Below are 57671 nucleotides of genomic sequence, written 5' to 3' on the forward strand. Positions count from 1 at the left end.
GTTTCAGGTGCAGGAGCAGGGTATGGGCGACAACTACCCGAATGCCATGCACTACGTGGTGGAAAAACTCGGCACGGCCATCGGCGCGCTGAGTACCGATTTCGGCGCCAACGAGATTCGCGTGCTGTATCTGGCCTTTATCCCGCAGGCGCGCGGCCAGGGTTTTGGCCGCGCCGTGCTGCAAGGTGTGCAGAAAGCCGCGCAACAGCTTCGCTGCCCGGTGGCGACGGTGGTCTGGACCAACAATCCCCACGCGCGCCGACATTATCTGGCGTTGGGTTTTGCCATAGAAGAAAGCAATCCCGCCGCCGAACGTCTGGTCTGGTATCCCCAGTAACCCGTACGCAAACGAGTCAGTTAAAGGTGACGTGAAAGTAAGCCAGCGCCGGGTCCCGGCCCATCGGTGGCACCCGTGAGACGAAGATACCTTCGACCCGCCCCAGTTCCGGTAGCTCCAGGGCACACAAGCCGTCGACAAATTCAGTCGGTTCCAGACTGTTCAATTGGACGCAGAACGGCATGCGCTCGCTGTAGCGCATTTTCGCCAGCGGGTTTTCTTCGAGTTCCCCGATGTGGATTTGCAGCGCACTGCCATCGGGCAATTGCAGGGTGCCGACACGGCCCAGCAGCGCCTCGAAATGTTCGCTTTTAACCGTTTGCAGCATGGTCTCGCTCCAGCAGTTGGGAGGCCGGGGGAGAAGGCTCCCCCGGCGATCGGTCAGTTGCGCGAAGGAAAAATGCCCTGCAGGGCGATGCTGAAGTTGAGCACCAGATACGGGTTCATGATCGCCATCGGCAAGCCATTGCCGGTGGGGCTGATCGTGCCGCTGATGGTAGTCGATGCGCCTTTGAGGGGAATGGCGGAGGCGCCTTGCGCGTCGGAGTAGATATTGGCCAGCCCCGGGCCGGTGCCCGAAGCGCCCATGTATGAATTGGTCGCCGTCGGCGTGCCCACCGGGTTGCTCGCCGGATTGGCCAGTTGCACGGTGGTATTGGCGGTGAGGCCCGCCAGTGTGTGGGTGTGGTTCGGCAGATTGTTGAGGGTCGCGGTGACTTGTTCGGCGCCGGAGATTTCACCCATCACCCGCGGCGTCAGGCCCGGGCCGTTGCCCTGGCAGATCGGCATTCGGCTTTGCAGGTTGGGGAGTCCGAAGGTCTGGACACCATTACCGCCATAGGTGGTGCCCAGCAGTGCAAACAACGCCTGGTATTGCGAAAGGTTCATCAACTGTCCGTTGCACTGCGCCCATCCACTGGGCGCGTAGTTGAAGGCAAACGTCAGAACAGTGCCCATGTAAACGTCCATAAGATCCTCATCCTTTTGATTGGTGGTCGGCGGGCCAATCGTGGATTCGGGCAGTGCCGATGCCTTCACCTGCCATGGCCAGGTCTCGCCACGCCAGAGCGTAGACGCGGATTGGCAAGGTTGCCGGATGTCGTGAAAGCGCAAACCGGCATCGACGGTGGTCCCGTGGCTGACCTACAGTGACGGGCAGGTTTCGACTCATGGGTGCGTGGTCTTGCGGCGCGGCGAAGAGGCAACGATGGTGGTAAACAGAGTCACACCGGTAGGCGACACACAGGACCCGCACGCGACACCGGGGTCAGGGTTTGGCAGCTTGCCTTTGATCCGCTGGGGCAGGGAACTCTGGTTGCTGCCGATCATGCTGCTGGCGGCGGCGGTGCGTTTTTACGACCTGACGGCGGCGGCGATCTGGGGCGACGAGGGCTCCAGCCTGCTGCTGGCGCGTTACTCGCTGGCCGGGATCTGGCAGCACGCGGCGTTCGATGTGCATCCGCCGCTGTATTTCATGTTGCTGCATGGTTGGATCGAACTGTTCGGCGACGGCATTTTTGCGCTGCGCTGTCTCAGCGCGTTGGCCGGTATTGCAGCGGTCGGCCTCGGCGTGTGGCTGGTGGATCGACTGGCCACGCGCCGCGCGGCAATCATCGCCGGCGTGCTGCTGGCGTTGTTGCCGACGGCGGTGCGCTACAGCCAGGAAGTGCGCATGTATTCGCTGCTCGGGTTGCTGTTGATCGCGGCTACGCTGGCGCTGGTCTACTGGATCCGCCGCCCGCAGCGCCACCGCTATCTGGTGTTTTATGCGCTGTTGATGAGCGCCGCGTTCTACACCCACTACTTCGCCGTGCTGGCGGCGCTGTGCCACTGGCTTTATCTGGGGGTGATCCGTGTACAGCACGGTTATCGGTTCCGGCATATCCAGCGTGCCAGTTGGTGGCTGGCGAATCTGGCGATCGTCGCGTTGTACCTGCCGTGGCTGCCCAATCTGCTCGATCTGATGCAGCACATGGAGCAACTGAAAGTCGGTGGTGATGTCGGCTGGGAAGACCCGGTCACGCTGTCGTCACTGCCATCGATGGTCTGGTCATGGCTGATTCAGGACGACGGCGAGCAGCTGCCGTTGCCGGTTTTTCTGGCACTGCCATTGGCGCTTCTGGTGCTGGCGGCGGTGGCGGTGGTGCGTGATCGCAGCGTGTCCCGTGGCAGTGTGCTGCTGGCGCTCTACACCGGACTGCCGCTGGTGCTGGTGTTTGCCGTGTCGTGGATCACGCCAGTGTTCATCGAGCGCTATCTGACCGCTTATGCGCTGGGCCTGCCGCTGCTGGCGGCGCTGGCCATTGACCGTTTGTACAGCCGCGTGCGGGTGCTCGCGCTGGCGGTGCTGGTGTCGTTGATCGCGGTGGAAATGGTGGGCGTGAACAACAACGCCACGGTCGACAGCAATGATCAGCTCGACCATGTGGTGAATTACGTCAATCAGCATTTCCAGCCCGGTGACCGCATTGTCACCAGTGACATGCTCTGGTACCTGAGTTACGTCTATTACGACCGCACCGGCGCTCAAGTGCGCCTCTACACGCCACCCACGGCGGACGGCCATTCGACGCGGCCGAACGAGTACGGATTTGGCACGCTGGTGACCGCCGACGTCTACCTCGACAGCCTTGCCGAGTTGCCCGGCAAGGACCGGGTCTGGCTGGTCGGAACCTTCGGTGATCCGGGCGAGTTCCCATCGCTGCCCAAGGCTTGGCAAGCCAGTGGCGAGGTGCACGCCGGCGGGGTTCAAGCGCGACTGTTCGTGACGAAATCGGCGGCCGAATAAGCCTTGGGCGAAGTAAATCGTTTCACCTTTTTATTCGCGATTAAAAACTGGCTGCTTAGTCATTCTTGCTCTGAATTGATATCAAAACACTACTAGTCGAAGGGTTTTTGTTGAACTACGCTTTGTCGGACAAAAGGACTTTTGATTACGGTGAAGGGATTGCAGCAGTTCCACTTTATCTCCGGCTTGCCGCGCTCAGGCTCGACCCTGCTTTCTGCGATTCTTTTGCAGAACCCGCGCTTTCACGCCGGCATGACCAGCCCGGTCGGCTCCCTCTTCTCCAGCGTCCTCGAACAATGCAGCGCCGGCAGCGAATTCGGCGCGGTCATCGACACTCAGATGCGCCGCCGTTTACTGCGCGGACTGTTTGAGTCCTTCTACGCCGACAAGGCTGACAAACCGGTGGTGTTCGACACCAACCGGCAATGGAGCTCCCGGCTGCCGGCGCTGAACGACCTGTTTCCCAAGGCCAAAGTGATCGCTTGCGTGCGCAACGTCGCCTGGGTCATGGACAGTCTCGAGCGGTTGTACCGCGCCAATCCCTATGAAAACACCAAGCTGTTCGGCGATGCCGTCGAGCGCAACACCGTCTACAGCCGCTGTGAAACCCTGGCCCAGCGCAATCGCCTGGTCGGTTTCGCCTGGGCGGCGCTCAAGGAAGCCTATTACGGCGAACAGGCCGATTCGCTGTTGATCATCGACTATGACTTGCTGACCCAGGCCCCGGAACGGGTGTTGCGGCTGGTCTACGAGTTCATCGGCGAGCCATGGTTCGAACACGATTTCGAGCACCTGGCCTATGACGCCCCGGAATTCGATCAGGCCCTCGGCGTGGCTGGCCTGCACAAGGTCAAACCCAAGGTGGCCCTGCAGTCGCGGCGCACCATCCTGCCACCGGATCTGTTCAAGCAATACGCCGATTTGTCCTTCTGGCTCGATGGCTCAGCCAGCGCCGCCAATGTCATTCGTATGAAGTCCGACGCCGCGATCAGTTGATCGCGGCGTTTTTCATTGATGCATCAACAACTGTGTTCGAGTCCGGGTGAGCAACATGTGGTGGAGCAAGAAGCAAGCGCAGGGAACCGCAGGCCAACGCACGCTGGCGGCGCCGATGATCATGCCGCTGGAACCGCGCATGCTGTTCGACGGCGCTGTCGCCGCCACCGTGGCCGACACCGCAGCCCAAGCCGATAGCCACCCCGCGGCGGACGCGGCCAAGACGCCCACCGCCGATCACCCGACGATCAGCAAGGACACCCACGGTCAGGCTGACGCCACCCCGGCCGTCAGCCCTGTCGCAGTGCCAGGCCAGAGCGTGGTGTTCGTCGATTCGCGGGTCAAGGATGCCGACAGCCTGCTCAAAGGTGTCGCGCCCGGCGCGCAAGTGGTCAAGCTCGATGCGAGCAAGGACGGTTTGCAGCAGATCGCCGATTACCTCAGTCAGCATCAGGGCGTCAGTTCGGTGCAGATCATTGCTCACGGCAATGCCGGCGACCTGTGGCTGGGCAACAGCTATCTGTCTGCCGACAACGTCGCGCAACGCAGCGCGATCCTCGGTGAAATCGGCAAGGACATGAATGCCGGCGGCGACATCCTGATCTACGGCTGCTACACCGCTGAAGGCGATCGCGGCTTGAGCTTCGTCGATTCTCTGGCACAGCTGACCGGCCGTGATGTGGCGGCTTCGAACAACCGTACCGGTGTGGGCGGCGATTGGGATCTGGAAATCGCCACCGGCACCATCGAAAGCGCCAACGTGCTGTCGACCAAGGCCATGAGTGAATATCAGTGGGGCCTGGCCACGTGGACCGCCACCAACAATGCGAACACCGGCGTCGGCTCGCTGCGGGCAGCCCTGGCGTCGGCGCAGAACGGCGATATCGTCACGTTCAGCTCCGGCATGACCGTGCAACTCACCTCTGAACTGCTGATCAACAAGAGCATCACTGTCGATGGCGACCTGAACAACGACGGCGTGGCGGACGTGACCCTCGATGGGCAGTACAAAACCCGCGTCGTGGAAGTCACCTCGGCCAGCACTGTGACCCTCGATGGTCTGGTGATCACCCGGGGACTGGTCTCCGGCAACGGTGGCAATGGTGGCTACGGCGCGACCGGCGCCATGGGTGGCGGGATTTTCAACGCCGGAGTCCTCACGCTGAAAAATGTTTCGGTCACCGGTAACGCGGCAGCGGGTGGCGGCGGCGGTGGTGGCGTCACGGGCGCCAACTATGGCGGCGGTGGTGGCGGTGGCGGCGGCCTCGGCGGTCAGGGCGGCGGTCATGGCGGCATCGCCGGGCCGGGCACCGGTACGTTGGGCGGCCAGGCTGGCAGCGGTGGCGTCGGCGGTTACGGTGGCGGTTACGACGCGACGCATATGGGCGGTCGCGGTGGCTCCACGACGGGCGGCGCCGGCGGGGTGGGCACGGCCGATTACAGCAACGGCGGCAATGGCGGCACGGCCAGTAACGGCACCATTTCCATTGGCGGCGGCGGTGGCGGTTCCGGCTGGGACAAGGTCGGCGGTGTCGGCGGTAATGCGGCCGGCGGCATTTACAACGCCTCCACCGGTACCCTGAAAATCGTCGGTACTTCGGTCATCAGCAACAACATCGGCGCGGGCGGCGGCGGTGGTGGTGGCAGCGGCCTGGGCAGCAACAATCTGAACGGCGGCGATGGCGGGCGAGGGGTCGGCGCGATCTGGAACCAGGGCGGCACGGTGCTGATCACCGCCGCCAACTTCAGCGCCATCAGCGGCAACGCTGCCGGCAGCGGCGCCGGCGGTACAGAACTCGGCGGCGGCGTCACCGGTTCTGTGCCGTTGGCCTTCGCGGCGATCTACAACAACGGTGGCACGCTCAACACAGCCTATGTGGAGCCGCCGACCGCAACCATCGTGATGGCCGACACGGCGCTGAAAATCGGCGAAACCTCGCTGGTGACCATCACCTTCAGCCGCGCAGTGAGCGGTTTCACCAACGCCGACCTGACGATTGCCAATGGCACGCTGACGGCGGTGAGCAGCAGCGATGGCGGCCTCACCTGGACCGCGACCTTCACCCCAACCAACAACATCACCGACAGCACCAACCTGATCACCCTCGACAACACTGGGGTAAATGCGATCAGCGACGGCGTGGCGGGCGTCGGTACGACCAGCTCCGTCAATTACGCGATCGATACCTCCCGGCCGACCGTGACCATTGTGATGGCCGATACGGCAATAAAGATCGGTGATACCTCGCTGGTGACTTTCACCTTCAGTGAAGCCGTGACCGGTTTCACCAACGCCGACCTGACCATCGCCAATGGCACGCTGACGGCAGTCAGCAGCAGCGACGGCGGCATTACCTGGACGGGGACGTTCACCCCGACCGCCAGCATCACCGACACCACCAACCTCATCACCCTGGACAACACCGGCATCGCTGACCTGGCGGGCAACGCCGGCAGCGGCACCACCGACTCGAACAATTACGCGATCGATACCGTACGGCCGACGGCGACCATTGTTGTTGCCGACACCAATCTGGCGGCAGGCGAAACCTCGGTGGTGACCATCACTTTCAGCGAAGCGGTGAGTGGTTTCACTATCGCCGATCTGACCGTGGCCAACGGCATCCTTAGCGGACTGAGCAGCAGCGATGGCGGCATTACCTGGACGGCCACGCTGACGCCAACCACAAGCGTCACCGACACCACCAACCTGATCACGCTGGACAACACCGGGGTCAATGATCTGGCCGGCAACGTCGGCAGCGGCACCACCAATTCCAACAACTACGCGATCGACACCGTGCGGCCGACGGCGACCATCGTCGTCGCCGACAACGCGCTGAAAATCGGCGAAACCTCGCTGGTGACCATTACCTTCAGCGAAGCGGTGAGCGGGTTCACCAACGCCGACCTGAGCATCGCCAACGGCACGTTGACGGCGGTCAGCAGCGGCGATGGCGGTATCACCTGGACGGCGACTTTCACGCCAACTGCGAGCATCACCGATGCGACCAACCTCATCACCCTGAACAACACCGGTATCAGCGATCTGAATGGTAATACCGGCAGCGGCACTACTGATTCCAACAACTACGCCATCGATACCGTGCGCCCGACCGCGACCATCGTTTTCGCTGACAACAGCCTGAAAATCGCTGAGACCTCGCTGGTGACCATCACCTTCAGCGAAGCGGTGAGCGGGTTCACCAACGCCGACCTGACCATTGCCAACGGCACGTTGACGGCGGTGAGCAGTAGCGACGGCGGTGTGACCTGGACCGCGACGTTCACGCCGAGCGCGAACATCACCGATGCCACCAACGTCATCACCCTCGACCAGACCGGCGTCGCCGACCTGGCGGGCAACGCCGGCACTGGCACCGTCGATTCCGGCAACTACGCCATCGACACCCAGCGTCCGACCGCCACCATCGTGGTGGCGGATGCCAGCCTGAGCGCCGGTGAAACGTCGTTGGTAACCATCACTTTCTCGGAAGCGGTGAGCGGTTTTACCAACGCCGATCTGACGATTCCCAACGGCACATTGACCGCCGTCAGCAGCAGCGACGGCGGGATTACCTGGACCGCGACGTACACGCCGACGGTGGGGATCAACGACGCAACCAACGTCATTACCCTGGCCAATACCGGCATTGCCGACCTGGCCGGCAACGCCGGCAGCGGCACGACCAATTCCAACAACTACAGCATCGACACGGTGCTGCCGACAGCCACCGTGATCATTGCCGACACCTCACTGAAAATCGGCGAGACCTCGCTGGTGACTATCACTTTCTCTGAGGCGGTGACCGGTTTCACCAATGCCGACCTGACGATTGCCAACGGCACCCTGACGGCGGTGAGCAGCAGCGATGGCGGCATCACCTGGACAGCGACTTTCACGCCAACCAGCAACATCACTGACGCCACCAACCTGATCACCCTCGACAACAGCGGCGTGCAAAACCTGTCAGGCAACGCCGGTAGCGGCACCACCGTTTCCAACAACTATGCCGTCGATACCGTACGGCCGACCGCGACCATCGTGGTCGCCGACACGGCGCTCGGCGTCGGCCAGACTTCGCTGGTGACCATCACCTTCAGCGAGGCGGTGAGCGGTTTCACCAACGCCGATCTGACCATCGCCAACGGTACGTTGAGCGCGGTCAGCAGCAGTGACGGCGGCATCACCTGGACGGCCACCTTCACGCCGTCTGCGGGAGTCACCGACACCAGCAACCTCATCACCCTGGACAACACCGGCATCGCCGACCTCGCTGGCAATGCTGGCAGCGGCACCACCGATTCCAACAACTACGCGGTCGACAGTCAGCGCCCGACCGCCACCATCCTGGTGGCGGATGCCAGCCTGAGCGCCGGTGAAACGTCGTTGGTAACCATCACTTTCTCGGAAGCGGTGAGCGGCTTTACCAACGCTGACCTGACGATTCCCAACGGCACATTGACCGCCGTCAGCAGCAGCGATGGCGGTATTACCTGGACCGCGACTTACACGCCGGCGGCCGGAATCAATGACGCAACCAACGTCATTACCCTGGCCAATGCCGGCATCGCCGACCTGGCCGGTAACGCCGGCACCGGCGCCACCAATTCCGGCAACTTCACCATCGACACCGTAGTGCCGACGGCGACCGTGATCATTGCCGACCCCTCGCTGAAAATCGGCGAGACCTCGCTGGTGACCATCACCTTCAGCGAAGCGGTGACCGGTTTCACCAATGCCGACCTGACGATTGCCAACGGCACCCTGACGGCGGTGAGCAGCAGCGATGGCGGCATCACCTGGACGGCGACTTTCACGCCAACCAGCAACATCACTGACGCCACCAACCTGATCACCCTCGACAATTCCGGCGTGCAAAATCTGTCCGGCAACGCCGGCAGCGGCACCACCGATTCGAACAACTACGCCGTCGACACCGTGCGTCCGACCGCGACCATCGTGGTCGCCGACACGGCACTGGGTGTCGGTGAGACCTCGCTGGTGACCATCACCTTCAGCGAGGCGGTGAGCGGCTTCACCAACGCCGACCTGACCATCGCCAACGGTACGTTGAGCGCGGTCAGCAGCAGTGACGGCGGCATCACCTGGACGGCAACGTTCACGCCGTCTGCGGGAGTCACCGACACCAGCAACCTCATCACCCTGGACAACACCGGCATCGCCGATCTGGCGGGCAATACCGGCAGCGGCACCACCGATTCGAACAACTACGCGGTCGACAGTCAGCGTCCGACCGCCACGATCGTCATGAGTGATAGTGATGTGCGTCCCGGCGAATCCGCGCTCGTCACGATCACCTTCAGCGAAGCGGTCAGCGGCTTCGACAATAGCGACCTGAGCGTCGCCAACGGCACGCTGAGTAACGTCTCGTCGAGCGACGGCGGCATCACCTGGACGGCGACGTTTACCCCAACCATCGGCGTCAGCGATGCCACCAACCTGATCGTCCTGAACAACAGCGGCGTCAGTGATCTGGCGGGCAATACCGGCACCGGTACCACCAACTCGGCCAACTACGCGGTGCAGACCGAAGTGCCGACCGCGACCATTGTCGTCGCGGATACCGCGCTCAAGGCCGGTGAAACTTCCACGGTGACCATCACTTTCAGTGAGGCCGTCAGCGGTTTCGACAATGCCGATCTGAGCATTGCCAATGGCACCCTGAGCAACGTCAGCAGCAGCGACGGCGGCGTGACCTGGACGGCGACGTTCACGCCAACCAGCAACATTACCGACACCAGCAATCTGATCACCCTCAACAATGCCGGCGTGACCAACGCCTCGGGCAACAGCGGTGTCGGCTCCACCGATTCGAACAACTTCGCCATCGACACGGCGCTGCCGACCGCCACTATCGTGGTCGCCGACAATCGCCTGGGCATCGGTGAAACCACCACGGTGACCATCACCTTCAGCGAAGCGGTCAGCGGTTTTGACCTGTCGGACATCAGCGTTGCCAATGGTCTGCTGTCGAACCTGACCAGCAGCGACGGCGGCGTTACCTGGACCGCTACGCTGACGCCGACCGCCAACGTCAATGACGCGACCAACCTGATCATCCTCGACACCGCCGGCGTGCAGGACCTGGCCGGCAACATTGGCGCGAGCGTTGCGATTTCCAATAACTACGCGCTCGACGCTACGCGGCCAACCGTCAACATCGTGGTCGCCAATCCAAACCTGGGTATCGGCCAGACCACCACGGTGACCTTCACCTTCAGCGAGGCGGTGAGCAATTTCGACCTGTCCGACCTGAGCGTGACCAACGGCGATTTGAGCAACCTGAGCAGCAGCGACGGCGGCAAGACCTGGACCGCGACGTTCACCCCGACGGCCAGCGTGACCGATCCAAGCAATTTCATCGCGCTGGACACCAGCAATGTCACCGATCTGGCCGGCAACGTCGGCAGTACCGTCGCGGTGTCGAACAACTACGCGCTGGACAGCGAACGGCCGACCGCCACGGTCGTCATCGCCAACCCGAACATGGGCATCGGTCAGACCTCGCAGGTGACCATTACCTTCAACGAGGCAGTCAGCGGTTTCGATCTGTCAGACCTCGTGGTGGCGAACGGCACCTTGTCCAACCTGAGCAGCAGCGATGGCGGCAAAACCTGGACCGCAACCCTGACGCCGAACGCCAACGTCAACAGCGCCAGCAACGCGATCAGCGTCAACAGTGCCGGGGTCAGCGATGCGTCCGGGAACAGCGGCAGCGGAGTCAGCAGCTCCAATAACTACGCCATCAACACCGTGCCGGTGATCATTCCTCCAACCGTGCCGACCACGCCGACCAGCGTCGTCATTCCGGATCCGCTCATTCGCAGCAGCGACCCGGTGGTGCCACCACCGCCGCCGAACGTGCCGCTGCAACCGGTCATCTTCACTGCGCCAACCGGCGATCTCGGTTCACCGCTGACCTTCGCGCCGTTGTTCGAACAACGGGTGATCGGCAACGGCATTCGTCCGATTGGCGATATTTTCATCAATCACGGGGCCCTCAGCCGCAGCTTCATCGCGCAGGTGTTCAGCAGCAGTGACAGCGGCGGCGACGGTTCCGGCCACGGCTTCCTCGGCTTTGGTGGTGGCGATGGCGGCGTATTCGCCAGCAGCACGCTGGCGAGCCTGTTCAACCAGAACAGCGGTACCGAGCGTGATTCCTTGAACGCCTTCGGCAGCCAGTCGCTCAAGGCAGGCGATGTTTCCCAGGGCCTGCGCGGCGTATTTGGCGCACCGACGCTGGGGCAGCAACTGCAACAACTCAAAGACACCGAGCAGCAGCGGGTCGACAGCCTGGCGGCAGCTCTGCAACAGATCGGCATCAGCGAAATGTCGGCTTGAACAAACAACTACTCAACACTGTGCGGGACCTAGGGGCGATCCAGGGATGAAGACAAGTCAGAAGTTGTTCGGCGCCAGCCTGCTGGCGCTGGCGATCAGCGGATGTGCAGTGACCAGTGAGCCGATTGAGCGCAGCGTCAGCGCACAACGAGCCAGAACCGATCTGCAAAGCATGTACAAGGATCAGGAACCGCTGCGCGGCCCGTTGACCCTGCACCAGGCCATGGCCCGCGCGGTGAAATACAACCTCGAAGGTCGTTTGAAAATCATGGAGGAAGCGCTGGCCAAGCGGCAGCTCGACCTCGCCAGTTTCGACATGCTGCCGCGCATGGCACTGGATGCCGGGTACGTCGGGCGCAACAACGTCAACGCCTCCAGCAGCCAGAGCGTGCGTACCGGCACTCAGTCTCTGGAACCGTCGACCTCGCAGGATCGTGACCGCGAGGTTGCCGACCTGACCATGGTATGGAACGTCCTCGACTTCGGCGTCAGCTACATCAGCGCCAAACAGCAGGGCGACCAGCGCCTGATCGTGCAGGAACGGCGGCGCAAAGTGATCAACACCATCGTCCAGGACGTGCGCTCGGCCTATTGGCGAGCAATGGCCGCCGAACGTCTGCTCAAGCAGATCGACAGCCTGATGGCGCGGGTGCAGACCGCCCGCGACAACAGCCAGACCCTGAGCGATCAACGCATTGGTGATCCGGTGCAATCGCTGAGTTATCAGCGTTCGCTGATCGAAGCCACCCGACAGCTGGAAGAACAGCGCCGCGCCTTGTCGCTGGCGAAAACCGAGCTGGCGACGCTGATCAATTTGCCGCTGGGCACCAACCTGACACTGGCTACTGATGACGGCTACCAGATTCCCGAGCTCAATGTTGATCTGGCCAAGCTTGAGCAAGAAGCCCTGACCAGCCGCCCGGAACTGCGCGAGCAGGATTACCAGACGCGCATCAGCGCCGCCGAAACCCGCAAAGCCATGTTGCGTCTGTTGCCGGGCCTGGAGTTTTCGGCGGGCGGGCATTACGACAGCAACTCCTTTCTGGTCGAGCAGGGCTGGGCCGACTACGGCGTCAAAGTCACCTGGAACCTGTTCAACGTGATCTCCGCGCCGGCGGCGATCAACGTCGCCAAGGCTGGGGAAGAAGTCGCCAATGCGCGGCGTCAGGCGATGTCGATTGCGGTGCTGGCGCAGCTCTATGTGGCCAACGCCAACTATCAAGAAGCCTTGCGCCAGTTCAAGACCAACCAACAACTGTCCGACATTGACGGGCAAATCGTCGGCCAATTGCGCAATCGTCATCAGGCTGCCGGTATTGGTGAACTGGAGCTGATTCAGGGTGAGTTGAACAACTTGCAGGCGGATTTGCGTCGCGACCTGTCGTACGCCGATCTGCGCAATGCCTACGGCCAGATCTTCGCCAGCGCCGGCCTCGATCCGTTGCCGGATCAGGTGCAATCCACCGAAGTGCAGTCGATCGCCACCGCGCTGGCCAATCGCGAGTCGGCGTGGGCGGCGGGGGATATCTCGGTGCCGGCAGTCGCCCATGCCTCGGCGCAGTGATGTGCTGGCGCCGAGCGCCAGCATCAGCCGCACACAACTCGAAGCCCGCAACGGCCATCGAGGTGCGGCGATTCTCTTGACTGGGCTTCCGGCGGCGGGCAAATCGACGCTGGCGCAAGCGCTGCACGCTGAGTTGTTCGAGCGAGGTGTGCAGAGCGTGGTGCTCGACGGCGATGGTTTGCGCGTCGGCCTCAACCGCGATCTGGGCTTCACCGATGGGGATCGCCGGGAAAACATTCGCCGCGCCAGTGAACTGGCCGCTTTGCTGGTCGAAAATGGCCAGATCGTGATTCTGGCGATGATTGCGCCATTGGCAGAGTTACGCGAAGTGTTCGCTGAACGCTTGGGTGAGGATTATTGCGAGGTCTGGTGCAACGCCGCGTTGGCGGTGTGCGAGCAGCGTGATCCGAAAGGGCATTACGCCCGTGCGCGACGCGGTGAATTGCCGGGGTTTACCGGGGTGTCGGCACCGTACGAGCCGCCGTTGCAGGCGTCTTTGGTGGTCGACACCGGGGTGCAATCGGTCGAGGCCTGCCTTGATCGCCTGCTGACCTGGCTCGGCGAGTGCTCGGTGTTGCCACACGCATGAGCCGTCCGGCGTTTTCACGTCTGCCGGTGACAGTGGATTTGCCGCTGTTGTTGCAAGCACTGGCGGCGATTGCCGATCACGCCTGGCACGGTCACTTCAATACAGATTACTTTTCGGGAGACTGGAGCGGCGTAGCGCTGATTTCGGCGGCTGATGCGCTGACCGAGTTGTCCCCCGGAAGCGGCGAGCCGCTGCGTCGCGCACCGTGGTTGCAGGATGATCGGTGGCGACAGGGGCTGCGCGATCTGCCGTTGAAAATCGTCAGTGCACGCTTGTTGCGCCTGGGGCCGGGTGGCCGGATTCACGAACACCGCGATTACGATCTCGATGGCCCGGATGCCGATCGGCGTCTGCACATTCCCTTGCTCAGCCCGCCCGACGTGGACTTCTGGCTCGACGGCCAGCGCATCCCTATGAGGACGGGCGAGTGTTGGTTTCTCGATCTGGCGCGACCGCATCGGGTGGACAACCGTGATAGGTCGGCGCGGGTGCATCTGGTCCTCGACTGTCGGCCCGATGCGTGGCTGGAAGAGCGGATTGCTGAAGGCCTGGCGAGCACGCCTGAACCGCAGTTGGCAGAGACGACGTTGCAGTGTTTTCAACGGCTGGTCGCCAACGATGCCTCGCTGGCGCTAGCCTTGCGGGAGCTGCACGATCCTGAACAGTTCATCAGCCGAACTCTGGAACTGGCTGCCGCACGAGGCTTGCCGTTCTCGCGTGAAGAACTTCGTGCGGCGATGCGCAACGGTCGTCGGCAATGGAATCAACAATGGAACGGCTGAACCTCGACGGCTGGTTGCCGATTGGTATCTGGCCGATTGCCGGGCAGTGGCAGGTGGATTGGTGCTGGTTCGGCGACAGGCCGCTGCATCAGCCGTTTTTCCGCGACGCGGTCGACGATGCACTGCGCCTGCCGTTCAATCAGGCTTTCCGTCGGCAGACGCCGCTGGCGGCGCTCAGCGACTGGCATGCGCAGAGTCCGGGTCTGGCGCCAAGCGCTTTCATTCTGCACGCCTCGCGCTGTGGCTCGACGCTGATCAGCCAGATGCTCGCCCGGCTCGACGATCACATCGTGATCTCCGAACCGCCGCCGCTCGATGCGTTGTTGCGCAGTGATCTGCCTGCGCCTGAGCGCCAGGCCGCAATCAATGGGTTGCTTTCGGCATACGGGCAGCGCCGCCGAGGCGAAGAACAGCGACTGGTGATCAAACTGGATGCCTGGAACATCGGCGAATGGTCGTTGTTGCAGAAATGTTTTCCGCATACGCCGTGGCTGTTTGTGTATCGCGATCCATTGGAAATCGCCGTCTCTCATTTGCGTCGCCCGGGCATGCACATGGTGCCGGGCATGCTCGGTGACTGCGTGCTGGAGGATGGTTTGCCGTTCGCAGGTCGCGAGGATTTCATCGCCCGACGTTTGGGGCGGTTGCTTGAGGCCGGGTTGATCCACTGCCGCGACTCGGGTGGATTGCCGGTGAATTACAGCGAATTGCCAGAGGCAATGGCGGGGCGGTTGGCACGGTTTTTCCGCCTGGATGATGTACAGCGCCTGCAGGTGTTTGCGGCGGTGGATTTACACGCGAAACAGCCGTCGCAACCCTTCGTTGCCGATGGTGAAGACAAGCGTCGGGAGGCCTCGGCGCTGTTGGAGGAGCGGGTGCGTTACTTTGCCCAGCGTTCTTTTCTGGATCTTGAGTTGCTGCGCAACGCTTGAAAGCGTTCTTTCGCTTTTCAGGATTTTCCGGACAAATCCGCCATGCCCTTGAGCAATTCAATCGGCAGTGGAAAGACAATCGTCGAACTCTTGTCCCCGGCAATCGAGCTCAGGGTCTGCATGTAGCGCAGTTGCATGGCGCCGGGCTGACGACCGAGCATTTCCGCGGCTTGCATGAGTTTTTCCGACGCTTGCAACTCGCCTTCGGCGTGGATCACTTTCGCTCGCCGTTCCCGTTCGGCTTCGGCCTGTTTGGCGATCGCCCGGACCATCGACTCGTTTAGGTCGACGTGTTTGATCTCGACATTGGCGACCTTGATGCCCCAGGCGTCAGTCTGCGCATCGAGCACTTGCTGGATGTCGATGTTCAGTTGCTCGCGCTCGGCCAGCAATTCGTCCAGTTCATGTTTGCCGAGCACCGCGCGCAATGTGGTCTGGGCCAGTTGGCTGGTGGCGGAAAGAAAATCCTCGACCTGAATGATCGCCTTCTGTGGGTCGAGCACGCGGAAGTACAGCACCGCGTTGACCTTCACCGAAACGTTGTCGCGGGTGATCACGTCTTGCGGCGGCACATCCAGGACCACGGTGCGCAGGTCGACCCGGACCATTTGCTGCACCACCGGAATCAGCAGGATCAGCCCCGGGCCTTTGACCTGCCAGAAACGTCCGAGCTGGAACACCACGCCGCGTTCGTATTCGCGCAGGATGCGGAACGTCGACCCGGCGAGGGCGATCACCAATAACAGCAGCGCAACAAAACCGATTTGCAGACCCATGATCACTCTCCGTGTTGAGCCGCGTCAGTCGCGGTGACTTTCAGCAATAAGCCTTTGCGCCCGACTACGCGCACTGATTGCCCGGTGTGCAATGGCGTCCTGCTGAGCACCTGCCAATGTTCGCCCTGCAACTGCACCCAGCCGTTATGGGCATTCTCCGGCTGCACGCCTGTCACCGCTGTGACACTGCCAACCAGGCCTGCATCGCCACTGACGGCGTGGCGCGGTCGGGTTTTCAAGGCACGGATGATCAACGCAAGTAACAGCAGGGCGCTGATCAGGCCGAGGCCGATCATCATCGGCACCGGCAGTTCGGCATTGCCGAGGATCAGCGCGCCGATGACGAACATGATGATTCCGCCCAAACCGATCACGCCGTAATTGGGCAGCGCGGCTTCGGCGATCAGGAAAACGATGCCCAGCGTGATCAGCCAGAGGCCAACCGGGCTCATGGGCGGCAACGATGTCTCGGCAGCGAAGGCTGAGCCGCTTACCAGCAGAAACAGAAACAACGTCCAACATCGGTTGTTCACGTGACCCTCCGGGAGAGTCATGGGGTGGTTCTTTGAGTCTAGTTGAGCGTTGCGCTGACTGAATCCTGATCAATGTGCGGATGTGTCCGGTGAGCGGATTTCCCTTCGCCCGCGGCCTGTCGAACTAGACTCAAGGACACAGGAACACACGTTCAGCGCAACACCGAGGTGCATCATGCGTATGGCCAAAAAGGTGCAAAGCAGCCTGACCCGGGCGCATTGCGAATTCGACATCGTCGCCCACCGACACTCGTCCAGCAGTCTGGAAACAGCGCGGGTTTCCGGGGTTCCGGCCGAACGGGTGGCGAAATCGGTGATCCTCGACGACCACCACGGGCATTACCTGATGGCCGTGCTGCCGGCCAGTCGGCATCTGGACTTGAGCAAGGTGCGCAGCAGCGGCGAATGGCAGCTGACCCGCGAAAGCAACCTGGCGCATATCTTCGATGACTGCGAACGTGGCGCGGTGCCGCCGTTGGGGGATTCCTACGGACTGGACATGGTCATCGACCCGTTGCTGACCCGGCAGAAAGACATCTACCTGGAAGCCGGCAATCACAATTACCTGCTGCACATGAGCATGCCGGAGTTCCTGAAAATGGTGCCGCATGCCGAGGTGCGGGAGTTGAGTCATTAGCTGTTGCGGCGTCAGTGCCGACGCCATTGCGGGCAAGCCACGCTCCCACAGTTTCTGAGGTGTACACACATTTTGTGTTCCCCTGAAAATCCTGTGGGAGCGGGCTTGCCCGCGATTGATCTTCCACACACAGATTTGTTGAAGGAGTTAAGCAATGGAAAGTCCGACCCACAGCCTCCCCTCCCTGTTCAAGCAACTCGGCCTGGAAAACGACCCGGTCAGCATCGAACAATTCATCGCCACCCATTCACCGCTGAAACCCGAGCTGCATTTGGCGGACGCGTTTTTCTGGTCGAAGAGTCAGGCGGATTTTTTGCGTGACGAGATTCTCGATGATGCCGATTGGGCGGAGGTGGTGGATCAGTTGAATGTGTTATTGCGTAAGGGCCGGCAGGGATGAAGGGCACTCTCGGCAGTCATGCTGGCCACCCGTTTGAGGTTAAAAATCGCTTCAACTTCATCGTTACCTACGATGCGCATCAATTGTTTCAAAACTTGACTGAATTTCCCCACCAATGCGATATTGATAGTTAGCAAACTAACAGTGTGCATTTCCCCGTGCCGAATTCCCTCGACGCTCTCCAGATGAACATCAGCAGTGCCATGGTGGTGGCCGCCAGGCATTGGCGGAAGATCTGCCAGACCACGCTGGTCAACTATGGAATTTCCGAAGCCTGCGCCGTGCCGTTGTTGATGATCGGCAGGCTCGGCGAGGGTGTGCGGCAGGTGCAGGTGGCGCAGGCGGCCGGGATGGAGAGTCCGTCGCTGGTGCGTCTGCTCGATCAGTTGTGCCATTCGGGCTACGTCTGCCGGACTGAAGATGCGCAGGATCGCCGCGCCAAATGCCTGAGCCTGACCGACACCGGGCGTGAACTGGTGCAAGCGGTGGAAATCGAGCTGGTGCGTCTGCGTCACGAAGTGCTCGAAGGCATCGATCAGAGTGATCTGGAGGCTACGCTTCGGGTACTGCGCGCATTTGAGGCGGCAAGTCCGCCAGTGGTGGTCAATTCTTGAACGGTTTTTTTACTGGCATTCCGCCGGCCCGGGACTGGTTCTACGGGGTCCGCACTTTTGCAGCGTCAATGCTGGCGCTGTACATCGCCATGCTTATGCAAATGCCACGTCCGTATTGGGCGATGGCCACGGTGTACATCGTCTCCAGCCCGTACCTCGGGCCGACCAGCTCCAAAGCCTTGTACCGCGCCATCGGCACCTTTCTTGGTGCGGCGGCCGCGGTTTTTTTCGTGCCGATGTTTGTCCAGAGCCCGTATGTGCTGGTGGTGGTAATTGCGCTGTGGACGGGGATTCTGCTGTTTCTCTCCTTGCATCTGCGCACGGCCAACAGCTACGCGCTGATGCTCGCCGGTTACACCCTGCCGCTGATTGCTTTGCCGACGGTGGATAACCCGCTCGCGGTGTGGGACGTGGCGGAAGCCCGTACCGAAGAGATTTTCCTCGGCATCGCCGTTGCCGCCGTGGTGGGCGCGATGTTCTGGCCGCGCCGACTGGCGCCAGTGTTCAACGATGCCGTGAGCAAATGGTTCGCCGACGCGACAACTTACAGCCTGAAATTCCTCAGCCGCGATGTGCAGCCCGAAGAGGTCACCGCACTGCGCATGGCTATGGTCGCCAATTTCAACAGCCTGGAATTGATGATCGGCCAGTTGCCCCACGAAGGCTCGCGGCCGCAAACCGTGCGCAACACCAAGGAACTGCGCGGGCGGATGATCCATCTGTTGCCGGTGATCGACGCTCTGGAAGATTCGCTTTACGCCCTTGAGCGACGCACGCCGGAGCTGGTGGAAAAATTCGCACCGCTGCTGGCCGCGACCCGTGAGTGGCTCGGCCACAAAGATGCCGACCTTGATCGCTGGCAAGCACTGAAAGATCAGCTCGAAGCCCTGCAACCGAGCGCCGAAGCGCTGGAAGATCGCAAGCAATTGCTGTTCTCCAACTCGATTTATCGTCTCGGCGAGTTCATCGATCTGTGGCAGGACTGTCGCAGTCTGCAGGATGCGATTCTCTGCGAGCGCCAGGACAGCTGGCGCGCGGTCTACCGCCACTGGCGCCTCGGTCGTCTGACACCATTTATCGACCGTGGCCTAATGCTGTATTCGGTGGCTTCGACGATTTTGGCAATCATCGTCGCCTCGACGCTGTGGATTCTGCTCGGCTGGCCGGACGGCGGCAGTGCGGTGATTCTGGCAGCGGTGGCGTGCAGCTTCTTCGCCTCGATGGACGACCCGGCACCGCAAATCTACCGGTTCTTTTTCTGGACCGGGATGTCGGTGCTGTTCGCCAGTCTTTATCTGTTTCTGATTCTGCCGAACCTGCACGACTTCCCGATGCTGGTGCTGGCGTTTGCCATCCCGTTCATTTGCGTGGGTACGCTGACGGTGCAGCCGCGTTTCTATCTCGGCATGCTGCTGACGCTGGTCAACACCTCGTCGTTCATCAGCATTCAGGGCGCGTACGACGCGGACTTCTTTGCTTTTGTGAACTCCAACCTGGCCGGCCCCATGGGCTTGCTGTTCGCGTTTATCTGGACCTTGATCGCCCGTCCGTTCGGCGTCGAACTGGCTGCCAAACGCCTGACCCGCTTCAGTTGGAAGGACATCGTGCACATGACCGAGCCGGCCAACCTTGCCGAACACCGGCAACTGGGCGTGCAGTTGCTTGATCGTCTGATGCAGCACCTGCCTCGGCTGGCGATGACCGGCCAGGACACCGGTATCGCCATGCGTGAAGTACGCGTCGGTTTGAACCTGCTCGACCTGCTCGCCTACACCCCGCGAGTGACCGGCACGCCGAACGTTTTGTTGCAGCAAGTGGTCAGTGAAGTCGGCGAGTATTTTCGCGCCTGCCTCAAGGCCGGCGAACGCTTGCCAGCGCCGGCCGCCTTGCTGATGACCATGGATCGCACCCGCCGCGCCCTCAACGGCCATGGCGATGAAGAAACCCGTCTACACCTGTTGCACGCCTTGAGCGGTTTGCGCCTGGCCTTGCTGCCCGGCGTCGAATTCGTCTCCAGCGCCGAGCCCGAAGAACCGCTGCCCGATGGAGCGCCCCTATGATCGGTGATCTGGACATCAGCGGCATTTTCCTGCCGACCTTGCTGGTGTTGATGGGCATCACTTATGTGCTGTTTTTGCTGGTGCATGCCGTGCTCACGCGCGTGCACTTTTACCGTCTGGTCTGGCACCGGGCATTGTTCAACGTGGCTCTCTACGCCGTGCTGCTGTACGGAGTGGACTCACTCAGTCGATACCTGATGACATGAAAAAACCGTTTTTGACCATCGGTCGCGTGGTACTGACCCTGCTGATCGTGACTTTTGCCGTTGTCCTCGTCTGGCGCATGGTGATGTATTACATGTTCGCGCCGTGGACCCGTGACGGCCATATTCGCGCCGACATCATCCAGATCGCGCCGGACGTGTCCGGACTGATCCAGCAGGTTGAAGTGAAAGACAACCAGTTGATCAAGCGCGGCCAGGTGCTGTTCAGCATCGACCAGGACCGTTTCAAACTGGCCCTGCGTCAGGCCAAAGCGGCCGTCGCGGATCGCGAAGAAACCCTCGCCCAAGCGCAACGTGAAGCCAAGCGTAACCGTGGCCTCGGCAACCTCGTGCCGGCCGAGCAACTGGAAGAAAGCCAATCGAAAGTCGCCCGCGCGCAATCGGCGCTGGCCGAAGCGCTGGTGGCCGTGGACAGCGCCCAGCTCAACCTCGACCGCTCGGTGATCCGCAGTCCGGTGGACGGCTACGTCAACGACCGTGCACCGCGCCCGCAGGAATTCGTTACCGCCGGGCGTCCGGTGTTGTCGGTGGTCGACAGCAACTCGTTTCACATCGACGGCTATTTCGAAGAAACCAAACTCGACGGCATTCATGTCGGCCAGTCGGTGGATATCCGTGTGATCGGCGACCGCGCCAAACTGCGTGGGCATGTCGAAAGCATCGTCGCCGGTATCGAAGACCGTGACCGCAGCAGCGGCAGCAACTTGTTGCCCAACGTCAACCCGGCGTTCAGTTGGGTGCGCCTGGCGCAGCGGATTCCGGTGCGCATCGCTTTTGATGAAGTGCCGCATGACTTCCGCATGATTGCCGGGCGCACTGCCACGGTGTCGATCATCGACGACCAGCCAGTCGACAACCGCCAGCAGGAGCCCGGGCAATGAACAGGGCCCTGATGATCGCCGGGTTGGGCATGATGCTCTCGGCCTGTCAGATGGTCGGACCGGATTACCACGTGCCCGAGGACGCGGCGGTCCAGCGCAAAGACTTTCAGGGCGAGTTGGCGGTGGCCGGCAAACCGGTGGTGTCGGCGCCCGTGCCGGCGGATTGGTGGCGCCTTTACAAGGATCCGCGTCTGGATCAACTGGTGCAGCAGGCCATGGCTTCCAACACTGATTTGCGGGTGGCGGCGGCGAACCTGCAACGGGCTCGTGCTCAGGTCGATGAGGCCGAAGCGGCGGGCGGCTGGAGCGCGGGCGTAAAAATGGGCGCGCAGCGTTTGCAAGAGTCCGGTCAGGCCTTCTTGCTACCGGAAAAAGTCCCGGTCGATAACGTCGGCGACATCGGCATCAGCGCTTCCTATCAGTTCGATCTGTGGGGCACCTTGCAGCGCGGCATCGAAGGCGCCAAGGCCAATGCCGACGCGACTCAGGCGGCGGCGGACACCGCGCGCATCACCTTGGTGGCGGACGTGGTTCGCGCGTACACCCAGGTCTGCGCGGCGAATGAAGAGCGGGAAATCGCCGAGCACTCCCTCGACCTGCAATCGCAAAGCACCACGCTGATCCAGCGTCTGCGCGATGCCGGGCGTGGCGACGAAACCCAAGTCACCCGTTCGCAAACCCAATTCAAATCCCTGCGTGCTGACCTGCCGCGCTATGAAGCGGCGCGTCAGGCGGGGCTGTTCCGTCTGTCGATGCTGCTGGCGAAACCGGTCGATCAACTGCCGGCCGGCACCGCGACCTGCGCCGAACTACCGAAAATAGCGCAGTTGGTGCCCGTCGGTGACGGCGCTGCGCTGCTCAAGCGACGCCCTGATATTCGTCAGGCCGAACGACGTCTGGCGGCTTCGACCGCCGGGATTGGCGTCGCCACTGGCGAGTTGTACCCGGACATCAGCATCGGCGCGACCATCGGCACAGTCGGTCTCATCGACGACTTGGGTGATCCATCGACCAACCGCTGGGGCTTTGGCCCGTCGCTGAGCTGGAAAGTGCCGACCAACGGCGCCCGCGCGCGCATCCGCGAAGCCGAAGCGTCGACCCAAGGCGCATTGGCGCATTTCGACGGCGTGGTGCTCAACGCCATTCGCGAAACCCAGACCGGTCTCGCTCAGTACACCGCGTTGCTGCAACGTCGCGATGCCCTGGCCGATGCCGAGCAGTCGGCGAAACTCGCCGCAGACCAGACTCACCGCTTCTTCCAGGCCGGCCGCGAGTCGTTCCTCGCCGATCTGCAAGCGACCCGCACCTACACCGATGTCACCGCGCAACTGGCCGCCGCCAACACCCAGGTTGCCATGAGCCAGATCGATTTGTTCCTTGCTCTGGGCGGCGGTTGGGAAAGCGGACGAACGCAAGCTTCAAGCGCGAGCAAACCCTGACGCCGTAGCTATGCTTTGAAGTGTTGGAAGGGCGCCCCGAGCAAGGCGCCCTTTCAGCGCACATTGCTAGCGCTGGTCTAGGGGAAACCAATAATGAAAAACCCTTACGCTCTCGGCTTCTGGTGCGCCCTGGTAGCGCTGGTGCTGCTCTCGGCCACCTATTTCTACGGCATCATGCTGGCCCATCAGATCGACAAGGCGATGGTGTTCCTCGACAGCGCGACGGCGCTGATCGCGGTCATGGCCATCGTCGTGGTGGCGTGGGCCTCGGTTCAGGTGCAGCGCGTCAAGAAAAGACAACTTGAACAGGGCAAAACCCTGGTGCTGATCTGGGACACCAAAGTCGCCCTGCGCAAGGTCGAAACCGTGTTCGACCGGTATTTCTGGGGCAGCTACTGGCAGCCCGGGCGGACCTTCGCCGAAGTCATGGGCGAACTCACCGGCACGCCGCTGGAAAAAAGCCTCGAAGCGCTGAAGAAGCAGTGTCTGGAACTCGACAAACAGATCGCCGACGAGGGCTGGCACTGGTTGAACAATGCCCGTGAATTGTCCGATGTCGCCACGGCCATGGCCCGCGAGCGCTATCAACTGGATTTCTGTGACCCGCGCGCTGATGGGCCGGGCGGGGCGGTGATCGATCGGGACTTTGAAGTGTTGGTGTATACCTGGACTGCCCGACTCAAGAGCTTTGATCATCAATTGGACGAGATCGAGGTTCAGTACTCCTGATTCCCGGCTAATCATCTGGCCTCATCGCTGGCAAGCCAGCTCCCACAAGGTTTTGTGGTGTTCACAGATTTTGTGTTCGCTGGATATCCCTGTGGGAGCTGGCTTGCCAGCGATGGCGTCCGCAAAAACAGCGAAACTCTTCCAGCCTGTCGACTGTCCACACTCCCCATAGACACTCTTTCACCTTTAAACATTGGGCCGCCGGGCGCGGCCAGTGCTAATCTCCACCGCTAATTCAGCGGAGTCGAGCCGCGACCCGGTCACGGGTTCAGGGAAGACGACCACACTCACAGCCACGGAAATCGATCAGGTCATTCATGAATAAATCAGCAGGCGTGCTTCTCGGAATTGTTGTTGCCATTGGTGCGATCAGCGCAGGCGGGGCCTGGTACACCGGGACCAAGATCGAAGGCGTACTGAACAACGCCGTCAGCAATGCCAACAAAGAGCTGCAAACCGCCATGGCCGGCTCCAACGGCACCGCGTCGCTGGAACTGGTGTCGCTGGAGCGTCACACCTTCACCAGCACCGCGCACTATCGCCTCAAGGGCGAAGGCGAAATGTTCGGTGACAAACCGGTCGAACTGCTGTTCGTCGACCACATCGAGCATGGCCCGCTGCCGTTCTCGCGGCTGGTCTCGCTGAAATGGTTGCCGGTCATGGCTACCAGCAACTATGAGCTGGAAAAGAACCCGGCCACCGAGAAGTGGTTTGCCGCCACCAAGGGCGCCGCGCCACTCAAAGGCGTGACCAGCATTGGCTACGACGAATCCACCACCAGCACCCTCGATCTGCTGCCGTTTGAAACCGCGCTGGATGAACAGTCGAGCCTGAAATTCTCCGGCCTGACGATGAACATCTCTGCTAGCGCCAAAGCGCAGAAGGTCAAGGCTGACGGTTACATGGACAACCTGAAGCTGGTGACCGTGGCCGAAGATCAGGCGCCGGTACAGATCGAACTCAACGGTCTGACGCTGGCCAGCAATCTCGCCAAGAGCAGCTACGGCTACTACACCGGCGAAAACACGCTGGTGCTGACCAACAGCAAAACCACCTTCGGCACCAAGCAATCGGTGCTTGGCGTGAAGAACTTCGAAATGAAGAACCTCACCGAAGAAAACGGCAGCAATGCTTCCGGTCGTGCTGACTACAAGATTGGCGAAGTCAGCCTCAACGACAAGAAAATCGGTTCGGCAAACATGGCCGTGAGCCTGAAGAACCTCGACATCCCGTCGACGATGTCGCTGATGCAGATCTACCAGACCAAATTGCAGCCGTATGAAAAGGCTGCCGCTGAAGCCGCCGCTCAAGGTTTGCCAGCACCCGAGCTGAACCTGACCGACGCGGAAAATGCCCAGGTCAAAGCCGATCTGCAAAAACTCCTCGCGGCCGGCCCGCAGATTGCCCTGGAAAACCTCTCGTTCAACACCGCCAACGGTGAGAGCAAGGCCAATCTGGTCATTGACCTGACCAAGCCGCAATCGATGGACTTGCCGCCGGATCAACTGGGCAAGCAACTGATCGCGCTGCTTGACCTGAATATCCAGGTGTCCAAGCCAATGCTGGTTGATCTGCTCAGCGTGCAGGCGCAACTGGATGGTCAGACCGACGCCAAAGCCATTGTCGACCAATCCAAAGAAGCGGCCGACATGTTCGCGGGCATGGCCGTTGGATCGCAAATGGCGGTCGTGGACGGCACCAACGTCGTGACCAAGCTGCATTACGCCGCCAATCAGGTGGAATTCAACGGCCAGAAAATGACCGTTGAGCAGTTCGTCGGTTTCCTGATGAGCAAGTTCGCAGGCGTCACGCAAGTGCAGTAATCCTGCGCTTTAAATAGCTACGCCCGGCCTCTGTCATTGCGCAGACGCCGGGCGTTTTGCTGTCTGGCGCTTGGGTTTTCGCGGTGTTTCAGCCCAGCCGTTGTGACGAATCTGAACAATTATTGTGTTGTGGATATTGGTCTACGCTTGCATGCAAGACTGCCGGACTAAGCTTGGCTGAGCGTTGTTGGCTCGGTCTCCGTTACGAATGGGCAAGGAGGGCATTGCGACCCGGCTGGCCATGTAAGGATGCTGACGAATGCCGCGTATTGATGTTCCCGTATTACATCGTGGTTTACGCCCTTTGTTCCGAGTCGCACTGTGCAGCCAGTTGCTTTGGCCGGCACTGGCGTTTGCCGACACACCCTACGATCAGATGGTGCGGGACGCCCGTGCCGGGCAGACCACGCCTGCGCTGAATGTGCTGCGTCAGGTGCCGCCGGGTCAGTCGACCACCGGACAGATCAGCGATCACCTGCAGATCGCCGGTTGGGCAGGACTCGACGCCGAAGTGGTGCAGGTCTATGAAACCCAGGGCCGCGACCGCGTCCTGCCGGTTCAGGCGCTGACCGCCACGGCGCGTGCCTACCGCAACCTCAAGCGTTGGGATCAGGCGACTCAGGTCTACAACAAGGCGCTGGCGCTGGAGCCGGACAACGCCGACCTGCAACTGGGCCTGGCCCTGACACAGGCTGACGCCGGCAAACCCGACGAAGCGGTGACCCGCGCCAAAGCGCTGGTAGCGGCCAAACCCGATGATCCGTCGCGCCGTCTCGCATTGGGCTATGCCCTGACCCGCGACAACAAACCCTACGATGCCCTGTTCGAATACGATCAGGCCTTCAAGCGTGCCGGCAGCAAACCGGAAGTCGCCCGCGAATACGTGGTCGCCCTGCAAAAGGCGCGTCTGCCCGAGCCAGCGCTGCGCCTGGCCAATCAACGTCCCGGTCTGATCGATCCGGTGACTCTGCGTCGCCTCGAAGGCGATCTGGCTGCCGAGCGCGTGCGTCTCGCCGAACTGGCCACCCGCAGCGAAAAAGAACGCTACGTCATCGCTGATCGCGCCTTGGCCGATTACGACAAACTGCTCGCCACCTGGACGCCGGATGCCACGGCTCACGACGACGTGATCCGCTGGCGCATCGACCGCATGGGCGCACTCAAGGCCCGCGCACGCACGGCGGACGTCATCACTGAATATCAAAAGCTGCAAGCCGAAGGCGTGAAGATTCCGACCTATGCCCTGCGTTGGGTCGCGGCGTCGTACCTCGATCAGCGTCAGCCAGAGATCGCCACCGACCTCTATCGCCAAGTGCTGGCGGCGCCGGACGCCGATGTCGGCGATCGCCTCGAAGACACCACGGCGTTGTACTACTCATTGCTGGAAAGCGACCGCGCTGAAGATGCACGCAAAGTCGCCGAGGATGCCGCCAAATCACAGCGCCCACGCATCGAACTCAAGGGGCTGCCGATCGGCAACCCCAACGACGAATGGATGGATGCCCAGCAACTCGCGGCCCAGGCCGGTACCTACGGTTCTGATCTGCCCCACGGTGAGGAGCGCTTGCAAACCCTCGTCGATCAGGCTCCGGGCAACATCGGCCTGCGTCTGGCTCAGGCCGATTTGTACCTGGCCCGCAACTGGCCGCGCCGCGCGGAAATGCAGCTCAAGGAAACCGAGAGCATGGTGCCGCGTGACATGGGCCTGGAAATTGGCCAGGCCCACACGGCCATGGAATTGCAGGAATGGCGGCAGATGGATGCGCTGACCGACGACGTCGTTGCCCGTTATCCGGATAACCGCCAAGTGCAGCGTCTGGCCCGCGAGCGCGAAGTGCATGACATGTCCGAACTGCGCGTCGAAGCCTATGGCGGCAAGGCCAATGGCGGCGGTAGTGGCAATGCCGGAGCGGTCAGCGGCAGTCGTGATTTCGGTATCCAGACGACGCTGTACAGCCCGCCGATCGACGAAGACTGGCGCGTATTTGCCGGTGCCGGTTACGCCACTGGCGATTTTGCCGAAGGCACTGGCAACCATCGTTTCCAGCGCGTCGGTCTGGAACGTCGTACCCGCGACATGACCCTCGAAGCCGAAGTCTCCAACCACTCCTACGGCTACGGTGACAAGCAGGGCGCGCGTTTGGCGATCGCCCGCGATATCAACGACAACTGGCAGTACGGCGGCAGCCTCGAATACCTGTCAGCCGAGACGCCGTTGCGCGCGCTCAACAGCGATATCAAGGCCAACGGCGGTAGTGGTTTCATCCGCTGGCGCGCCAACGAAAGCCGCGAGTGGAAACTGTCGGTGAGCCCGTCGCACTTCAGCGACGGCAATAACCGCGTCGAAGCCTTGCTCACCGGTCGCGAAGGCGTTTACAGCGCGCCGAACGTGCAGGTTGATGCGGGTCTGGAAGTCGGCACCAGCCACAACTCCAAATCCGATGACGTGCCGTACTTCAATCCCAAGTCCGACTTCAGCGTGATGCCGCTGGTCAACGTCAATCACGTGCTCTACCACCGCTACGAAACATCCTGGAGCCAGCAGTTCCAGGCCGGCGCGGGGACGTACAGCCAGCGTGATCACGGCACCGGCGGCATGGCGCTGCTCGGCTACGGCCAGCGTTATGCCTGGAACGACGTGTTCGAGGTGGGTGGTTTGTTCAGTGTGATCAACCGGCCCTACGACGGTGATCGGGAGACCGATCTGCGTCTGCTTGTCGACCTCACTTTCCGCTTCTAGAAGAGTTTGAAGATGCCTTTTATTTCGCGTTTCATCCTTCTGCTGGGAGCGCTGCTGGTCAGCGCCTGCGCCCAGCAAGCTCCGGCCTTCGCCCCGCCGTCGGAGCGCCCGCTGGCGGCCAGCGAAAAACCTTGGCCGAAAAATCATGTGCTGGGCATTGCCTATCACGATGTCGAGGATCGCGATCCCGATCAGGCCGTGGTCGCTGTGCGCACCGAGCGCATGATCGAGCAGCTCGCCTGGTTGCGCGAGAACGGCTACAAACCGGTGACGGTCGACCAGATCATGGCGGCGCGCAGGGGTGGCCCGGAGCTGCCGGCGAAAGCCATTCTGCTCAGCTTCGATGATGGTTATTCGAGCTTCTACACCCGCGTGCTGCCGGTGTTGCGCGCCTATAACTGGCACGCACTGCTGGCGCCGGTCGGCACCTGGATCGACACGCCACTGAATCAACCGGTGGACTTCGCCGGCGCCCCGCGCGCACGTTCCGATTTTCTCACCTGGGATCAGATACGCGAGATTTCCCAATCCGGACTGGTGGAAATCGCCGCCCACACCGACGCCAACCACAAGGGCATCCTCGCCAACCCGCAGGGCAACATGCAGCCGGCGGCGGCGACCCGGCGCTACGATCCGGTGACCAAACGCTACGAATCCGAGGCTGATTTCCAGGCGCGGATTCGTACCGACGTGAACAACATCTCGGAGAAGATCCGCAAGGTCACCGGTAAAAAACCGCGGGTCTGGGTCTGGCCATACGGCACGGCGGACGGCACTTCGCTGACCGTGGTCGGCGAGGAAGGCTATGAAATGGCCTTGACCCTCGACGACGGTCTCGATGCCCTCGACAACCTGATGAGCAGCCCGCGTTTCCTCGTCGCGTCCGACCCGGACGGCGAGCATTTCGCCAACAGCGTGGTCGGGGTGCAGTCGGATTTCGCCATGCGCGTGGTGCATGTCGATCTCGACAACGTCTACGATCCGGACCCGGCGCAACAGGACATCAACCTTGGCAAACTGGTCCAGCGCATGGCTGACATGGGCGCCAACACGGTGTTCCTGCAAGCCTTCGCCGATCCGAAAGGCGATGGACTAGTGCATTCGCTGTACTTCCCCAACCGTCACCTGCCGGTGCGTGCAGACATCTTTGATCGCGTCGCCTGGCAGTTGCGCACGCGGGCCCACGTCAAAGTCTTTGCGTGGATGCCGGTGCTGAGTTTCGGCCTCGATTCGAAGTTGCCGCGTGTGACCCGTTGGGACCCGAAAACCGGCACCACCTCGGTAGACCCTAATCAGTACCAACGCCTGTCGCCATTCGATCCTGAAGTCAGGCGAATCATCGGTGAAATCTACGAAGACGTGGCGCGCCTGACGTCGGTCGACGGCATCCTCTATCACGACGACGCGGTGCTCTCGGACTTCGAAGACGCCAGCCCTGAAGCCTTGAAAGCCTACGCCGCCCAAGGCTTGCCGAGTTCGATCGCGGCACTGCGCGAAGACCCGGCGGCGATGCAGCGCTGGACGCGCTTCAAGAGCAAATACCTCATCGACTTCACCAACGAGCTGACCGCCAAAGTCCGCGCCATTCGTGGTCCGCAGGTGCTGACCGCGCGCAACATCTTCGCCGAGCCGATGCTCAATCCGCACAGCGAAGAATGGTACGCGCAGAACCTCGACGACTTCCTCGCGACATACGACTGGACGGCGCCGATGGCGATGCCGTTGATGGAAAAGCAGACCCAGGCAGAGTCCGGCCCATGGCTGGAGTCGCTGGTGCAAACCGTGAGCAAACGCCCCGGGGCACTGAACCGCACCGTGTTCGAATTGCAGGCCCGGGACTGGACGAAAAAGGATCAGGCCAATATCGATGGCGCGCATCTCGCGGACTGGATGGGTCGCCTCAAGCGTCAGGGCGCGACCAGTTTCGGCTACTACCCGGACAACTTCCTCGACAACCTGCCGGACCTGAAAACCGTAAGGCCTGCACTCTCCAACAAATGGAACCCATGACATGCTGGATAGACTGTTAGCCCTGCTTGTTCTGGCGATTGTCCTCGGCGTTCCGCTGGGGCTGATCTTCCTGGTCACCGGGCAGTTCCTGATGGACTTCGTGTTCTTCTACCCGTTGTTCATGTCCGGGTTGTGGATTGCCGGTGGCCTGTATTTCTGGCTGCACTGGGAGCGCCACTGGCCGTGGAAGGACGACACGTTGCCGCCACCACTGGAAGGCGAGCCGCTGATCTCGATTCTGATCCCTTGCTACAACGAAGGTGACAACGCCGCCGATACCATTCACGCGGCGCTGGCCCAGCATTATCCGAACATCGAAGTCATTGCGATCAACGACGGTTCCAAAGACAACACCGCCGAAGTGCTCGATCGGTTGGCCCAGGAAGATCCGCGCCTGCGCGTGCTGCATCTGGCGGAAAACCAGGGCAAGGCGGTCGCCCTGCGCATGGGCGCCATCGCCGCGCGCAGTGAGTATCTGGTGTGCATCGACGGCGATGCGCTGCTGGCGCCGAACACGGCGGCCTATCTGGTGGCGCCAATGCTCGACAACGCGCGTTTGGGTGCGGTGACCGGCAACCCCCGAATTCGCACGCGTTCGACGCTGGTCGGGCGGGTGCAGGTCGGTGAGTTCTCGTCGATCATCGGTCTGATCAAACGTACGCAGCGGGTGTTCGGGCGGATCTTCACCGTCTCCGGCGTGATCGTCGCGTTCCGCCGCACTGCGCTGAACCGGGTCGGCTACTGGAGCCCGGACATGATTACTGAAGACATCGACATCAGCTGGAAGCTGCAACTCGATCACTGGAGCATCTTCTACGAGCCGCGTGCGCTGTGCTGGATTCTCATGCCGGAAACCCTCGGCGGGCTGTGGAAGCAGCGCTTGCGCTGGGCACAGGGTGGTGCCGAAGTGCTGTTCAAGAACATTCGCGGCATCTGGCAGTATCGCCATCGTTATCTGTGGCCACTGCTGTTCGAATACTGCCTGTCGACCGGTTGGGCGTTTACCTTCCTTCTGTCGGTGATTTTCTGGGGGGTCGGCAAGTTCGTAGTCATGCCGGAAGCCATTGCGGTGGATCACCTGATGCCTCCGGCGTTTACCGGGCTGCTGCTGGCCTTCGTCTGCCTGGTGCAGTTCGCCGTCAGCATCATTATTGACCGTCGCTACGAACCGGGTCTGGGCAGGACCATGTTCTGGGTGGTCTGGTATCCGTTGGTGTTCTGGCTGATCAGCCTGCTGACCACGCTGGTCAGCTTCCCGAAAGTGCTGTTCGGCCAGCATCAGAAACGTGCGCGTTGGGTCAGCCCTGATCGGGGGATCAAGCCGGTCGGGGACGACGAAGAGGAGGTCATCAAATGAAAATCATCCGGACCCGTCAACGACCATTTCTGGTTGTGGTCGATGTGATTCTCACCGTGCTGGCGTGGATTGGCCTGCTGTTTCTGCTGGTACGCGGGCTCTGGCCGTTGATCGAAACCCATGCCGGCGGACCGCGCATCGACAACTCGGCGTTTGAAGCGCTGGGTACGTTAGAGATTTATCTGTGGGTGGCGTTGGTCAACGCGGTGATCCTGATTTCCTGGGCGCGTTATCAGCAGCGCAAAAGCAGAAGTTTTGCCCAGCGGCGTTTACCTTCACCGGTGATCGACGACGAAGGGCTGAGCAAAAGTTTCAAGCTGTGCGATGACCGCTTCCAGAAACTCCGCACGCCGGGGGTGATGACCATTCACAACGATCAGGAAGGCGATATCAGTCAGGTGGTGACGCATTTCTGGCCGGTGCAGCAGGCAGAGTTGCCGCCACCGTTGGCGCCAATCGAACACCCGCGAGTGATCTTTCTGCACGCCGAGGATGACGACAATCGCGAACCTCTGACCCGGCTTTGATCGTTTCCATGCTCAGCGTGGGAATGCCTCTTGGGACGCTCCGCGTCCAGTGACGCGGAGCGTCACGGGCTGCATTCCCACGCAGGAGCGTGGGAACGATCAAGAACGGTGGTCAGATCTGGATCAGTGTCCAGGCTTCTTCCATTGGCAGAGGCTGTTTCATGCGTTCAGCCAGCAGCGCCATCGCTCTTTCTTTCTCGCACGCTACGGCGGCAACAACGATGCCGTTACGACCGAACAGACCGATGAAGGGCGGCTGTTCGGGCTCGCCGAGAAAATCCACTTCATCCCATTGTTCGGCATGGCCGAGGTAGTCGTAATTCTTGCCGAAATGCCAGGTCCAGAAATACGGCACATCGAGGTAATGCTCCTCGCCACCGAGCATATTGGCCGCCGCGATCCGTGCGTGTTGCTGGGCCAGACGCCAGTGTTCGATGCGTTGGGGCTGGCCGTTCAGCGGGAACGTGGCGATGTCGCCAATCGCCCACAGACCTTCGGTCACGCGCATGCCGCCATCGACGCGCAACGACAGGTCTTGCTCCCGGGGTAACGAGGCAAAAGCGTCGGTGGCCGGGTGTACGCCGATGCCTGCAAGGACCAGATCGGCTGAAAGGCGCAATCCATTGTCCAGCAGCACTGCCTCGACTTTGCCGTCACCGATGATCTCTGTCGCCTCATGCTCGGTAATGAATTTCACGCCGTTTTTTTCATGCAGCGTGCGGATCGCCTTGCCCACGGCTTCGCCGAATTGAGCCGCGAAAGGCACTGCATGGCGGGCGAGTATCGTGACGTCGAGGCCAAACTGACGCAGTGCCGAGGCACATTCGAGGGCGATAAAGCTGTCGCCGATGATCACTGCGCGTTGATCGGGCTGGGTGGCGTTGATGATCTGCTCGGCCTGGGCCTTTGAGCGCAGAACGAACACGTTTGGCAGGTCAGCCCCGGGCAACGGCAACGGGTTGGGGACGCCGCCAGTCGCCAGCACGGCGGCGCTGTAATGCAGTGTGCGGCCATCTTTTAAATGAACGGTTTTTCCCTCGGCATCGAGCGCAACGACTTCGCCTGAAACCCGATTGATGTGCTGTTCGCGGTAAAAGTCGTCATCGCGCAGCGATGGGATTTCTTTGGAGGGCATTTCTCCGGCGAGGACAAACTTGCTCAGTACCGTGCGGTCGTAACCGGCCTCGGGTTCGTGATCGATCAGCACAATGCGTCCGCCGAAACCCTTTTCCCGCAGCGCCGCTGCACACGCGGTGCCCGCCGCTCCGGCGCCGACAATCACGAATGTGCGCGCATCGTCTGCTGGCGGCGTGTGTGGATCCGGCAGCGGTTGATCATCCACCCAGATTTCTTCGCCGCGCAACTCCAGTGGGTAGCGCTTGAGGCTATCGAGGGCGGGCGGTTCGCATAGAGCGCCGTCTTCCACGCGAAAAACAGCCTTGTGCCATGGACATATCAGGTGCCCGTTGCACAACGCACCGTCAGCCAAAGGCGCGCCGGCGTGTGGGCATTCACCCTGAAACGCGCGTAATTCGCCGGCGGCGCGCAGCAGAACAATTTTGCAGTCGCCGATTTTCACTTCCAGACCACGGTCTTCAGGGACATCAGCGAAACAGGCGACACGGTGCAGGGACATATTCGGCTTCCTCGCGGGCATTTCTCATACGAGTTTGCGCGGCAGTGCGAGGTTCAGCCATTTGCTACTGCCACGGCACGAACGGTACAGCTATAGTTTGCAAGCCGACGACGGCCTCACTGCACAAGGTGCTCCCGGAATGACCCGATTGACCTCTCTCAACCCTTGGCTGGCGGCCGTTGCCGTTGCCCTTTGCGTGCAGTTTCCGGCGCAGGCGGCCCAGGAGCGCTTCACCCTCGACATCCCCGGTGTCTCGGACAATCGCCTGTTCACCTCGGCGGCGGCAAGCGATGCGGCAGGTTGCGGCGGCAAGAACCAGTCGCCGGCCTTGAGTTGGAACGCCGGGCCTGCCGGCACCCTGAGCTACGCGATCGTCATGCACGACCCGGACGGCCAGAAAGGCCTGGGCGTCGATCACTGGATTCATTACGGCATCAAAGCCACGACTCACCAGATCGCGGCGGGTGTCGGCGCCAAATCCGCATTCGAAGGCGTCGGCGGCACGAACAGCAAGGGCAACACCCACTACATGGGTCCGTGCCCTCCGGTTGGCGACAGCGCTCACCACTACATCATTCAGATTTACGCTCTGGATCTCGCACCGGACGCCTTGCCTGCCGGTCTGACCCGCGCCGAGCTGATGGAAAAAATCAAAGGCCATGTGCTGCGCAACAGCAGCGTAGTGCGGCGTTATCACCGCTGAAAAAAATTTTTAGCGGCGTTTAACCCGAACTGAAAGGGCTGCTCGTCTCAGTGGATGAATGATCACTTTCATCCCGAGGTCAGCCCCATGTCCCTTCCTCTGCCTTCTCTGCGACCTGTAGCGGTCGGTGTGCTGCTGGCCGTCGCCGGTTGCGGCGTTTCTTCCAATCCTGAATCGGCTGCTGCGCCAGCTCAGCCTGCAGCCTTGGTGCAACATGAGGTGATCCTCGCCGATGCCGCGATGGCCAAGCGCAGCGCGCGTCCGATGCCCATTGCCAGCTTCGCGGCGATGCCTGCCGGGGAAAGTTATCCACAGGGCTATCGCGACGAGCCGCGTGAGCAATATCAAACGCTTGCCGACAACCCGATCCACAGCGTCGCCGACACTCCGGTTTCAACCTTCAGCGCTGACGTCGACACGGGCGCTTACGCCAACGTCCGCCGCTTGCTCAATCAGGGGCGCCTGCCGCCGGAAGGGGCGGTGCGGCTGGAGGAAATGGTCAATTACTTTCCCTACGATTACGCACTGCCCAGCGATGGCTCACCGTTTGGCGTGACCACCGAACTGGCAGCTTCGCCGTGGAACCCGCACACACGATTGTTGCGCATCGGCATCAAGGCGTCCGACCGCGCGGTGGCCGAACTGGCCCCGGCGAATCTGGTGTTTCTGGTGGACGTGTCAGGCTCGATGGATCGTCGCGAAGGCCTGCCACTGGTCAAAAGCACGCTGAAACTGTTGGTCGATCAGTTGCGCGAGCAGGATCGCGTATCGCTGGTGGTGTATGCCGGCGAATCGAGAGTGGTACTGGAACCGACCTCCGGACGGGAAAAAGCGAAAATTCGTACAGCCATTGAGCAATTGACCGCAGGCGGCTCGACCGCTGGCGCCTCGGGCATCGAACTGGCCTATCAAATGGCACAACAGGCGTTTATTCCCAAAGGCATCAACCGTATCCTCCTGGCCACCGACGGCGACTTCAACGTCGGCGTCAGCGACTTCGATAGCCTCAAGCAAATGGCTGTGGATAAACGCAAAAGCGGAATTTCCCTGACCACCCTGGGTTTTGGTGTGGATAACTACAATGAACACTTGATGGAACAATTGGCCGATGCCGGCGACGGCAACTACGCCTACATCGACAACCTGCGCGAGGCACGCAAGGTACTGGTGGATCAACTTGGCTCGACCCTCGCCGTGGTGGCGAAAAACGTCAAATTGCAGGTGGAATTCAACCCGGCGCAGGTCAGTGAATATCGCCTGCTCGGCTACGAGAACCGTGCCTTGAAACGTGAGGACTTCAGCAATGACAAAGTCGATGCCGGCGAAATCGGTGCAGGACACACGGTGACGGCTTTGTACGAAATTGTTCCGGCGGGGGAGAAGGGCTGGCTGGAGCCGCTGCGTTACGGTCAATCCGACAAGGCTGTTGCCGAAAAGAACGGGGAATTGGCGATGCTGCGTGTGCGTTATCAACAGCCCGATGGTGGGAAAAGTCTGCTGATCGAGCGGCCGATTGCCAGTCAGGTTGCATCGGCCAGCGAAGACCTGCGCTTTGCCGCCGCCGTCGCCGCGTTTTCCCAGCAACTCAAGGACGGCCGCTATACCGGAGATTTCAGCCTGAAAGACACCGAAGCGTTGGCCCGTGGCGCACGAGGCGATGACCGTTTTGGCCTGCGTAACGAGTTTGTGCAACTGGTCGAATTGGCGCAGAGCCTGCGCAACACAACCGCATCGAATACGCTGTCCACTGAGCGACGGGTTGAATAAGTGAGTCGTCTGAAAAGCTTCATTAATCAGCTGTTTGCTTCACCAGACAGCCCGACCGCCAGCAGCGATGAAGCGTTGCTGGCGCGTTACCGCGAGGGCGACGGCGCGGCGTTCGAGATCTTGTACGCCCGTCATCGTCAGGGCCTGTATCGATTTCTGCTCGGTTTGAGCGGTAAACCGGAGCTTACCGATGAGGTCTTTCAGGAGACCTGGCTGAGCCTGATCCGCAGCGCCAGTCAGCCACAGGGACGGGCGACCTTTCGTACGTGGCTGTTCCAGATTGCCCGCAATCGCCTGATCGATCACTGGCGCAAGCACGGCGCCCAACAGCCACTGCACGACAGTTACGATGAACAGGTCCACGCTGTCAGCGATGAGTCGACCGATCCTGCAGAATTGCTCAACCTCAGCCGCGACAGCCTGCGTCTGGAAAACGCCCTGCAAACCCTGCCCGCCGACCAGCGCGAGGTGTTCCTGCTGCGCGCCCACGGCGACCTCGACCTGGCACAAATCGCCAGCCTTACCGAAACACCGCTGGAAACCGTCAAGAGCCGCTTGCGCTACGCCCAGCAAAAACTGCGTCGGCTGCTGGCCGAGGAGGTACTGACATGAACGACGCCCGCCAGACACCCGAAGAACAACTGCTCAAGCACTATCGCGAGCAACACCACGGCGAACCGCCCGCGCACCTCGACGCGCGCATTCTCAAGGCAGCTCACCGTGCAGCGCCAACACCGAAGCCAAGCCTGTGGCAACGCTGGCTCGACGCCTGCCGCAAACCGCGCTGGCAAGTCGCGTTCGCCAGCCTGGTTGGCGTCGCCCTGATGCTGTCGCTGGTGCAACGCGCGCCCGAACCGCAGCCGCAATTCGACTTTGCCCCTGCCGCCAGACCCGCGGCCCCGGTGGCCCGCGAACAAGCAACGGAAGCATTCGCCGCCCCTGCGGGCACCTTCTCCGGACCCCCGCCGAGGGTGGACATGACCGCGCCGATGCAGAGCGAAGCCATCCTCGTCGACGAAGCCCAATTCAGCAAACGCGCCGCTGCCCCGGCCAACGGCCTCGACGCACAACTGCGCGAAGTCCTGCGTCTGCGTGAGTCTGGCCAATCACAAGCCGCCGACAGCCTGTTCAACAACCTGCACAAACGCTACCCGAACGCCGACCTCGACGCCCGGCTCGAACAAATCCAGAAGAACTGACCGCCCTGTTCGTCCAGCCATTTGGCATTGCCCCTTAAAAACGCGCACTATCGGGCCATAGCTGAATCGCTGGAGAACACTGTGGCACCAAAAATCGACCGCATCGCCCAACTCCTCAATTGCCCGCAAAAGGGCGAAGAGATGCGCCGCGCGATTACCGAAGCGCGTAAGGAGTTTCTCCTGAATCAGCCGGAAGAGGATGTGCTTGAGGAAGAGGACGTCTTTGAGGAGGAGGTTGAGGGGGAAGAAGATGAGGATGAGGATTACGATGAGTTTGATTGGACGACGGAGTAAATGAGCTTCAGGTGCGGGTCCAGCGCGTAGTTGCCTGATCCAAGGCTGCGGGGTCAGGGCCGACTCTTTCTTGAAATGCCGCGAAGTGCCTCAATGGCGGACCGTTCGCCCTCTGTTTCTTTCAAAGCTCTGCGCCGTTCGGCATAGATCTCATATTCAGCTCGGGCTTTTTCTTCTGCTGCTTGATTACTGGTGTGTCCCGATCCCTGCAAAATCTGGCGGCTGTTGAATTCCAAAAATTGGTTCAGTTTCTCCTGCCAGTCACGCAGGAAAATCTGCTTGCGCATCAATGCTTGATCTTCTGCGAAATCCAGCCACATCGTAACGATACGATTAAGAGCATTGATCTCCTCTTGAGTGAGATAGTTTTTAGCGATTGTGACATCGCTTTTACGCACTTCATCTCCCTTGAAGTTGGTTAGACCCATATGCGCTTTTGAGGCGTCAACGCGCTGTGCTATTAACTCAGCGGCAGTCAAGCCGGTGCTGGCGAAATGAAGTTTATTTTGGATGATCTGAAAGAACGCAGTCGTGTCCTTGTTGGATGGCACATAATCGGCCGCCATCGCGAAGATATCCTTCACCCTCAAATAAACCCGCCTCTCGCTGGCTCGAATATCTCGGATGCGCTCAAGCAGCTCATCAAAGTAGTCAGGTACCTGTGAGTGCCCTACGGGAGGGTTTCTCAATCGCTCGTCGTCCATGACGAAGCCTTTAATCAGGTACCCTTGAAGTACTTGCGTGGCCCATTGACGGAATTGGGTTCCTCGTTTGGAGCGGACACGGTATCCCACCGCGATAATCAAGGGCAGGCTGAAATACTTGACGTTGTAAGGTTTGTTGTCGGCGGCAGTTGTTCGGTAAAACCGAACAACTGAATCCTCCGACAACTCGCCCTCGGCAAAAATATGGCTTATATGTTCGCTGATAGTAGCCTTGGCCTTACCGTACAGTTCGCAAATCATGGACTGCGATAGCCAAAGCGTTTCGGACCCGAATCGACATTCCAGGCGGACCTGGCCGTCGGAGCTTTGAAAAAGCAAAAGCTCTCCTTGAGGGGCGGCAGGATAGTCTGTGTCGTTCTGATCAGTCATTGAGTTATTCCGCGACCAGTTCTGGCGAGTCTATAAATTGTTTGGAAAGGACTCGGGGGAGGCTGCATAGTGTGGCGAAAACCGCTGACCTAATGAACCCAATTGTCGTGAAATTTTGTTTCCAGACTCGATTTTTTCATAAGTTCATTGCCCACAAAAAAGCCCCGGACCATCACAGTCCGGGGCTTTCTCGTTTAAATCAGTGGTGCACCAGGCGGGATTCGAACCCACGACCCCTGCCTTCGGAGGGCAGTACTCTATCCAGCTGAGCTACTGGTGCAGCGGGCGCCATCATACCTAGGTCGGCTCGGGGCGTCCATGCTGGGTTTCGGCGGGTTTTGTCAGTGCGCGTGTCGGTTTGAGTGCCTGCATTCCATAAAGCTGTAACGTCCTGCAAAACCCTCGCTTGGCGCTTTCGCGGGGCTGATCTATGGTTTCGCTGCGGCGGATGCTTTTTGCGCGTTGATCTGAAAATTTCCACAAACGCGGCGTTTTTGTTCTTTTTTTCGAACGCCCTATTGTCCTTTAACCCCTTTGCTCCTACGATCCGTTTGAGATTTCAAACGCTCGTTGATCGGGTGTTGAAGCGCAGGTGTTTCGAGTCGAGCACGATCAATGCGCCTCACCCGCTCACAGATTTCCCTGACGGCAGCCTTGCGAGGCGCCTTTCTACAATCATAATTTGCTCCGCGCAGGCCGCGGTGCTGTTAAGGAAAGCCGACATGCAGCTTAAAGACACCCTGTTGTTCCGCCAGCAAGCCTTCATTGATGGCGCTTGGGTCGATGCGGACAACGGTCAGACGATCAAGGTCAACAACCCGGCCACCGGCGAAATCCTCGGCACCGTGCCGAAAATGGGCGCTGCCGAAACCCGCCGTGCCATTGAAGCCGCCGACAAAGCGCTGCCGGCCTGGCGTGCACTGACCGCCAAAGAGCGTGCCGGCAAGCTGCGTCGCTGGTTCGAACTGATGATCGAGAACCAGGACGACCTCGCTCGCCTGATGACCCTCGAACAGGGCAAGCCGCTGGCCGAAGCCAAGGGCGAAATCGTTTACGCCGCTTCGTTCATCGAGTGGTTCGCCGAAGAAGCCAAACGTATTTACGGTGACGTGATTCCGGGCCACCAGCCAGACAAGCGCCTGATCGTGATCAAGCAGCCGATCGGCGTGACCGCAGCGATCACCCCGTGGAACTTCCCCGCGGCGATGATCACCCGCAAAGCCGGCCCAGCGCTGGCTGCTGGTTGCACCATGGTGCTCAAGCCTGCTTCGCAAACCCCATTCTCCGCTTTCGCCCTGGCCGAACTGGCCCAGCGTGCCGGCATTCCTGCGGGCGTGTTCAGCGTGGTGTCCGGCAGCGCTGGCGATATCGGCAGCGAGCTGACCAGCAACCCGACTGTGCGCAAGCTGTCCTTCACCGGCTCCACCGAAATCGGCCGTCAGCTGATGTCGGAATGCGCCAAGGACATCAAGAAAGTCTCGCTGGAACTGGGCGGCAACGCGCCGTTCATCGTGTTCGACGACGCGGACCTGGATAAGGCCGTCGAAGGCGCGATCATTTCCAAGTATCGCAACAACGGCCAGACCTGTGTTTGCGCCAACCGTCTGTACATTCAGGATTCGGTTTACGACGCATTCGCCGAGAAGCTGAAAGTGGCTGTGGCCAAGCTGAAGATCGGCAACGGTCTGGAAGACGGCACCACCACTGGCCCGCTGATCGACGAAAAAGCCGTGGCCAAAGTGCAAGAGCACATTGCTGATGCTGTGGCCAAGGGCGCCACCGTACTGGCTGGTGGCAAGCCAATGGAAGGCAACTTCTTCGAGCCGACCATCCTCACCAACGTGCCTAAGAACGCAGCCGTGGCCAAGGAAGAAACCTTCGGTCCGCTGGCGCCACTGTTCCGCTTCAAAGACGAAGCCGAAGTGATCGCGATGTCCAACGACACCGAGTTCGGTCTGGCCTCGTACTTCTATGCTCGTGACCTTGGTCGTGTGTTCCGTGTAGCGGAAGCGCTGGAATACGGCATGGTCGGCGTCAACACCGGGCTGATCTCCAACGAAGTCGCGCCGTTCGGCGGCATCAAGGCCTCGGGCCTGGGCCGTGAAGGCTCCAAGTACGGCATCGAAGATTACCTGGAAATCAAATACCTCTGCCTGGGCATCTAAGCCGGGAAAGGGATCGCTGCAAACGCAAAGGGCACGAGAGCGCTGTCCCTTTGCGTCGTTTCAAACCGGAATTTTCTCTGCGGCCGGGAACGCCGTGGCAGTCGATCATCGCATGCTGCCACCGCCGATTCCTCCCGCTTAATCCTTGAACCACGCCGCCCGATGAGCGGCGAATGAGGACTGTAATGAGCAAGACTAACGCTGAACTGATGGCCCGCCGTACCGCTGCCGTACCTCGCGGTGTTGGCCAGATTCACCCGATCTTCGCCGAGTCGGCAAAGAACGCTACCGTGACTGACGTTGAAGGTCGTGAATTCATCGACTTCGCCGGCGGTATCGCTGTGCTGAACACCGGCCACGTGCACCCGAAAATCATTGCTGCCGTGACCGAACAGCTGAACAAGCTGACCCACACCTGCTTCCAGGTACTGGCCTACGAGCCGTACGTTGAGCTGTGCGAAAAGATCAACGCCAAGGTGCCTGGTGATTTCGCCAAGAAAACCCTGCTGGTCACCACCGGTTCCGAAGCCGTGGAAAACGCCGTGAAAATCGCCCGTGCCGCCACTGGCCGTGCTGGCGTGATTGCTTTCACCGGCGCATACCACGGTCGCACCATGATGACCCTGGGTCTGACCGGTAAAGTCGTGCCTTACTCGGCCGGCATGGGCCTGATGCCAGGCGGCATCTTCCGCGCGCTGTACCCGAACGAACTGCACGGCGTGAGCATCGACGACTCGATCGCTTCCATCGAACGCATCTTCAAGAACGACGCCGAGCCGAAAGACATCGCTGCGATCATCATCGAGCCGGTACAGGGTGAAGGTGGTTTCTACGTCGCGCCGAAAGAATTCATGAAGCGCCTGCGCGCGCTGTGCGACCAGCACGGCATTCTGCTGATCGCTGACGAAGTACAGACCGGCGCTGGCCGTACCGGTACTTTCTTCGCCATGGAACAGATGGGCGTTGCTGCCGACCTGACCACCTTCGCCAAATCCATCGCGGGCGGCTTCCCGCTGGCCGGTGTTTGCGGCAAGGCCGAATACATGGACGCCATCGCGCCAGGCGGCCTCGGCGGCACCTACGCCGGTAGCCCGATCGCTTGCGCCGCTGCCCTGGCAGTGATGGAAGTGTTCGAAGAAGAAAAACTGCTGGATCGCTGCAAGTCTGTCGGTGAGCGTCTGGTCACTGGCCTGAAAGCTATCCAGGCCAAGTACCCGGTGATCGGCGAAGTCCGTGCTTTGGGCGCGATGATCGCGGTCGAGCTGTTCGAAAACGGCGACAGCCACAAGCCGAACGCGGCTGCAGTGGCGTCCGTGGTGGCCAAGGCTCGCGACAAGGGTCTGATCCTGCTGTCCTGCGGCACTTACGGCAACGTGCTGCGCGTACTCGTACCGCTGACCTCGCCGGATGAGCAACTGGACAAAGGTCTGGCGATCATCGAAGAGTGCTTCTCGGAGCTGTAAGGCTCTGAGCGATGTGACTTGATCGACAAAAAACCCGCTTCGGCGGGTTTTTTTATGCCCCTTGAAACACATCGAGCGCTTTAGCGCTGTATCGAAAGGCCAGCATTGGCTAAGGTTCAGGCATTGCAAGGGAGAGCGCGCATGACTGCCGTTGATTTACCCGCCGTACCCCGAGTGCTGATTGCCGAGGCCGATCCATGGTCTCGCGATTTGCTCAAACAAGTGCTGCTGAACGTACGTTGCGATGCGCGGCTGGACCTGTGTGCCGATGGCCAGCAAGCAATGTCGATGCTCAGCGAAGTCCCCTATGACCTGGCCATCGTCGACTGGGAATTGCCCGGTATCGATGGCTTGAGTGTTTTGCGCAGCGTGCGTCAGCGTAAACGCAATCCGCCGCTGCCCTTCATTCTGATGAGCAGCCGCAACGACAGCGCCAGCGTGCGCGAAGCCATACCGCTGGCGCCCACGGCGTATCTGACCAAACCGCTGAACATGGAAAGTCTGACCGAGCGTTTGCAGGGTTTGTTGCTCAATGCCGGTGAAGAAGTGTTCTGTGAGATCCCGGCATTGGCGCCGGGCATGACCTTGTCAGTCTTTCTTGAGCGGCGCCGTGAGCAGGCTGATGGCGCACCGTTGATGACCGATGTGCAGTTGGCGGTCAAACGCAGCCTCAATCCCAATGGCCTCGATCTGAAGCTGCTGGAAGATGAGATCAAAACCGATCCACAAATCACGGCAGTACTGATCGCAGCGGCCAACAGTGCGGCACAGCACCATGGCGCCGCGGTTCAAACGCTCGCGCAGGCACTGCATCGACTCGGCACCGGGCAGAGCATGAATCTGATTCTTGGGCTGGCGCTCAAGCGCAGCGCCAGACTCAGTGATCCGTGCCTGGCGGATTACGCCGAGCGATATTGGGGGCTGTCGCTGCATACGGCCGAATACGCCCGTACGCTGGCGCGCCTGTTGGATCTGGATCAGGAGCGCTGCTATTGCGCAGGCATGCTGCATCGTTTGGGTGATCTGGCATTGCTGCGTTGTTTGCAGGAGTGGCAGCAGGCCGGTGGAGCGCTGGATGAGCTGGAGGAGGTCGGTGAAGCGTTGGCCGAGTTTGGCGCCGCTTATGGTTCGGCGCTGCGCACTCGCTGGCGGTTGCCGCTGGAACTGCGCGAGTTGATTGCCTCGGTCTATCAGCTTGGTGGCGGGGTGTATTCCCGTGAGGCGCTGGTGATGAACATGGCTGCGCAGTTGGCGCGTCTGACCGAGCATGAAGGTGTTGAAGAACTGGCGAAGAGTCGCACGGCGCGGTTGCTGAAGATCGGATTGCCGGAGTTGATGCGGATGCGCAAATAACTCGTGCGACGATTCGACTTGCCAGCGATGGCGTAGGCGCAGACACATTATTGCTGAATGTGCTGGCCTCATCGCTGGCAAGCCAGCTCCCACAGGTTTTGTGGATCATTTGAATAAAGGTTATGCAGAGATAACGCGGTTCTTGCCCTGTCGTTTGGCCTCATACATCGCCGCATCCGCGCGGGCGAACAGACTGTCGAGGCTTTCGTCGCCTTCGCTGAGACGGGCCAGACCCTGGCTGACAGTAATGCCGAACGTCTGGCCTTCATGGCTGAAGCTCAAACGCTGAATCTCCTGTTGCAGTCGCTCGGCTACCTGCATGGCCATGTCCGGCGCACAGCCCGGAAATACTGCGGCAAACTCTTCACCGCCAATTCGCCCGAACAGATCACCCCGGCGTAAAGAACTGCGCCCGCACTCGGCGATCTGTTGCAGCACGGTGTCACCCATGGGATGACCGTAGCTGTCGTTGATCACTTTGAAGTCATCGATATCCAGCAGCAGGAAAGCCAGTGGCGCACCCTGCAAACGCGCTTCTTCGAACTCGCGATTGGCGCACTCGAAGAAGTGCCGACGATTGCTGCTCTGGGTCAGCACGTCGGTGGTGGCCAGGCGTTGCAGCTCGTTTTCCATCTGCTTTTTGTCGGTGATGTCCTCGGCAATGCCGACAATGATCACCGGTTGCCCGGGTTCGTCCTGACGATTGATGAAGCATTTATCGCTGAGCCAGCGCACCTGGCCGTCAGCGGCGATGATGCGGTATTCGCGATTTTCGACGGCCCCGGTGTGCAGGACTTCGGCGAGGCTGCGTTCGGCGTAATCCAGATCGTCAGGGTAGATGCTGTCGCGCCACTGGTTGGAGTCGGCCAATAAAAGGCCTGCAGAGCGACCGAAAATCCGTTCATAGGCAGGACTGACGTAGAGCACCTGACGGGTTTCCCAGTTGAAAGCCCAGAGTACGGCGTTGACGCTGACGAGCAGCGAGCTGAACAGTTGTTCGCGCTCGCTCAACCGCGCCACTTCGCCTTGGGCGTGCATCAGCGCCATCAGGGTTTGCGCGGCCTCGGGCCATTGCGGGAGGGATGAGTCTTTTTGATTGTTGTTGACCATCGGCACAGTTCTCAAAGGGCGTGCCGCAATTCGACAACGGCCACAGTACAGCCCGCCGGGATGGCGAAGTGTCTTTGAGATAGGGGAATGGAAGCGAAGTTCCCAGCGGCAGAGGGGTTCTGCCGGGCGGTAGTGGCGACGCGTTTCAACAATGAGAACGCGTCGTCAAAATTGCGCTAGCTACGCTACCGATCGGGGATAAATCCCCTCGCCACAGGGGATTCATTCAACACAATCAGGCTGCGGCGGGGCGCAGCGAGTAGGTTTTCAGCTGATCGGCAAATTCGCGCAGGGACTGGATGCCGCTGGCCTCGGCCTCGTGTACCCATTCCTTGATGGCGGCGAGCATGTCGTGGCCATTGGCGCTGGTCTTGACCCAGATCTGCTGCAGGGCCAGGCGTTTTTCGTAAATGACTTTCAGCGCCTGGCTGTGCTCGAGGATGTTCTGGATGCGTGCGTGGTGACGATCCTCCAGCAGGCTGGTTTCCCGCGACAACAGGCGTTTGGCCCGGTGAAACTGGTGGCGCACCGAATGATCGACCTTGGCCAGTTCCTGCTTGACCAGCGGCCCGATCACCAGCTTGCGGTACTGGGCCATGATCTGGAAGCGGTTGTTGAGGATCGCCATCGCCGTGTCCATGTCCAGATTGCCTTTGCCTTCGACACGGTGAGCAATCGGCGCAACACGCTGCACCTTGGCCAGACGCAGGAAGCTGAAGACTTTGATCCACGCCCAACCGAGGTCGAACTCCCACTTCTTCACCGACAGCTTGGCCGAGTTAGGGTAGGTGTGATGGTTGTTGTGCAATTCTTCGCCACCGATCAGGATGCCCCAGGGCACCAGATTGGTCGCCGCGTCGCGGCACTCGAAATTGCGATAGCCGACCGCATGACCGAGACCGTTGATCACGCCGGCAGCCCACACCGGGATCCACATCATCTGGATCGCCCAGATGGTGATGCCGATGGTGCCGAACAGCAGCAGGTCGATGACGCCCATGATCGCCACGCCCAGCAGCGGGTAGCGGCTGTAGACGTTGCGCTCGATCCAGTCTTCCGGGCAGTTCTTGCCGTAGATGCGCAGGGTTTCCGGGTTCTGGGCTTCGGCGCGGTACAGCTCGGCGCCGGTACGCAGTACGGTGGACAAACCCTTGATGACCGGGCTGTGCGGGTCATCTTCGGTTTCGCATTTGGCGTGGTGTTTACGGTGGATGGCGGTCCACTCGCGAGTGTTCTGCGCCGTGGTCAGCCACAGCCAGAAGCGGAAAAAGTGCTTAAGGCCGGCATTCAGCTCCAGCGAGCGATGGGCCGAGTAACGGTGCAGATAGACCGTGACGGCGACAATTGTCACGTGAGTCATCAGCAGGGTGACTGCGACCAGTGACCAGGCCGACAAGCCAAGAAAACCTTCGTACCACATAGGCTATAGGGCCCTCGATAAAGATAAAAACAGCCGTTGCATTATCACCAAGCACACAGATAAAACCAGTCGCCCTTTCAGATAAGAGTCGCTGGATGTTTCTTGACCTATAATTCCAACCTTTTTGTAGGGACATGGACAGCCGAATGTCTGCCACTTATCGCGATGCCTTGCGTGCAGCGCTGCTCTATCTTGTGCTTGCCGCCGTGTGGCTGCTGGGCACTGATCATTTATTAAACAGTTTCTTCGATAACTCCGCCGATATTGCGCGATGGCAACTGATCAACGGTTATGTATTCGCCGCTGTCAGCGCCGGGCTGATCTTTCTGGCGCGGGCGCGGCTATGTGAATTTCTCGGGATCGGTGCGCGATTGCGCGAGCGTCATGCCGACCGTGAGCGCCTGCGCCAAGCGGCCGCCGTGTTCGATTGCACCCGTGAAGGGGTGCTGGTCACCAACCATCATGGGCTGATCGTTCACGTCAATCGCGCGTTCATCGAGATCACCGGTTATCAGCGCGAAGAAGTGCTCGGCCAACAACCGAGCCTGTTCAAATCCGGCCATCATCCGCCGAGCTTCTATCAGGCGATGTTCACTACGCTGGAATCCTTGGGCGAATGGAGTGGCGAAATCTGGAACCGGCGTAAAAGCGGCGAGATTTATCCACAGTGGCAAACCATCCGCGTCATTCATGATGATCAGGGCCGGCTCAGCCATTACGTGGCGGTGTTTTCCGACATCAGCGCGATCAAGCATTCCGAACATGAGCTCAAGCACCTCGCCCACCACGATCCGCTGACCGATCTGCCCAATCGCCTGTTGTTCGGCGACCGTGCCGAGCAGGCGCTGGCGTCGGCGCAGATCCATAAGCGCGGTTGTGCGCTGCTGTTGCTCGATCTGGACCACTTCAAGATGATCAACGACAGCCTCGGGCATAACGTCGGCGACCGCCTGCTCAAAGCGGTGGCCGCGCGTTTGCAGGCGTTGTTCGGGCCGGGCATCACATTGGCGCGCCTGGGCGGCGACGAATTCGCCGTGCTGGCGGAAAGTTGTCCACAGCCCGGCCAGGCGGCGGCGCTGGCCCAGCGCATTCTCGACGCGCTCAAGGAGCCGTTCTGCTTTGATGGCCACGAGCTGTTCATCAACGCCAGCATCGGCATCAGCCTGTTCCCCAGCGACGCGCTGAGCGCCGATCAGTTATTGCGTAATGCTGACGCGGCGCTGTTCAAGGCCAAGGGCAGCGGACGTAATGGGTACGCGCTGTACACCGAAGAACTGACCGCCCACGCCCAGCAACGGGTTGAAATCGCCTTCGAGCTGCGCCGGGCCCTGGAACAGCAGGAACTGCGGGTCTATTACCAACCGGTCCATGATCTGCAAACCAGCCGTCTGATCGGTGTCGAAGCTTTGGTGCGCTGGCAGCATCCACAGCGCGGGTTGGTGTCGCCGGCCGAGTTCATTCCAATCGCCGAGCGCACCGGGTTGATTGCCGAAATCGACGCCTGGGTGATGCAGCAGGCTTGCCGGCAGATGTGCCAATGGCAACTGGACGGTGTGGTGCTGTCGTTTGTCGCGGTGAACGTGTCGTCGCGACTGTTTGCCCGACGCGAGCTGTATCAGCAGGTCGCGCAGGTGCTGCGCGACACCGGGCTGGATCCGGCCTGTCTGGAACTGGAAGTCACCGAAAGCGCGGTGATGGACGACCCGGAAGTGGCGCTGGAGCAGATGCATCGTTTGCGTGAATTGGGCATTCGCCTGGCGATTGATGATTTTGGTACGGGCTACTCGTCGTTGCTGCGGCTCAAGCGTCTGCCGGTGCAGAAACTGAAGATCGACCAGGGTTTTGTTGCCGGGTTGCCGTGGGACGAGGATGACGCGGCGATTGTCCGGGTGATCATCGCGCTGGCCCGGAGCATGGGCATGCAGGTGCATGCCGAGGGGATCGAGCAGGGTGAGCAGGCGGCGTTTCTGCTGCAGCAGGGATGTGATCTGGGGCAGGGGTACTGGTTTGGGCGGCCGGTTCCGGCGATGGAGATTGATTGGGCGAAAGCACCTGTTATCGGTTAACAAGTCCTGTTATGGCTGACACTAAACCTGTGGTGAGGGGATTTATCCCCGATGGGGCGCGCAGCGGCCCCAAAAAATCGTGACTGCTACGCAGTCCATCGGCGATAAATCCCCTCATCACAGGGTTATCTGTCGGCCCCGGATACGCGCAAACCCTTGCTCCGCCAGATAATGTTTTCTAGTTATATAAACATTCTTAAATAGTCTTTTTAAGAATATCCGCGCCTCTCTTATATTGCTCCCACGCCGAACGCAGTGCCGCCCACTGCCAGGCATATCCCATTCAAAGGAGCAGCACCATGAGCGCATCCCTTCGCAGCGTTGACGGTCAGGACGAAACCACCATCTTGCGTGAAATCCAGAGCGCCCTGCGCGATCTGCGTTTCGGCGCGGTGGAGATCACTGTGCACAACGCGCAAGTCGTCCAGATCGAACGCAAAGAGAAATTCCGTTTGCAGCAACCCGGCAAACAACCGGGCTGAAAGATCGCAGCCTGCGGCAGCTCCTGCAGGGGGCTGTGGGCAGGAGCTGCCGAAGGCTGCGATCTTTTACCAGCGGGCAACCCGATTCCAGCAGTACATAAGAAAAAGCCACCACCAAGAATTCCAGGAGCTTTCACCATGTCGTCGATTCGCCGTTACGCTTTGGCCGCGCTGGCCAGTGCTGTGTTTGCCGGTTCCGCGGTTGCCAAGGATTACGAACTGCTCAACGTGTCGTATGACCCGACGCGCGAGCTGTATCAGGACTACAACGCCGAATTCATCAAGTTCTGGCAGAAGGATCATGCCGGCGACACCGTGAAAATCCAGCAGTCCCATGGCGGTTCCGGCAAACAGGGCCGCGCTGTGATCGACGGCCTGCGTGCCGACGTCGTGACCCTGGCGCTGGCCGGCGACATCGACGAAATCGCCAAACTCGGCAAGACCCTGCCAGCCGACTGGCAGAAGCGTCTGCCGGACGCCAGCACCCCGTACACTTCGACCATCGTGTTCCTGGTGCGCAAGGGCAACCCGAAAGGCATCAAGGACTGGGGCGACCTGGTCAAGAACGACGTCTCGGTGATCACGCCGAACCCGAAAACCTCCGGCGGTGCGCGCTGGAACTTCCTCGCCGCCTGGGCCTACGGCCTGAAAGCCAACGGCGGCAGTGAAGAGAAAGCCAAAGAGTACGTGCAGACCCTGTTTAAACACGTACCTGTGCTGGACACCGGCGCTCGTGGCTCGACCATCACGTTCGTCAACAACGGTCAGGGCGATGTGTTGCTGGCTTGGGAAAACGAAGCGTTCCTGGCACTGAAAGAAGATGGCGGCGCCGACAAGTTCGACATCGTCGTGCCGTCGCTGTCGATCCTCGCCGAGCCGCCAGTGGCCGTGGTCGACAAGAACGCCGAGAAGAAGGGCAACGAGCAGATCGCCGAAGCCTACCTCAAGCACCTGTACAGCCCGGCCGGTCAGGAAATTGCCGCGAAGAACTTCTACCGCCCGCGTGACAAGGACGTGGCGGCGAAGTACGCCCAGCAGTTCCCGAAACTGGACCTGGTGACCATCGACAAGGACTTCGGCGGCTGGAAAACCGCGCAACCGAAGTTCTTCAACGACGGTGGCGTGTTCGACCAGATTTATCAGGCGCAGTAATCTGAATCACAATGAGCCTGAAGTTCAGGCACTTGAGATGTGGGAGTGAGTTTTTGTGGTGAGGGGATTTATCCCCGATGGGTTGCGAAGCAGCCCCGAAATCAAAGATTACGGTTGATCAGTTAGACCGCATTTAATGGTTTTGCGACTGCTTCGCAGTCGATCGGGGATAAATCACCTCACCACAGGGCTTGCTCCCACATTGATGCGTTCAGCGGAATGCTTTTTAACCAAGGACTTTTATGTCGCGTCGTATCTCCCCCGTCATACCCGGCTTCGGGCTGACGCTGGGTTACACCTTGGTGTACCTCAGCCTGATTGTGCTAATCCCGCTGGCGGCGATGTTCGTCCACGCCGCCCAACTCACCTGGGAACAGTTCTGGACGATCATCTCCGCACCGCGCGTATTGGCCGCATTGAAGCTGAGCTTCGGCACCGCGCTGTGTGCGGCGATCATCAACGGCATTATCGGTACGTTGTTGGCGTGGGTGCTGGTGCGCTACACGTTCCCGGGGCGCAAGGTCATCGACGCGATGATCGACCTGCCGTTCGCGCTGCCGACGGCCGTCGCCGGTATTGCCCTGACCGCGCTGTACACGCCGACCGGTCTGGTCGGGCAGTTCGCCGCCGACCTCGGTTTCAAGATTGCCTACACGCCGCTGGGCATCACCCTCGCGCTGACCTTCGTGACCCTGCCGTTCGTGGTGCGCACGGTGCAACCGGTGCTGGCCGACATTCCCCGTGAAGTCGAAGAAGCCGCCGCGTGCCTCGGTGCCAAACCGCTGCAAGTGTTCCGCCACATTCTGGTGCCGGCGCTGTTGCCCGCCTGGCTGACCGGTTTCGCCCTGGCTTTTGCCCGTGGCGTCGGCGAGTACGGTTCGGTGATTTTCATCGCCGGCAACATGCCGATGAAAACCGAGATCCTGCCGCTGCTGATCATGGTCAAACTCGACCAGTACGATTACACCGGCGCTACCGCCATCGGCGTGCTGATGCTGGTGGTTTCCTTCGTCCTGTTGCTGCTGATCAACTTGCTGCAGCGGCGCATCGAAACCCCATAAGGAGGCGCGAACCATGTCCCAATCGTCTATTGCGGCCGCCTCTTCGGCCAACGCTGCGCGCCGTGGCAGTGCGACTTCGCGCAGGGTCCTGATCGGCCTTGGCTGGCTGATCTTTTTCCTGTTTCTGCTGCTGCCGCTGTTCATCGTCGTCTCGCAAGGCTTGAAGAATGGCCTCGGCGCATTCTTCACGGCTATCTTTGAGCCGGACGCCCTGTCGGCGCTGAAACTCACGGTGTTCGCCGTGCTGATTTCGGTACCGCTGAACCTGGTGTTCGGCGTCAGCGCTGCGTGGTGCGTGAGCAAGTATTCATTCCGCGGCAAGAGCATGCTGGTGACGCTGATCGACCTGCCGTTCTCGGTATCGCCGGTAATCGCCGGCCTGGTCTATGTGTTGATGTTCGGCGCTCAGGGCCTGTTCGGGCCGTGGTTGCAGGATCACGACATCCAGATCGTTTTTGCCCTGCCGGGCATCGTGCTGGCGACGATTTTCGTTACCGTGCCGTTCGTGGCCCGCGAGCTGATTCCTCTGATGCAGGAACAAGGCACGCAGGAAGAGGAAGCCGCACGCTTGCTCGGCGCCAACGGCTGGCAGATGTTCTGGCACGTGACCGTACCCAACATCAAGTGGGGCCTGATCTATGGCGTGGTGTTGTGTACTGCGCGGGCCATGGGTGAATTCGGTGCGGTGTCGGTGGTCTCCGGGCACATTCGCGGGGTGACCAACACCTTGCCGCTGCACGTCGAGATCCTCTACAACGAATACAACCACGTGGCCGCGTTCGCTGTGGCGAGCCTGTTGCTGATCCTGGCGCTCTTCATCCTGCTGCTCAAGCAGTGGAGCGAAAACCGTATCAACCGCCTGCGCGCCAGCGCCGCGGAGGAATAATTCATGTCGATCGAAGTGCGTAACGTCAGCAAGAATTTCAACGCGTTCAAGGCGCTGGACAACATCAGCCTGGACATCCACAGCGGTGAGCTGGTGGCGCTGCTCGGCCCGTCGGGCTGCGGCAAAACCACCTTGCTGCGGATTATTGCCGGTCTGGAAACCCCGGATCAGGGCAACATCGTCTTTCACGGTGAAGACGTTTCCGGCCACGACGTGCGTGATCGCAACGTCGGTTTCGTGTTCCAGCACTACGCGCTGTTCCGGCATATGACGGTGTTCGACAACGTCGCGTTCGGCCTGCGCATGAAACCGAAAAACCAGCGCCCGAGCGAAAGCCAGATCGCGACCAAGGTGCATGAGCTGCTGAACATGGTGCAACTGGACTGGCTGTCGGATCGCTACCCGGAGCAGTTGTCCGGCGGTCAGCGTCAGCGTATTGCGCTGGCCCGAGCCCTGGCGGTCGAGCCGAAAGTGCTGCTGCTCGACGAGCCGTTCGGCGCCCTCGACGCCAAGGTGCGCAAAGAGCTGCGTCGCTGGCTCGCTCGTCTGCACGAAGACATCAACCTGACGTCGGTGTTCGTGACCCACGACCAGGAAGAAGCGATGGAAGTCGCCGACCGCATCGTGGTGATGAACAAAGGCGTGATCGAACAGATCGGCTCACCGGGCGACGTCTACGAAAACCCGGCCAGCGATTTCGTTTATCACTTCCTCGGAGATTCCAACCGCTTGCTGCTCAGCGACGACAACCACGTGCTGTTCCGTCCGCACGAAGTGTCGTTGTCCAAGCATGAGCTGGAAGATCACCATGCCGCTGAAGTGCGTGATATCCGCCCGTTGGGCGCGACCACGCGGGTGACGTTGAAGGTAGAAGGGCAGACCGATCTGATCGAAGCCGAAGTGGTGAAAGACCACGACAGCCTGATCGGCCTGGCGAAGGGCGAAACGCTGTTCTTCAAACCGAAGGTCTGGCAGAAAGTCGCCAGCCTTTAACTGATCGTTCCCACGCTCTGCGTGGGAATGCATCCCGTGACGCTCCGCGTCACAGTGGACGCAGAGCGTCCATGGCGGCGTTCCCACGCAGAGCGTGGGAACGAGCGGATGTCGGAGCTGCCGCAGGCTGCGATCTTTTAAGCGGCCTAAGCCGCCGCTTTGCGATTCGGATTGACCCGCACCACTCCCGCCCGCGCCTCGATCTGCTCTTTCAACTCATGGCGCATCCCGAGCAGGAACGCCAACTCGGTCACCACAAACAACGGCCCGACAATCAACCCGCTCACGTCATCGACAAACGCCGGCTTGCGCCCCTCGTAGTGATGCCCGACAAACTGGATCACCCAACCGATCACGAACATCGCCAGGCCACTGCTCAGCCAGACCAGAGTGCTTTGCTGCGCCAGCACATGCCCGGCCCAGACCGACAAGCCCATCAGCACAGTCATCAGCACGCCAAGCTTCACTTCCAGGCGCAGGTAAAACCATGCCGAGGCCAGCGCCAGCACCACGGCCGGGGATATCCACAACCCCCCCAACGCCCATTCGGGACGCGACAACAGCACCGCGACCGCCACCACAATCAGCGGAATACCGATAAAGTGGCTGGCAATGTTGCGTGGGTCGCGGTGGTAGGCGGCGTATTGACTCAGATGATCGACGAGGCTTTTCATTGTTGTTCCTCCTGTAGGGTGATCGCAGCATGCCCCGGATTCAGCGTTCGCTCTGTCAGGCAGGCGACAATTAGGAGTGTTCATGGATAAGCGTTCGCGGCTGCTGACCGGCCAGTGGTTCAGTCATTTGCCTGCGTCCTTTCAGGATAGTCTGCTGGCGGCGGCCCGGGAGCGGCAGCTGACGGCGGGGCAGCGGTTGTTTCAGCGTGGCGATCCACCGTGCGGCCTGTACGCGGTGCTCGATGGCGCCATGCGTATTGGCGCGGTGAGCGAGCAGGGCAAGGAAGCGCTGCTGAGTCTGGTCGAGGCGCCGCACTGGTTTGGTGAAATCTGCCTGTTCGACGGCCAGCCGCGCACCCATGACGCCTATGCTGTGGGGCCGTGTACGCTATTGAATATCCCGCAGGCGACGTTGCTGAAATTGCTCGATGAACACCCGGTGTATTGGCGACATCTGGCGCTGTTGATGAGCCACAAGCTGCGCCTGACGTTTATCAATCTTGAACAACTGAGCCTGCTGCCAGCCCCGGCACGTCTGGCCCATCGCTTGCTGATGATCGCCGAAGGCTACGGCGAACTCGATCCGCCCCGTCGGGTGCTGCAACTGCCGCAGGAACAATTGGCGTCGATGCTGTCGCTGTCACGGCAGACCACCAACCAGATTCTCAAGGACTTGCAGGGGCAGGGGATCATTGGCTTGGGGTACGGCGAGATCGAGATCCTCGATGCCACGCGATTGCGCACCTTGGCCACAATCTAAGATAAAAACACCCAATCCAGACACCACGAACCTGTGGGAGCTGGCTTGCCAGCGATAGCGGTGCATCAGCCGAAATCAATGTCTGCTGAACGGACGCCATCGCTGGCAAGCCAGGCTCCCACAGGGTTTCGGCTCTCCATGACATCTGAGGCAAAGCACAGAACCTGTAGGAGTGAGCCTGCTCGCGATAGCAATCTGTCAGTCAGGCAATGGCTGACTGATACACCGCTATCGCGAGCAGGCTCACTCCTACAGAGGATTTGTGTGGGGGCTTACGAACCGCGATAAGTCGAGAAACCGTAAGGGCTGAGCAGCAGCGGGATGTGGTAATGCTGGTCGGTCTGCTTCACTTCAAAAATCACCGGGATTTCCGGGAAGAACGTGTCGTGCTTGATCTTGTTGAAATACTCACCGGTCTTGAACACCACTCGATACTCACCCGCCTCAAAAGGCTGTTTGGCCGGGAACAGTTCGGCGATGCGTCCTTGTTCATTGGTGGTGCCTTGAGCCAACGGCTGCCAGTTCTGGCCGACGTGCTTTTCCAGTGTCACGTTAATGCCAGGCGAAGGCAGGCCGTTTTCCAGATTGAGCACGTGTACGCTCAGCGGGTTGCCGGCGGCCAGTGCCAGGCTTGAGAAAGCGCTCAGGCCGAGCGCGGCGAGGGTCATGCGCAATGGCGTCATGATGAATCTCCTTATTGGGAACGGGTGGTGGCCAGACCGGTTTTCTCGGCAGCCGTGATCGCACAGTTTTCATCTTGCTCACCGCCGCCGGAGCCGGCCACGCCCATGGCGCCGACCAACTCGTTGCCGGCGAACAGCGGAATGCCGCCGCCGAGCAACAGCAACTCGTCGAGGGTGTTGAGGTTGGCGGTTTCCGGGTTGCTGCGGGCGCGCTCGGCGAACAATCGGGTCGGGGTCTTCGTCGACAGCGCGGTATAGGCCTTGCGTTGACTGGCAGCGGTGTTGTGCGGGCCGACACCGTCGCCGCGCAGGGTCACCAACAGGTTGCCGCCGCGGTCGAGTACCGACACGGTGCCAGTGCAGTTGTTCATGGCCGTATCGGCCAGCAGGCGGGCGGTTTTCAGATCAAGATCGGCGTGACGCGGCAGTTCGGGGCTGGCGAAAACGCTGGTGCTCAGGCCGATGGCCAAGCTGGCCAGAAGGTATTTGACGGTCATGGGACAGGCTCCAAAAACGAAGGACGCCACCTTAGCGGCGCCACTTCGTCAGAATCTCGTCAGCCGGATTACAAGTTTGTAATGGGCAACGTCGCCGAAGGCGCCTAGCCTGTGTGCCTGATCATCGAGGTGTGCCATGCGTTTGCTGGTCGTAGAAGATGAAGCCAAAACCGCCAATTTCCTTGCCAAGGGCCTGGGCGAGTCCGGATTTGCCGTGGATGTGGCACTCAACGGCCTCGATGGGCGCTATTTCATTGAGCAGCAGGAATACGACCTGATCATCCTCGATGTGATGCTGCCGGGCCTCAATGGCTGGCAATTGCTGCAACTGATCCGCCAGCGCGGTGCTACGCCGGTTTTGTTCCTGACCGCCAAAGACGCCATCGAAGACCGCGTGCGCGGCCTCGAGCTGGGTGCCGACGACTATTTGCTCAAACCTTTCGCCTTCGCCGAATTGCTCGCGCGGGTGCGCACGCTGTTGCGACGCGGGCCGATGCGCGAGGCCGAGTCGTACAACATTGCCGATCTGGAAATCGATGTGCTGCGCCGTCGCGTCAGTCGCGGTGGCCAGCGTATATCGCTGACCAACAAGGAGTTCGCCCTGTTGCACCTGCTCGCCAGTCGTCAGGGCGAAGTGTTGTCGCGCACGCTGATCGCCTCGCAAGTGTGGAACCTGAATTTCGACAGTGACACCAACATGGTCGAAGTCGCGGTGCGCCGCTTGCGCTCGAAGGTCGATGATCCGTACATGCCGAAACTGATCCACACCGTGCGCGGTGTCGGCTATCAACTGGAAGCGCCGGACGATGCGCTCTAGGTCGATCGCCTGGCGCCTGGCGCTGGCGTTCGCACTGGTCTGCGCCTTGGTCCTGAGCGCGATTGGTGTATTTCTCTACCGCTCGCTCGCCGCCGAAATCGTTTATCGCGACGACATGGCCCTGCTTGGGCGACTGGAGCAGGTGCGCGCCTTGCTCGCCGACAGCGACAGCCTTGATGCCTTGCAGGCGCGGCCACGGCTGTACCAGAACATGCTCGGTAATCTCGACAGCCTGCTGCTGGTGCGTCGGGCCGATGGTTCGAGTGTGATCGGCATCAACCCGCGCCAGCGCGATTTGCCGACGTTGAAGGCGATCCCGCGCGAGCAAACGCCGCAGCGCCGCGATGTGCTGAGCTGGCAAGCGGCGGACGGTGCAGAACTGGCGCTGTTGTCCGGTGAAGCGCAGGGACCGAACGGCGAACCGCTGACCGTGATCGCCGGCAAAGTGCTGAGCGAGCGTGAGCAGATGCTCAGCAGTTATCGCCTGCGTTTGTACCTCTCGGTCGGGCTCGGCGCGATATTGGCATTTGCCTTGGGGCTGGTATTGCTGCGCCGTGGTCTGCAACCGCTAAGGCAATTGAGCGAAGCCGTGCGCGGCATCGACCTGCGCAGTCTCGATCAGCGTTTGCCCGCCGCCGGCACCCCGGCAGAACTGCTCGAACCGGTGCAAGCGCTCAACGGCATGCTGGCGCGTCTGGACGACAGTGTGCAGCGCTTGTCGCAGTTCTCCGCCGACCTCGCCCACGAGATCCGCACGCCGCTGCACACCTTGCTCGCCAGCAACGGTCAGGCGCTGAACCACCCGCGCAGCACGGCGGAATATCAGGAAGTGCTAGCCTCGAACATGGAAGAGTTCGAACGGCTCAAGCGCATGGCGGAAAACCTGATGTTCCTCGCCCGTGCCGAACAGGCCGAGCGAGCGCTCAACCTGCAAACGCTGGAGCTGCAAAGCGTTGGCAGTGAACTGTGCGATTACTTTGAAGCCTTGGCCGACGACCGCGATCTGCGGCTGGAAAACCATTTGCACGGCGAACTCCGCGCCGATCAGCAACTGCTGCAACGCGCCCTCGGCAATCTGCTGGCCAACGCCGTGCGCCACGCTGACCCCGGCACCTCGATCAGCCTGCGCCGGCACGATGAGGCAGGCGTGTGCTGGTTGCAGATTCACAACCATGGCCCGGCCATCGCGCACGAGCATCTGGGCAAATTGTTCGACCGCTTCTACCGCGTCGATCCGGCCCGCGCTGAACCCGGGGACTCCGGAGGCCTGGGACTGGCAATCGTGCAGTCGA

49 protein-coding genes and 1 tRNA gene (2 of these 50 cut by a window edge) are annotated in these 57671 nt (G+C 60.7%); 38 read left to right on the forward strand and 12 right to left on the reverse strand.

Going from position 1 to position 57671, the window contains the following annotated elements; genetic code table 11:
* Positions 1 to 337, forward strand: the 3' portion of a protein-coding gene (locus ACVVH8_RS00805; protein WP_475228034.1) for a GNAT family N-acetyltransferase. Its footprint begins 158 nt before the window's first position; only the last 337 of its 495 coding nucleotides appear in the window; the start codon falls outside the window, past its left edge; the stop codon is at positions 335 to 337.
* A 16-nt stretch (positions 338 to 353) separates the two neighbouring features.
* On the opposite strand, the gene ACVVH8_RS00810 is transcribed toward ACVVH8_RS00805, so the two are convergent.
* Together ACVVH8_RS00810 and ACVVH8_RS00815 are read right to left on the reverse strand one after the other, a co-directional pair.
* The gene (locus ACVVH8_RS00810) at positions 354 to 665 is read right to left on the reverse strand and encodes a DUF6916 family protein (RefSeq protein WP_103307297.1); all 312 of its coding nucleotides are present in this window, start codon (positions 663 to 665) and stop codon (positions 354 to 356) included.
* Positions 666 to 718: 53 nt separating this feature from the next.
* Positions 719 to 1306, reverse strand: a complete 588-nt coding sequence (locus ACVVH8_RS00815; protein ID WP_103307298.1) for a phage tail protein — start codon at positions 1304 to 1306, stop codon at positions 719 to 721.
* A gap of 238 nt (positions 1307 to 1544) precedes the next feature.
* On the opposite strand from ACVVH8_RS00815, the gene ACVVH8_RS00820 reads away from it, so the two are divergent.
* The 7 genes from ACVVH8_RS00820 to ACVVH8_RS00850 all read left to right on the forward strand — a co-directional run bounded on the left by ACVVH8_RS00820 (position 1545) and on the right by ACVVH8_RS00850 (position 15354).
* Entirely contained in the window at positions 1545 to 3125 is a 1581-nt protein-coding gene (locus ACVVH8_RS00820) for a glycosyltransferase family 39 protein (protein ID WP_475228037.1), read from the forward strand.
* Positions 3126 to 3275: 150 nt separating this feature from the next.
* Positions 3276 to 4121, forward strand: a complete 846-nt coding sequence (locus ACVVH8_RS00825; protein ID WP_213027176.1) for a sulfotransferase family protein — start codon at positions 3276 to 3278, stop codon at positions 4119 to 4121.
* 139 nt (positions 4122 to 4260) lie between these two features.
* Positions 4261 to 11487 (forward strand): Ig-like domain-containing protein, encoded by a 7227-nt coding sequence (locus tag ACVVH8_RS00830; protein WP_475231108.1) that lies wholly within the window; start codon positions 4261 to 4263, stop codon positions 11485 to 11487.
* Positions 11488 to 11533: 46 nt separating this feature from the next.
* Positions 11534 to 13051, forward strand: coding sequence for a TolC family protein (locus tag ACVVH8_RS00835; protein WP_475228040.1), 1518 nt, complete (start codon positions 11534 to 11536; stop codon positions 13049 to 13051).
* On the forward strand, positions 13035 to 13640 hold the full coding sequence (gene cysC / locus ACVVH8_RS00840) for an adenylyl-sulfate kinase (RefSeq protein ID WP_475228043.1): 606 nt from the start codon (positions 13035 to 13037) through the stop codon (positions 13638 to 13640). Before ACVVH8_RS00835 ends, cysC begins: the two co-directional genes overlap by 17 nt.
* Positions 13637 to 14422, forward strand: a complete 786-nt coding sequence (locus ACVVH8_RS00845) for an aspartyl/asparaginyl beta-hydroxylase domain-containing protein (protein ID WP_475228045.1) — start codon at positions 13637 to 13639, stop codon at positions 14420 to 14422. Before cysC ends, ACVVH8_RS00845 begins: the two co-directional genes overlap by 4 nt.
* Positions 14410 to 15354, forward strand: a complete 945-nt coding sequence (locus ACVVH8_RS00850) for a sulfotransferase family protein (protein ID WP_475228047.1) — start codon at positions 14410 to 14412, stop codon at positions 15352 to 15354. The genes ACVVH8_RS00845 and ACVVH8_RS00850 overlap by 13 nt, the downstream gene beginning before the upstream one ends.
* 17 nt (positions 15355 to 15371) lie before the next feature.
* On the opposite strand, the gene ACVVH8_RS00855 is transcribed toward ACVVH8_RS00850, so the two are convergent.
* Positions 15372 to 16130, reverse strand: coding sequence for a slipin family protein (locus ACVVH8_RS00855; RefSeq protein ID WP_003220464.1), 759 nt, complete (start codon positions 16128 to 16130; stop codon positions 15372 to 15374).
* Positions 16131 to 16132: 2 nt separating this feature from the next.
* Entirely contained in the window at positions 16133 to 16684 is a 552-nt protein-coding gene (locus tag ACVVH8_RS00860) for an NfeD family protein (RefSeq protein WP_475228050.1), read from the reverse strand.
* Positions 16685 to 16838: 154 nt separating this feature from the next.
* On the opposite strand from ACVVH8_RS00860, the gene ACVVH8_RS00865 reads away from it, so the two are divergent.
* From ACVVH8_RS00865 to pgaD, 13 genes are all read left to right on the forward strand, one after another.
* Positions 16839 to 17300 (forward strand): aminoacyl-tRNA deacylase, encoded by a 462-nt coding sequence (locus ACVVH8_RS00865; protein ID WP_103306493.1) that lies wholly within the window; start codon positions 16839 to 16841, stop codon positions 17298 to 17300.
* Between the two features lie 154 nt (positions 17301 to 17454).
* A complete protein-coding gene (locus tag ACVVH8_RS00870; RefSeq protein WP_475228052.1) occupies positions 17455 to 17700 on the forward strand; it encodes a DUF2789 domain-containing protein in 246 nt (81 codons plus the stop codon).
* A 185-nt stretch (positions 17701 to 17885) separates the two neighbouring features.
* Complete coding sequence (locus tag ACVVH8_RS00875) at positions 17886 to 18314, forward strand: MarR family winged helix-turn-helix transcriptional regulator (RefSeq protein WP_103306495.1); 429 nt, start codon at positions 17886 to 17888, stop codon at positions 18312 to 18314.
* Positions 18311 to 20374 (forward strand): FUSC family protein, encoded by a 2064-nt coding sequence (locus ACVVH8_RS00880; protein WP_475228054.1) that lies wholly within the window; start codon positions 18311 to 18313, stop codon positions 20372 to 20374. The genes ACVVH8_RS00875 and ACVVH8_RS00880 overlap by 4 nt, the downstream gene beginning before the upstream one ends.
* Positions 20371 to 20580 carry a DUF1656 domain-containing protein gene (locus ACVVH8_RS00885; protein WP_007917703.1) on the forward strand — a complete coding sequence of 70 codons (210 nt, stop codon included), beginning with the start codon at positions 20371 to 20373 and terminating at the stop codon, positions 20578 to 20580. The genes ACVVH8_RS00880 and ACVVH8_RS00885 overlap by 4 nt, the downstream gene beginning before the upstream one ends.
* Positions 20577 to 21479 (forward strand): efflux RND transporter periplasmic adaptor subunit, encoded by a 903-nt coding sequence (locus ACVVH8_RS00890; protein ID WP_103306497.1) that lies wholly within the window; start codon positions 20577 to 20579, stop codon positions 21477 to 21479. Before ACVVH8_RS00885 ends, ACVVH8_RS00890 begins: the two co-directional genes overlap by 4 nt.
* Positions 21476 to 22918, forward strand: coding sequence for an efflux transporter outer membrane subunit (locus tag ACVVH8_RS00895; protein WP_475228057.1), 1443 nt, complete (start codon positions 21476 to 21478; stop codon positions 22916 to 22918). Before ACVVH8_RS00890 ends, ACVVH8_RS00895 begins: the two co-directional genes overlap by 4 nt.
* A gap of 93 nt (positions 22919 to 23011) precedes the next feature.
* Positions 23012 to 23647, forward strand: a complete 636-nt coding sequence (locus tag ACVVH8_RS00900) for an NADH:ubiquinone oxidoreductase subunit N (RefSeq protein ID WP_213027185.1) — start codon at positions 23012 to 23014, stop codon at positions 23645 to 23647.
* Between the two features lie 317 nt (positions 23648 to 23964).
* Positions 23965 to 25470 carry a YdgA family protein gene (locus ACVVH8_RS00905; protein ID WP_103306499.1) on the forward strand — a complete coding sequence of 502 codons (1506 nt, stop codon included), beginning with the start codon at positions 23965 to 23967 and terminating at the stop codon, positions 25468 to 25470.
* 259 nt (positions 25471 to 25729) lie between these two features.
* Positions 25730 to 28210: a poly-beta-1,6 N-acetyl-D-glucosamine export porin PgaA gene (gene pgaA / locus ACVVH8_RS00910; protein WP_475228059.1), complete on the forward strand. Its 2481-nt coding sequence runs from the start codon at positions 25730 to 25732 to the stop codon at positions 28208 to 28210.
* A 12-nt stretch (positions 28211 to 28222) separates the two neighbouring features.
* Entirely contained in the window at positions 28223 to 30220 is a 1998-nt protein-coding gene (gene pgaB / locus ACVVH8_RS00915; RefSeq protein WP_213027187.1) for a poly-beta-1,6-N-acetyl-D-glucosamine N-deacetylase PgaB, read from the forward strand.
* Position 30221: 1 nt separating this feature from the next.
* Positions 30222 to 31577: a poly-beta-1,6-N-acetyl-D-glucosamine synthase gene (gene pgaC, locus ACVVH8_RS00920; protein WP_315445183.1), complete on the forward strand. Its 1356-nt coding sequence runs from the start codon at positions 30222 to 30224 to the stop codon at positions 31575 to 31577.
* Positions 31574 to 32104 carry a poly-beta-1,6-N-acetyl-D-glucosamine biosynthesis protein PgaD gene (pgaD, locus tag ACVVH8_RS00925; RefSeq protein ID WP_213027189.1) on the forward strand — a complete coding sequence of 177 codons (531 nt, stop codon included), beginning with the start codon at positions 31574 to 31576 and terminating at the stop codon, positions 32102 to 32104. Before pgaC ends, pgaD begins: the two co-directional genes overlap by 4 nt.
* Before the next feature lie 112 nt (positions 32105 to 32216).
* Here the strand turns inward: pgaD and ACVVH8_RS00930 are convergent, their stop codons facing one another.
* On the reverse strand, positions 32217 to 33740 hold the full coding sequence (locus ACVVH8_RS00930) for an FAD-dependent oxidoreductase (protein WP_475228062.1): 1524 nt from the start codon (positions 33738 to 33740) through the stop codon (positions 32217 to 32219).
* Positions 33741 to 33879: 139 nt separating this feature from the next.
* Between ACVVH8_RS00930 and ACVVH8_RS00935 the strand changes: the two genes are divergently transcribed.
* The 5 genes from ACVVH8_RS00935 (at position 33880) to ACVVH8_RS00955 (ending at position 37703) form a co-directional block, all read left to right on the forward strand.
* A complete protein-coding gene (locus ACVVH8_RS00935; RefSeq protein WP_103306505.1) occupies positions 33880 to 34443 on the forward strand; it encodes a YbhB/YbcL family Raf kinase inhibitor-like protein in 564 nt (187 codons plus the stop codon).
* Positions 34444 to 34530: 87 nt separating this feature from the next.
* Positions 34531 to 36210: a vWA domain-containing protein gene (locus tag ACVVH8_RS00940; protein ID WP_475228064.1), complete on the forward strand. Its 1680-nt coding sequence runs from the start codon at positions 34531 to 34533 to the stop codon at positions 36208 to 36210.
* A complete protein-coding gene (locus ACVVH8_RS00945; RefSeq protein WP_315445186.1) occupies positions 36211 to 36822 on the forward strand; it encodes an RNA polymerase sigma factor in 612 nt (203 codons plus the stop codon). It abuts the gene before it with no gap.
* Positions 36819 to 37409, forward strand: coding sequence for a hypothetical protein (locus ACVVH8_RS00950; protein WP_475228066.1), 591 nt, complete (start codon positions 36819 to 36821; stop codon positions 37407 to 37409). The genes ACVVH8_RS00945 and ACVVH8_RS00950 overlap by 4 nt, the downstream gene beginning before the upstream one ends.
* Before the next feature lie 21 nt (positions 37410 to 37430).
* Positions 37431 to 37703 (forward strand): hypothetical protein, encoded by a 273-nt coding sequence (locus tag ACVVH8_RS00955; RefSeq protein ID WP_315445188.1) that lies wholly within the window; start codon positions 37431 to 37433, stop codon positions 37701 to 37703.
* A 53-nt stretch (positions 37704 to 37756) separates the two neighbouring features.
* On the opposite strand, the gene ACVVH8_RS00960 is transcribed toward ACVVH8_RS00955, so the two are convergent.
* Both ACVVH8_RS00960 and ACVVH8_RS00965 read right to left on the reverse strand, forming a co-directional pair.
* Positions 37757 to 38797: a virulence RhuM family protein gene (locus ACVVH8_RS00960; protein WP_103306510.1), complete on the reverse strand. Its 1041-nt coding sequence runs from the start codon at positions 38795 to 38797 to the stop codon at positions 37757 to 37759.
* A gap of 203 nt (positions 38798 to 39000) precedes the next feature.
* Positions 39001 to 39077: transfer RNA gene (locus ACVVH8_RS00965), tRNA-Arg, on the reverse strand.
* A 442-nt stretch (positions 39078 to 39519) separates the two neighbouring features.
* Here ACVVH8_RS00965 and gabD point away from each other — a divergent pair.
* The 3 genes from gabD to ACVVH8_RS00980 all read left to right on the forward strand — a co-directional run bounded on the left by gabD (position 39520) and on the right by ACVVH8_RS00980 (position 43778).
* Positions 39520 to 40962 carry an NADP-dependent succinate-semialdehyde dehydrogenase gene (gene gabD, locus ACVVH8_RS00970; protein ID WP_475228069.1) on the forward strand — a complete coding sequence of 481 codons (1443 nt, stop codon included), beginning with the start codon at positions 39520 to 39522 and terminating at the stop codon, positions 40960 to 40962.
* Positions 40963 to 41147: 185 nt separating this feature from the next.
* On the forward strand, positions 41148 to 42425 hold the full coding sequence (gene gabT, locus ACVVH8_RS00975; RefSeq protein WP_201236039.1) for a 4-aminobutyrate--2-oxoglutarate transaminase: 1278 nt from the start codon (positions 41148 to 41150) through the stop codon (positions 42423 to 42425).
* Between the two features lie 141 nt (positions 42426 to 42566).
* Complete coding sequence (locus ACVVH8_RS00980) at positions 42567 to 43778, forward strand: response regulator (protein ID WP_315445190.1); 1212 nt, start codon at positions 42567 to 42569, stop codon at positions 43776 to 43778.
* A 120-nt stretch (positions 43779 to 43898) separates the two neighbouring features.
* On the opposite strand, the gene ACVVH8_RS00985 is transcribed toward ACVVH8_RS00980, so the two are convergent.
* Positions 43899 to 44888 (reverse strand): GGDEF domain-containing protein, encoded by a 990-nt coding sequence (locus ACVVH8_RS00985; RefSeq protein WP_475228071.1) that lies wholly within the window; start codon positions 44886 to 44888, stop codon positions 43899 to 43901.
* A gap of 235 nt (positions 44889 to 45123) precedes the next feature.
* Positions 45124 to 46308, reverse strand: a complete 1185-nt coding sequence (gene desA / locus ACVVH8_RS00990) for a delta-9 fatty acid desaturase DesA (protein WP_103306514.1) — start codon at positions 46306 to 46308, stop codon at positions 45124 to 45126.
* A gap of 146 nt (positions 46309 to 46454) precedes the next feature.
* Here desA and dibA point away from each other — a divergent pair, with 146 nt between their 5' ends.
* From dibA to ACVVH8_RS01020, 6 genes are all read left to right on the forward strand, one after another.
* Entirely contained in the window at positions 46455 to 48374 is a 1920-nt protein-coding gene (gene dibA, locus ACVVH8_RS00995; RefSeq protein WP_475228073.1) for a phosphodiesterase DibA, read from the forward strand.
* 299 nt (positions 48375 to 48673) lie between these two features.
* Complete coding sequence (oscA, locus tag ACVVH8_RS01000; protein ID WP_034151822.1) at positions 48674 to 48856, forward strand: sulfur starvation response protein OscA; 183 nt, start codon at positions 48674 to 48676, stop codon at positions 48854 to 48856.
* A 138-nt stretch (positions 48857 to 48994) separates the two neighbouring features.
* Complete coding sequence (locus tag ACVVH8_RS01005) at positions 48995 to 50008, forward strand: sulfate ABC transporter substrate-binding protein (RefSeq protein WP_103306516.1); 1014 nt, start codon at positions 48995 to 48997, stop codon at positions 50006 to 50008.
* Between the two features lie 242 nt (positions 50009 to 50250).
* The gene (gene cysT, locus ACVVH8_RS01010; protein WP_213027195.1) at positions 50251 to 51069 is read left to right on the forward strand and encodes a sulfate ABC transporter permease subunit CysT; all 819 of its coding nucleotides are present in this window, start codon (positions 50251 to 50253) and stop codon (positions 51067 to 51069) included.
* A gap of 13 nt (positions 51070 to 51082) precedes the next feature.
* Positions 51083 to 51955 (forward strand): sulfate ABC transporter permease subunit CysW, encoded by an 873-nt coding sequence (cysW, locus tag ACVVH8_RS01015; protein ID WP_041477435.1) that lies wholly within the window; start codon positions 51083 to 51085, stop codon positions 51953 to 51955.
* A 3-nt stretch (positions 51956 to 51958) separates the two neighbouring features.
* Positions 51959 to 52948, forward strand: a complete 990-nt coding sequence (locus tag ACVVH8_RS01020) for a sulfate/molybdate ABC transporter ATP-binding protein (protein WP_003220514.1) — start codon at positions 51959 to 51961, stop codon at positions 52946 to 52948.
* Positions 52949 to 53094: 146 nt separating this feature from the next.
* Here ACVVH8_RS01020 and ACVVH8_RS01025 read toward each other — a convergent pair whose 3' ends face one another.
* A complete protein-coding gene (locus ACVVH8_RS01025; protein WP_475228075.1) occupies positions 53095 to 53622 on the reverse strand; it encodes an Mpo1 family 2-hydroxy fatty acid dioxygenase in 528 nt (175 codons plus the stop codon).
* Positions 53623 to 53704: 82 nt separating this feature from the next.
* On the opposite strand from ACVVH8_RS01025, the gene ACVVH8_RS01030 reads away from it, so the two are divergent.
* Positions 53705 to 54382, forward strand: coding sequence for a Crp/Fnr family transcriptional regulator (locus tag ACVVH8_RS01030; RefSeq protein WP_475228078.1), 678 nt, complete (start codon positions 53705 to 53707; stop codon positions 54380 to 54382).
* 272 nt (positions 54383 to 54654) lie between these two features.
* Here ACVVH8_RS01030 and uraH read toward each other — a convergent pair whose 3' ends face one another.
* Together uraH and ACVVH8_RS01040 are read right to left on the reverse strand one after the other, a co-directional pair.
* On the reverse strand, positions 54655 to 55065 hold the full coding sequence (gene uraH / locus ACVVH8_RS01035) for a hydroxyisourate hydrolase (RefSeq protein WP_213027198.1): 411 nt from the start codon (positions 55063 to 55065) through the stop codon (positions 54655 to 54657).
* An 11-nt stretch (positions 55066 to 55076) separates the two neighbouring features.
* Positions 55077 to 55562: a GlcG/HbpS family heme-binding protein gene (locus tag ACVVH8_RS01040; RefSeq protein ID WP_103306521.1), complete on the reverse strand. Its 486-nt coding sequence runs from the start codon at positions 55560 to 55562 to the stop codon at positions 55077 to 55079.
* A gap of 136 nt (positions 55563 to 55698) precedes the next feature.
* Here ACVVH8_RS01040 and ACVVH8_RS01045 point away from each other — a divergent pair, with 136 nt between their 5' ends.
* Complete coding sequence (locus ACVVH8_RS01045) at positions 55699 to 56379, forward strand: heavy metal response regulator transcription factor (protein WP_103306522.1); 681 nt, start codon at positions 55699 to 55701, stop codon at positions 56377 to 56379.
* Positions 56369 to 57671, forward strand: partial view of a heavy metal sensor histidine kinase gene (locus ACVVH8_RS01050; RefSeq protein WP_475228080.1) — the 5' portion only. The gene runs 83 nt beyond the window's last position; only the first 1303 of its 1386 coding nucleotides appear in the window; the start codon lies at positions 56369 to 56371; its stop codon lies off the right edge, out of view. Before ACVVH8_RS01045 ends, ACVVH8_RS01050 begins: the two co-directional genes overlap by 11 nt.

It is taken from the genome of Pseudomonas trutticola BRTCR10, assembly GCF_056155105.1.

Excerpts from the sequence above, each read along its gene's own strand:
- dibA (WP_475228073.1), top strand. The coding sequence starts at position 46,455 with ATGTCTGCCACTTATCGCGATGCCTTGCGTGCAGCGCTGCTCTATCTT.
- ACVVH8_RS00830 (WP_475231108.1), top strand. The coding sequence starts at position 4,261 with ATGCTGTTCGACGGCGCTGTCGCCGCCACCGTGGCCGACACCGCAGCC.
- ACVVH8_RS00895 (WP_475228057.1), top strand. The coding sequence starts at position 21,476 with ATGAACAGGGCCCTGATGATCGCCGGGTTGGGCATGATGCTCTCGGCC.
- pgaC (WP_315445183.1), top strand. The coding sequence starts at position 30,222 with ATGCTGGATAGACTGTTAGCCCTGCTTGTTCTGGCGATTGTCCTCGGC.
- ACVVH8_RS00940 (WP_475228064.1), top strand. The coding sequence starts at position 34,531 with ATGTCCCTTCCTCTGCCTTCTCTGCGACCTGTAGCGGTCGGTGTGCTG.
- ACVVH8_RS00985 (WP_475228071.1), bottom strand. The coding sequence starts at position 44,888 with ATGGTCAACAACAATCAAAAAGACTCATCCCTCCCGCAATGGCCCGAG.
- ACVVH8_RS01045 (WP_103306522.1), top strand. The coding sequence starts at position 55,699 with ATGCGTTTGCTGGTCGTAGAAGATGAAGCCAAAACCGCCAATTTCCTT.
- cysT (WP_213027195.1), top strand. The coding sequence starts at position 50,251 with ATGTCGCGTCGTATCTCCCCCGTCATACCCGGCTTCGGGCTGACGCTG.
- ACVVH8_RS00855 (WP_003220464.1), bottom strand. The coding sequence starts at position 16,130 with ATGGGTCTGCAAATCGGTTTTGTTGCGCTGCTGTTATTGGTGATCGCC.
- ACVVH8_RS01025 (WP_475228075.1), bottom strand. The coding sequence starts at position 53,622 with ATGAAAAGCCTCGTCGATCATCTGAGTCAATACGCCGCCTACCACCGC.
- gabT (WP_201236039.1), top strand. The coding sequence starts at position 41,148 with ATGAGCAAGACTAACGCTGAACTGATGGCCCGCCGTACCGCTGCCGTA.
- pgaB (WP_213027187.1), top strand. The coding sequence starts at position 28,223 with ATGCCTTTTATTTCGCGTTTCATCCTTCTGCTGGGAGCGCTGCTGGTC.
- ACVVH8_RS00980 (WP_315445190.1), top strand. The coding sequence starts at position 42,567 with ATGACTGCCGTTGATTTACCCGCCGTACCCCGAGTGCTGATTGCCGAG.
- ACVVH8_RS00960 (WP_103306510.1), bottom strand. The coding sequence starts at position 38,797 with ATGACTGATCAGAACGACACAGACTATCCTGCCGCCCCTCAAGGAGAG.
- cysC (WP_475228043.1), top strand. The coding sequence starts at position 13,035 with ATGCCTCGGCGCAGTGATGTGCTGGCGCCGAGCGCCAGCATCAGCCGC.
- pgaA (WP_475228059.1), top strand. The coding sequence starts at position 25,730 with ATGCCGCGTATTGATGTTCCCGTATTACATCGTGGTTTACGCCCTTTG.
- gabD (WP_475228069.1), top strand. The coding sequence starts at position 39,520 with ATGCAGCTTAAAGACACCCTGTTGTTCCGCCAGCAAGCCTTCATTGAT.
- desA (WP_103306514.1), bottom strand. The coding sequence starts at position 46,308 with ATGTGGTACGAAGGTTTTCTTGGCTTGTCGGCCTGGTCACTGGTCGCA.
- cysW (WP_041477435.1), top strand. The coding sequence starts at position 51,083 with ATGTCCCAATCGTCTATTGCGGCCGCCTCTTCGGCCAACGCTGCGCGC.
- ACVVH8_RS01005 (WP_103306516.1), top strand. The coding sequence starts at position 48,995 with ATGTCGTCGATTCGCCGTTACGCTTTGGCCGCGCTGGCCAGTGCTGTG.
- ACVVH8_RS00890 (WP_103306497.1), top strand. The coding sequence starts at position 20,577 with ATGAAAAAACCGTTTTTGACCATCGGTCGCGTGGTACTGACCCTGCTG.
- ACVVH8_RS00935 (WP_103306505.1), top strand. The coding sequence starts at position 33,880 with ATGACCCGATTGACCTCTCTCAACCCTTGGCTGGCGGCCGTTGCCGTT.
- uraH (WP_213027198.1), bottom strand. The coding sequence starts at position 55,065 with ATGACGCCATTGCGCATGACCCTCGCCGCGCTCGGCCTGAGCGCTTTC.
- ACVVH8_RS00875 (WP_103306495.1), top strand. The coding sequence starts at position 17,886 with ATGAACATCAGCAGTGCCATGGTGGTGGCCGCCAGGCATTGGCGGAAG.
- ACVVH8_RS01040 (WP_103306521.1), bottom strand. The coding sequence starts at position 55,562 with ATGACCGTCAAATACCTTCTGGCCAGCTTGGCCATCGGCCTGAGCACC.
- ACVVH8_RS00870 (WP_475228052.1), top strand. The coding sequence starts at position 17,455 with ATGGAAAGTCCGACCCACAGCCTCCCCTCCCTGTTCAAGCAACTCGGC.
- oscA (WP_034151822.1), top strand. The coding sequence starts at position 48,674 with ATGAGCGCATCCCTTCGCAGCGTTGACGGTCAGGACGAAACCACCATC.
- ACVVH8_RS00905 (WP_103306499.1), top strand. The coding sequence starts at position 23,965 with ATGAATAAATCAGCAGGCGTGCTTCTCGGAATTGTTGTTGCCATTGGT.
- ACVVH8_RS00850 (WP_475228047.1), top strand. The coding sequence starts at position 14,410 with ATGGAACGGCTGAACCTCGACGGCTGGTTGCCGATTGGTATCTGGCCG.
- ACVVH8_RS00820 (WP_475228037.1), top strand. The coding sequence starts at position 1,545 with ATGGTGGTAAACAGAGTCACACCGGTAGGCGACACACAGGACCCGCAC.
- ACVVH8_RS00810 (WP_103307297.1), bottom strand. The coding sequence starts at position 665 with ATGCTGCAAACGGTTAAAAGCGAACATTTCGAGGCGCTGCTGGGCCGT.
- ACVVH8_RS00930 (WP_475228062.1), bottom strand. The coding sequence starts at position 33,740 with ATGTCCCTGCACCGTGTCGCCTGTTTCGCTGATGTCCCTGAAGACCGT.
- ACVVH8_RS01030 (WP_475228078.1), top strand. The coding sequence starts at position 53,705 with ATGGATAAGCGTTCGCGGCTGCTGACCGGCCAGTGGTTCAGTCATTTG.
- pgaD (WP_213027189.1), top strand. The coding sequence starts at position 31,574 with ATGAAAATCATCCGGACCCGTCAACGACCATTTCTGGTTGTGGTCGAT.
- ACVVH8_RS00815 (WP_103307298.1), bottom strand. The coding sequence starts at position 1,306 with ATGGACGTTTACATGGGCACTGTTCTGACGTTTGCCTTCAACTACGCG.
- ACVVH8_RS01020 (WP_003220514.1), top strand. The coding sequence starts at position 51,959 with ATGTCGATCGAAGTGCGTAACGTCAGCAAGAATTTCAACGCGTTCAAG.
- ACVVH8_RS00860 (WP_475228050.1), bottom strand. The coding sequence starts at position 16,684 with ATGACTCTCCCGGAGGGTCACGTGAACAACCGATGTTGGACGTTGTTT.
- ACVVH8_RS00885 (WP_007917703.1), top strand. The coding sequence starts at position 20,371 with ATGATCGGTGATCTGGACATCAGCGGCATTTTCCTGCCGACCTTGCTG.
- ACVVH8_RS00865 (WP_103306493.1), top strand. The coding sequence starts at position 16,839 with ATGCGTATGGCCAAAAAGGTGCAAAGCAGCCTGACCCGGGCGCATTGC.
- ACVVH8_RS00950 (WP_475228066.1), top strand. The coding sequence starts at position 36,819 with ATGAACGACGCCCGCCAGACACCCGAAGAACAACTGCTCAAGCACTAT.
- ACVVH8_RS00900 (WP_213027185.1), top strand. The coding sequence starts at position 23,012 with ATGAAAAACCCTTACGCTCTCGGCTTCTGGTGCGCCCTGGTAGCGCTG.
- ACVVH8_RS00845 (WP_475228045.1), top strand. The coding sequence starts at position 13,637 with ATGAGCCGTCCGGCGTTTTCACGTCTGCCGGTGACAGTGGATTTGCCG.
- ACVVH8_RS00835 (WP_475228040.1), top strand. The coding sequence starts at position 11,534 with ATGAAGACAAGTCAGAAGTTGTTCGGCGCCAGCCTGCTGGCGCTGGCG.